Annotated in this window: 59 protein-coding genes and 1 pseudogene (2 of these 60 cut by a window edge); 25 read left to right on the plus strand and 35 right to left on the minus strand. The window is 73.4% G+C overall.

Annotated elements, in window-relative coordinates:
* Positions 1 to 732, plus strand: partial view of a hypothetical protein gene (locus tag AB0H28_RS10660; protein WP_358036849.1) — the 3' portion only. 204 nt of this gene lie to the left of the window's left edge; the window shows 732 of its 936 coding nt (coding positions 205–936); its start codon lies off the left edge, out of view; its stop codon occupies positions 730 to 732.
* A 19-nt stretch (positions 733 to 751) separates the two neighbouring features.
* Here the strand turns inward: AB0H28_RS10660 and AB0H28_RS10665 are convergent, their stop codons facing one another.
* The 8 genes from AB0H28_RS10665 to arc form a co-directional block, all read right to left on the minus strand.
* Entirely contained in the window at positions 752 to 946 is a 195-nt protein-coding gene (locus AB0H28_RS10665) for a hypothetical protein (protein WP_358036852.1), read from the minus strand.
* A gap of 56 nt (positions 947 to 1002) precedes the next feature.
* Positions 1003 to 2361: a Pup--protein ligase gene (gene pafA, locus AB0H28_RS10670; RefSeq protein WP_091660727.1), complete on the minus strand. Its 1359-nt coding sequence runs from the start codon at positions 2359 to 2361 to the stop codon at positions 1003 to 1005.
* Between the two features lie 112 nt (positions 2362 to 2473).
* Complete coding sequence (prcA, locus tag AB0H28_RS10675) at positions 2474 to 3307, minus strand: proteasome subunit alpha (RefSeq protein ID WP_358036855.1); 834 nt, start codon at positions 3305 to 3307, stop codon at positions 2474 to 2476.
* Positions 3308 to 3371: 64 nt separating this feature from the next.
* Complete coding sequence (gene prcB / locus AB0H28_RS10680; RefSeq protein WP_175441204.1) at positions 3372 to 4211, minus strand: proteasome subunit beta; 840 nt, start codon at positions 4209 to 4211, stop codon at positions 3372 to 3374.
* A complete protein-coding gene (locus tag AB0H28_RS10685) occupies positions 4130 to 4651 on the minus strand; it encodes an endonuclease VII domain-containing protein (RefSeq protein ID WP_358036858.1) in 522 nt (173 codons plus the stop codon). Before AB0H28_RS10685 ends, prcB begins: the two co-directional genes overlap by 82 nt.
* A 186-nt stretch (positions 4652 to 4837) precedes the next feature.
* Entirely contained in the window at positions 4838 to 5044 is a 207-nt protein-coding gene (locus AB0H28_RS10690; RefSeq protein ID WP_358036861.1) for a ubiquitin-like protein Pup, read from the minus strand.
* 107 nt (positions 5045 to 5151) lie between these two features.
* Positions 5152 to 6669: a depupylase/deamidase Dop gene (dop, locus tag AB0H28_RS10695; protein WP_358036864.1), complete on the minus strand. Its 1518-nt coding sequence runs from the start codon at positions 6667 to 6669 to the stop codon at positions 5152 to 5154.
* Between the two features lie 174 nt (positions 6670 to 6843).
* Positions 6844 to 8625, minus strand: coding sequence for a proteasome ATPase (gene arc, locus AB0H28_RS10700; RefSeq protein WP_358036867.1), 1782 nt, complete (start codon positions 8623 to 8625; stop codon positions 6844 to 6846).
* Positions 8626 to 8802: 177 nt separating this feature from the next.
* On the opposite strand from arc, the gene AB0H28_RS10705 reads away from it, so the two are divergent.
* A complete protein-coding gene (locus AB0H28_RS10705; protein WP_358036870.1) occupies positions 8803 to 9096 on the plus strand; it encodes a ferredoxin in 294 nt (97 codons plus the stop codon).
* A 55-nt stretch (positions 9097 to 9151) separates the two neighbouring features.
* Here the strand turns inward: AB0H28_RS10705 and AB0H28_RS10710 are convergent, their stop codons facing one another.
* From AB0H28_RS10710 to AB0H28_RS10720, 3 genes are all read right to left on the minus strand, one after another.
* On the minus strand, positions 9152 to 9724 hold the full coding sequence (locus AB0H28_RS10710; protein WP_358036872.1) for a hypothetical protein: 573 nt from the start codon (positions 9722 to 9724) through the stop codon (positions 9152 to 9154).
* Positions 9725 to 9877: 153 nt separating this feature from the next.
* Complete coding sequence (locus AB0H28_RS10715; RefSeq protein ID WP_358036875.1) at positions 9878 to 10819, minus strand: tRNA (adenine-N1)-methyltransferase; 942 nt, start codon at positions 10817 to 10819, stop codon at positions 9878 to 9880.
* Positions 10816 to 11967 carry a M50 family metallopeptidase gene (locus AB0H28_RS10720; protein WP_358037402.1) on the minus strand — a complete coding sequence of 384 codons (1152 nt, stop codon included), beginning with the start codon at positions 11965 to 11967 and terminating at the stop codon, positions 10816 to 10818. Before AB0H28_RS10720 ends, AB0H28_RS10715 begins: the two co-directional genes overlap by 4 nt.
* Positions 11968 to 12039: 72 nt before the next feature.
* Between AB0H28_RS10720 and AB0H28_RS10725 the strand changes: the two genes are divergently transcribed.
* The 5 genes from AB0H28_RS10725 to AB0H28_RS10745 all read left to right on the plus strand — a co-directional run bounded on the left by AB0H28_RS10725 (position 12040) and on the right by AB0H28_RS10745 (position 18042).
* Complete coding sequence (locus tag AB0H28_RS10725; RefSeq protein ID WP_358036878.1) at positions 12040 to 12957, plus strand: PD-(D/E)XK nuclease family protein; 918 nt, start codon at positions 12040 to 12042, stop codon at positions 12955 to 12957.
* A gap of 78 nt (positions 12958 to 13035) precedes the next feature.
* The gene (locus AB0H28_RS10730; RefSeq protein ID WP_358036880.1) at positions 13036 to 13758 is read left to right on the plus strand and encodes a histidine kinase; all 723 of its coding nucleotides are present in this window, start codon (positions 13036 to 13038) and stop codon (positions 13756 to 13758) included.
* Positions 13759 to 13783: 25 nt separating this feature from the next.
* Positions 13784 to 14467: a response regulator transcription factor gene (locus AB0H28_RS10735; protein WP_358036882.1), complete on the plus strand. Its 684-nt coding sequence runs from the start codon at positions 13784 to 13786 to the stop codon at positions 14465 to 14467.
* 258 nt (positions 14468 to 14725) lie between these two features.
* Positions 14726 to 15493: an ABC transporter ATP-binding protein gene (locus tag AB0H28_RS10740; RefSeq protein ID WP_358036885.1), complete on the plus strand. Its 768-nt coding sequence runs from the start codon at positions 14726 to 14728 to the stop codon at positions 15491 to 15493.
* A complete protein-coding gene (locus tag AB0H28_RS10745) occupies positions 15493 to 18042 on the plus strand; it encodes an FtsX-like permease family protein (protein WP_358036888.1) in 2550 nt (849 codons plus the stop codon). Before AB0H28_RS10740 ends, AB0H28_RS10745 begins: the two co-directional genes overlap by 1 nt.
* Positions 18043 to 18093: 51 nt before the next feature.
* Here AB0H28_RS10745 and AB0H28_RS10750 read toward each other — a convergent pair whose 3' ends face one another.
* The 4 genes from AB0H28_RS10750 to AB0H28_RS10765 all read right to left on the minus strand — a co-directional run bounded on the left by AB0H28_RS10750 (position 18094) and on the right by AB0H28_RS10765 (position 20464).
* Positions 18094 to 18732 (minus strand): HAD family phosphatase, encoded by a 639-nt coding sequence (locus AB0H28_RS10750; RefSeq protein ID WP_358036891.1) that lies wholly within the window; start codon positions 18730 to 18732, stop codon positions 18094 to 18096.
* A 115-nt stretch (positions 18733 to 18847) separates the two neighbouring features.
* On the minus strand, positions 18848 to 19597 hold the full coding sequence (locus AB0H28_RS10755; RefSeq protein WP_358036894.1) for a neutral zinc metallopeptidase: 750 nt from the start codon (positions 19595 to 19597) through the stop codon (positions 18848 to 18850).
* An 86-nt stretch (positions 19598 to 19683) separates the two neighbouring features.
* Complete coding sequence (locus AB0H28_RS10760) at positions 19684 to 20181, minus strand: hypothetical protein (protein WP_358036897.1); 498 nt, start codon at positions 20179 to 20181, stop codon at positions 19684 to 19686.
* Between the two features lie 103 nt (positions 20182 to 20284).
* Positions 20285 to 20464 (minus strand): hypothetical protein, encoded by a 180-nt coding sequence (locus tag AB0H28_RS10765; protein ID WP_358036900.1) that lies wholly within the window; start codon positions 20462 to 20464, stop codon positions 20285 to 20287.
* A gap of 276 nt (positions 20465 to 20740) precedes the next feature.
* Here AB0H28_RS10765 and AB0H28_RS10770 point away from each other — a divergent pair, with 276 nt between their 5' ends.
* From AB0H28_RS10770 to AB0H28_RS10785, 4 genes are all read left to right on the plus strand, one after another.
* Entirely contained in the window at positions 20741 to 21400 is a 660-nt protein-coding gene (locus AB0H28_RS10770; RefSeq protein WP_358036902.1) for an HNH endonuclease family protein, read from the plus strand.
* A 183-nt stretch (positions 21401 to 21583) separates the two neighbouring features.
* Positions 21584 to 22000 carry an alpha/beta hydrolase gene (locus AB0H28_RS10775; RefSeq protein ID WP_358036905.1) on the plus strand — a complete coding sequence of 139 codons (417 nt, stop codon included), beginning with the start codon at positions 21584 to 21586 and terminating at the stop codon, positions 21998 to 22000.
* Positions 22001 to 22034: 34 nt separating this feature from the next.
* Positions 22035 to 22370 carry a YnfA family protein gene (locus AB0H28_RS10780; protein WP_358036908.1) on the plus strand — a complete coding sequence of 112 codons (336 nt, stop codon included), beginning with the start codon at positions 22035 to 22037 and terminating at the stop codon, positions 22368 to 22370.
* Positions 22371 to 22375: 5 nt separating this feature from the next.
* Positions 22376 to 22717: a hypothetical protein gene (locus AB0H28_RS10785; protein ID WP_358036911.1), complete on the plus strand. Its 342-nt coding sequence runs from the start codon at positions 22376 to 22378 to the stop codon at positions 22715 to 22717.
* Here the strand turns inward: AB0H28_RS10785 and metH are convergent.
* Positions 22699 to 26214: a methionine synthase gene (gene metH / locus AB0H28_RS10790; protein WP_358036914.1), complete on the minus strand. Its 3516-nt coding sequence runs from the start codon at positions 26212 to 26214 to the stop codon at positions 22699 to 22701. The genes AB0H28_RS10785 and metH overlap by 19 nt on opposite strands.
* 240 nt (positions 26215 to 26454) lie before the next feature.
* On the opposite strand from metH, the gene AB0H28_RS10795 reads away from it, so the two are divergent.
* Together AB0H28_RS10795 and AB0H28_RS10800 are read left to right on the plus strand one after the other, a co-directional pair.
* On the plus strand, positions 26455 to 27324 hold the full coding sequence (locus AB0H28_RS10795; protein ID WP_089157832.1) for a PAC2 family protein: 870 nt from the start codon (positions 26455 to 26457) through the stop codon (positions 27322 to 27324).
* 111 nt (positions 27325 to 27435) lie between these two features.
* Positions 27436 to 28227 (plus strand): GntR family transcriptional regulator, encoded by a 792-nt coding sequence (locus AB0H28_RS10800; RefSeq protein WP_358036917.1) that lies wholly within the window; start codon positions 27436 to 27438, stop codon positions 28225 to 28227.
* Between the two features lie 156 nt (positions 28228 to 28383).
* Here AB0H28_RS10800 and mshC read toward each other — a convergent pair whose 3' ends face one another.
* The 4 genes from mshC to AB0H28_RS10820 form a co-directional block, all read right to left on the minus strand.
* The gene (gene mshC / locus AB0H28_RS10805) at positions 28384 to 29622 is read right to left on the minus strand and encodes a cysteine--1-D-myo-inosityl 2-amino-2-deoxy-alpha-D-glucopyranoside ligase (RefSeq protein ID WP_358036920.1); all 1239 of its coding nucleotides are present in this window, start codon (positions 29620 to 29622) and stop codon (positions 28384 to 28386) included.
* A gap of 67 nt (positions 29623 to 29689) precedes the next feature.
* Positions 29690 to 30508, minus strand: a complete 819-nt coding sequence (locus AB0H28_RS10810; protein WP_358036923.1) for an SCO1664 family protein — start codon at positions 30506 to 30508, stop codon at positions 29690 to 29692.
* Positions 30505 to 31095, minus strand: coding sequence for a DUF3090 domain-containing protein (locus tag AB0H28_RS10815; RefSeq protein ID WP_358036926.1), 591 nt, complete (start codon positions 31093 to 31095; stop codon positions 30505 to 30507). The genes AB0H28_RS10810 and AB0H28_RS10815 overlap by 4 nt, the downstream gene beginning before the upstream one ends.
* 97 nt (positions 31096 to 31192) lie before the next feature.
* Positions 31193 to 31909, minus strand: a complete 717-nt coding sequence (locus AB0H28_RS10820; RefSeq protein WP_358036929.1) for an MSMEG_4193 family putative phosphomutase — start codon at positions 31907 to 31909, stop codon at positions 31193 to 31195.
* 572 nt (positions 31910 to 32481) lie between these two features.
* Between AB0H28_RS10820 and AB0H28_RS10825 the strand changes: the two genes are divergently transcribed.
* Complete coding sequence (locus AB0H28_RS10825; protein ID WP_358036932.1) at positions 32482 to 33060, plus strand: hypothetical protein; 579 nt, start codon at positions 32482 to 32484, stop codon at positions 33058 to 33060.
* 57 nt (positions 33061 to 33117) lie between these two features.
* Here AB0H28_RS10825 and AB0H28_RS10830 read toward each other — a convergent pair whose 3' ends face one another.
* Both AB0H28_RS10830 and AB0H28_RS10835 read right to left on the minus strand, forming a co-directional pair.
* Positions 33118 to 33954, minus strand: a complete 837-nt coding sequence (locus AB0H28_RS10830; protein WP_358036935.1) for an undecaprenyl-diphosphate phosphatase — start codon at positions 33952 to 33954, stop codon at positions 33118 to 33120.
* The gene (locus AB0H28_RS10835) at positions 33951 to 35003 is read right to left on the minus strand and encodes an LLM class F420-dependent oxidoreductase (RefSeq protein ID WP_358036938.1); all 1053 of its coding nucleotides are present in this window, start codon (positions 35001 to 35003) and stop codon (positions 33951 to 33953) included. Before AB0H28_RS10835 ends, AB0H28_RS10830 begins: the two co-directional genes overlap by 4 nt.
* Before the next feature lie 164 nt (positions 35004 to 35167).
* On the opposite strand from AB0H28_RS10835, the gene AB0H28_RS10840 reads away from it, so the two are divergent.
* Both AB0H28_RS10840 and AB0H28_RS10845 read left to right on the plus strand, forming a co-directional pair.
* The gene (locus tag AB0H28_RS10840) at positions 35168 to 36139 is read left to right on the plus strand and encodes an aldo/keto reductase (RefSeq protein WP_358036941.1); all 972 of its coding nucleotides are present in this window, start codon (positions 35168 to 35170) and stop codon (positions 36137 to 36139) included.
* Between the two features lie 77 nt (positions 36140 to 36216).
* Positions 36217 to 36408: a DUF5703 family protein gene (locus AB0H28_RS10845; protein WP_107155556.1), complete on the plus strand. Its 192-nt coding sequence runs from the start codon at positions 36217 to 36219 to the stop codon at positions 36406 to 36408.
* 55 nt (positions 36409 to 36463) lie between these two features.
* Here the strand turns inward: AB0H28_RS10845 and AB0H28_RS10850 are convergent, their stop codons facing one another.
* The gene (locus AB0H28_RS10850; protein ID WP_358036944.1) at positions 36464 to 37117 is read right to left on the minus strand and encodes a hypothetical protein; all 654 of its coding nucleotides are present in this window, start codon (positions 37115 to 37117) and stop codon (positions 36464 to 36466) included.
* A 59-nt stretch (positions 37118 to 37176) separates the two neighbouring features.
* The gene (locus AB0H28_RS10855; protein WP_358036947.1) at positions 37177 to 38496 is read right to left on the minus strand and encodes a M20/M25/M40 family metallo-hydrolase; all 1320 of its coding nucleotides are present in this window, start codon (positions 38494 to 38496) and stop codon (positions 37177 to 37179) included.
* A 116-nt stretch (positions 38497 to 38612) separates the two neighbouring features.
* Here AB0H28_RS10855 and AB0H28_RS10860 point away from each other — a divergent pair, with 116 nt between their 5' ends.
* From AB0H28_RS10860 to AB0H28_RS10870, 3 genes are read left to right on the plus strand one after another with little or no spacing between them, the layout of a single operon-like run.
* The gene (locus AB0H28_RS10860; RefSeq protein WP_358036950.1) at positions 38613 to 39230 is read left to right on the plus strand and encodes a hemerythrin domain-containing protein; all 618 of its coding nucleotides are present in this window, start codon (positions 38613 to 38615) and stop codon (positions 39228 to 39230) included.
* Positions 39231 to 39279: 49 nt separating this feature from the next.
* The gene (locus AB0H28_RS10865; protein WP_358036953.1) at positions 39280 to 40290 is read left to right on the plus strand and encodes a LysR family transcriptional regulator; all 1011 of its coding nucleotides are present in this window, start codon (positions 39280 to 39282) and stop codon (positions 40288 to 40290) included.
* Complete coding sequence (locus tag AB0H28_RS10870) at positions 40287 to 40523, plus strand: hypothetical protein (protein ID WP_358036956.1); 237 nt, start codon at positions 40287 to 40289, stop codon at positions 40521 to 40523. The genes AB0H28_RS10865 and AB0H28_RS10870 overlap by 4 nt, the downstream gene beginning before the upstream one ends.
* A gap of 47 nt (positions 40524 to 40570) precedes the next feature.
* Here AB0H28_RS10870 and AB0H28_RS10875 read toward each other — a convergent pair whose 3' ends face one another.
* The 3 genes from AB0H28_RS10875 to AB0H28_RS10885 are packed head-to-tail and all read right to left on the minus strand — an operon-like array spanning position 40571 to position 43704.
* Positions 40571 to 40921, minus strand: a complete 351-nt coding sequence (locus tag AB0H28_RS10875) for a DUF3140 domain-containing protein (protein ID WP_358036959.1) — start codon at positions 40919 to 40921, stop codon at positions 40571 to 40573.
* Positions 40921 to 41094: a hypothetical protein gene (locus AB0H28_RS10880; RefSeq protein ID WP_358036962.1), complete on the minus strand. Its 174-nt coding sequence runs from the start codon at positions 41092 to 41094 to the stop codon at positions 40921 to 40923. The genes AB0H28_RS10875 and AB0H28_RS10880 overlap by 1 nt, the downstream gene beginning before the upstream one ends.
* Positions 41095 to 41154: 60 nt before the next feature.
* Positions 41155 to 43704 (minus strand): ATP-dependent Clp protease ATP-binding subunit, encoded by a 2550-nt coding sequence (locus AB0H28_RS10885; RefSeq protein WP_358036965.1) that lies wholly within the window; start codon positions 43702 to 43704, stop codon positions 41155 to 41157.
* A 114-nt stretch (positions 43705 to 43818) separates the two neighbouring features.
* Between AB0H28_RS10885 and AB0H28_RS10890 the strand changes: the two genes are divergently transcribed.
* The 5 genes and pseudogenes from AB0H28_RS10890 to AB0H28_RS10910 all read left to right on the plus strand — a co-directional run bounded on the left by AB0H28_RS10890 (position 43819) and on the right by AB0H28_RS10910 (position 48865).
* Entirely contained in the window at positions 43819 to 44196 is a 378-nt protein-coding gene (locus AB0H28_RS10890) for a hypothetical protein (RefSeq protein ID WP_358036968.1), read from the plus strand.
* Positions 44197 to 44382: 186 nt separating this feature from the next.
* Entirely contained in the window at positions 44383 to 44643 is a 261-nt protein-coding gene (locus AB0H28_RS10895; RefSeq protein WP_358036971.1) for a hypothetical protein, read from the plus strand.
* A 10-nt stretch (positions 44644 to 44653) separates the two neighbouring features.
* Positions 44654 to 45496, plus strand: a pseudogene (locus AB0H28_RS10900) (hypothetical protein); the annotation flags it as partial.
* Positions 45497 to 45524: 28 nt separating this feature from the next.
* A complete protein-coding gene (locus AB0H28_RS10905; RefSeq protein ID WP_358036974.1) occupies positions 45525 to 48197 on the plus strand; it encodes an FtsK/SpoIIIE domain-containing protein in 2673 nt (890 codons plus the stop codon).
* On the plus strand, positions 48194 to 48865 hold the full coding sequence (locus AB0H28_RS10910; RefSeq protein WP_358036977.1) for a hypothetical protein: 672 nt from the start codon (positions 48194 to 48196) through the stop codon (positions 48863 to 48865). Before AB0H28_RS10905 ends, AB0H28_RS10910 begins: the two co-directional genes overlap by 4 nt.
* A gap of 15 nt (positions 48866 to 48880) precedes the next feature.
* Here the strand turns inward: AB0H28_RS10910 and AB0H28_RS10915 are convergent, their stop codons facing one another.
* Positions 48881 to 50158, minus strand: coding sequence for a cupin domain-containing protein (locus AB0H28_RS10915; protein WP_358036980.1), 1278 nt, complete (start codon positions 50156 to 50158; stop codon positions 48881 to 48883).
* 3 nt (positions 50159 to 50161) lie between these two features.
* Positions 50162 to 50452 carry a hypothetical protein gene (locus tag AB0H28_RS10920; RefSeq protein WP_358036983.1) on the minus strand — a complete coding sequence of 97 codons (291 nt, stop codon included), beginning with the start codon at positions 50450 to 50452 and terminating at the stop codon, positions 50162 to 50164.
* A gap of 236 nt (positions 50453 to 50688) precedes the next feature.
* On the opposite strand from AB0H28_RS10920, the gene AB0H28_RS10925 reads away from it, so the two are divergent.
* Positions 50689 to 51489: a DUF72 domain-containing protein gene (locus tag AB0H28_RS10925; RefSeq protein WP_358037405.1), complete on the plus strand. Its 801-nt coding sequence runs from the start codon at positions 50689 to 50691 to the stop codon at positions 51487 to 51489.
* Here AB0H28_RS10925 and AB0H28_RS10930 read toward each other — a convergent pair.
* The 6 genes from AB0H28_RS10930 to AB0H28_RS10955 form a co-directional block, all read right to left on the minus strand.
* Positions 51479 to 51907 (minus strand): DUF2267 domain-containing protein, encoded by a 429-nt coding sequence (locus AB0H28_RS10930; RefSeq protein ID WP_358036985.1) that lies wholly within the window; start codon positions 51905 to 51907, stop codon positions 51479 to 51481. The two genes, AB0H28_RS10925 and AB0H28_RS10930, sit on opposite strands and share 11 nt — an antisense overlap.
* Positions 51908 to 51912: 5 nt before the next feature.
* On the minus strand, positions 51913 to 52098 hold the full coding sequence (locus AB0H28_RS10935; RefSeq protein ID WP_358036988.1) for a hypothetical protein: 186 nt from the start codon (positions 52096 to 52098) through the stop codon (positions 51913 to 51915).
* 105 nt (positions 52099 to 52203) lie between these two features.
* The gene (locus AB0H28_RS10940) at positions 52204 to 53073 is read right to left on the minus strand and encodes a DUF72 domain-containing protein (RefSeq protein WP_358036991.1); all 870 of its coding nucleotides are present in this window, start codon (positions 53071 to 53073) and stop codon (positions 52204 to 52206) included.
* A gap of 29 nt (positions 53074 to 53102) precedes the next feature.
* Positions 53103 to 53501 carry a TraR/DksA C4-type zinc finger protein gene (locus AB0H28_RS10945; RefSeq protein ID WP_358036994.1) on the minus strand — a complete coding sequence of 133 codons (399 nt, stop codon included), beginning with the start codon at positions 53499 to 53501 and terminating at the stop codon, positions 53103 to 53105.
* A 184-nt stretch (positions 53502 to 53685) separates the two neighbouring features.
* Positions 53686 to 54315 carry a uridine kinase gene (locus AB0H28_RS10950; RefSeq protein ID WP_358036996.1) on the minus strand — a complete coding sequence of 210 codons (630 nt, stop codon included), beginning with the start codon at positions 54313 to 54315 and terminating at the stop codon, positions 53686 to 53688.
* 124 nt (positions 54316 to 54439) lie between these two features.
* A protein-coding gene (locus tag AB0H28_RS10955; protein WP_358036999.1) for a winged helix-turn-helix domain-containing protein crosses the window boundary here: on the minus strand, positions 54440 to 54961 show its 3' portion. It continues 84 nt past the right edge of the window; 522 of the gene's 606 nt are visible here — the last part of the coding sequence; the start codon falls outside the window, past its right edge; the stop codon is at positions 54440 to 54442.

Here is a 54961-nt window from a genome sequence, read left to right on the forward strand (position 1 = left end):
ACCGGCACCGTCGCCGGGCTGCTGTTCGCCTTCGTCTCCGGCTTCGCCGGCACCTTCACCGCCTGCAACATCGCCATGGCCGCCTCGTTCGGCCCGATGAGCCAGGCGTCCGGCACCGACGTCACGGCCGCGCCGCTGCGGGCCCTGCTGCGCCCCGTCGGGTGGCTCGCCCTCGGCATGGTCGCGGTCTCCGCCAGCTACGGCGCCATCGGCGTCCTGCTCGGCGACCGGCTGCCCCAACTCTCCCCGGACGTGGTCGCCGGGGTGCCGGTCCGCCTCATCCAGTCGTCGGTCGTGTTCGGCGTGATCGGCCTGGCGCTGATCTACCTCGGGCTCGCCGCGCTCGGCCTGCTTCCCGACGTCTTCGCCCGCCGGCCCGTCGCCCGGGTGGTGACGATGGGCGCGCTCGTCGGCGGCTTCCTCATCGGACGCCCCTACCCGCTGTTCAACAAGCTGTTCCACTGGGCCGTCGACAGCGGCAACCCGCTCTACGGCGCGCTCGCCTTCGCGCTGCAGTCGCTGGGCAACATCCTGCTCGTCACGTTGATCTTCGCGGTCGTCGTCGTGGTCAGCCGGGGACGCTTCCTGAGCTGGATGGCTCATCCCCGCCGCGCTGCCGTGGTGACCGGCGCGCTGCTCATCGCGTTGGGCGTCTTCACCGTCGTCTACTGGGACGTGCGGCTGCCCGCCCGTTTCGGGATCGGCTGGTTCCCCACCATGCCCTACAACTGAACCGACCGGCGGGACCGGCTCAGCCGGCCAGGAAGATGAACGCCAACCAGCCGACCACGACCAGCACCAGCACCGCGGCCAGCACCCAGGTCGGCACCTTGTGATCGCCACGACGGTTCCGCTCGACCTCCGCGCGGATCTTCGCCCGGCGCCGGTCCATCCAGGTGAGCTTCTCGGTGCCGGAATCGCGGCCGGCGGAGTCAGAAGTGTTCATGGCCAGGCCAGCGTACCCGTGCTCCGGTGATCCGGAGCACGGGCCCGCCGCCGGCCTCACATGCTGGCGATCAGCCGCTCCACCCGCTCGTCGTAGGCCCGGAACGGGTCCTTGCACAGCACGGTGCGCTGCGCCTGGTCGTTGAGCTTCAGGTGCACCCAGTCGACGGTGAAGTCACGCCGTTTCTCCTGGGCGTGCCGGATGAACTCACCGCGCAGCCGCGCCCGGGTGGTCTGCGGCGGCGTCTCCTTCGCCTCGAAGATCTCCGGGTCGGTCGCCACTCGGTCCACCTCGCCCCGGCGCTCCAGCAGGCCGTACAGGCCCCGGCCGCGCCGCAGGTCGTGATAGGCCAGGTCCATCTGCGCCACCCGGGGGTGCGACAGCGGCAGGTCGTGCTTGCGCTGGTAACGCTCGATAAGCTTCAGCTTGCTGACCCAGTCGATCTCCCGCGCCACCGGGTCCAGGTCGCCGGTCTCCACCGCGCGCAGCACCCGCGCCCACAGGTCCACGACCCGCTTGGCGGTCTGGTCGCCGCCGCGGCGCTCCACGAACTCCGTCGCCTTGGCCAGGTATTCCTGCTGGATCTCCAGCGCCGAGACCTCCTTGCCGGAGGCCAGCCGCACCTTGCGCCGGCCGGTGATGTCGTGCGAGACCTCGCGGATCGCCCGGATCGGGTTCTCCAGGGTCAGGTCCCGCATGACCACACCGGCCTCGATCATCCGCAGCACGATGTCGGCCGTGCCGACCTTCAGCAGCGTGGTGACCTCATTCATGTTCGAGTCACCGACGATCACGTGCAACCGGCGGTAGCGCTCCGCGTCGGCATGCGGCTCGTCGCGGGTGTTGATGATCGGACGGCTGCGGGTGGTCGCCGAGGAAACCCCCTCCCAGATGTGCTCCGCCCGCTGCGACAGGCAGTAGACCGCGCCGCGCGGGGTCTGCAACACCTTGCCCGCGCCACAGATCAACTGCCTGGTGACCAGGAACGGGATCAACACGTCGGCCAGTCGGCCGAACTCACCGTGCCGGGACACCAGGTAGTTCTCGTGGCAGCCGTACGAGTTGCCGGCCGAATCGGTGTTGTTCTTGAACAGATAGATCTCGCCCGCGATGCCCTCGTCGTGCAGCCGCTTCTCCGCGTCGACGAGCAACCCCTCCAGGATCCGCTCGCCGGCGCGGTCGTGGGCCACCAGATCGGTCACCGAGTCACACTCCGGTGTCGCGTACTCCGGGTGCGAGCCGACGTCCAGATAGAGACGGGCCCCGTTGCGGAGGAACACGTTGCTCGACCGGCCCCACGACACCACCCGCCGGAACAGGTACCGCGCGACCTCGTCGGGGGACAGACGGCGCTGCCCGCGATAGGTGCAGGTGACGCCGTACTCGGTCTCGAGGCCGAAGATTCGCCGCTCCATGGTGAGACATTAGCCGCCCGGAGGCGCGGATGGGCAGCACGTGGCGTCAGCGTCGCGCCCGGACAGCGCCGGACCCCGCCACTTCGCAGGTGACGGGGTCCGGAAGCAGGCCTCACTCGCCGGGCTCGTTCTCCCGGTTGCCCTCCAGATCGGCGGACCCGGCCGAGGTGGTCGGCTTCTTCGCCTCCTCGGTCGGCACCGTCGGCGTCTTCGCCCGCCCCGGCGCCGGCGCGACATCCGCCCCCGCGTCGCCGTCGAGCAGCCCCGACAGCGCCGCCCCGGTGACCCGGCGGAACGTCCGGCCCACCCGGCCCCGGTCCAGGACCGCCACCTCCAACTGGTTCGCCGCGATCGTCCGGGCCGCCCCACCGTCACCGCCGACGCTGCTCAGCGCCTTCACCGCGGCGCGGACCGCCTCGGCCAGCGACATCTGCGGGCGGTGCTCGTTCTTCAGCACGCCGGTGATCGCCTCGGCCTGACCGCCCATCGCCATCCGGCCCGGCTCGTCGTTGACCGAGCCGTCGTAGGTCACCCGGTAGAGCGAGTCGTCCTCCGGCGTGGCGCCCACCTCGGCCACGCAGATCTCCACCTCGAACGGCTTCGACTGCTCGGTGAAGATGGCGCCCAGCGTCTGCGCGTACGCGTTCGCCAGCGCCAGGCCGTTCACGTCCCGCCGGTCGTAGCTGAGGCCGTTGAGGTCGGCCATCCGCACGCCCGCGCGGCGCAGGTTCTCGAACTCGTTGTAGCGGCCGACCGCGGCGAAGCCGATCCGGTCGTAGATCTCGCTGACCTTGTGCAGCGTGCTGGACAGGTTCTCGGCGACGAAGAGCACGCCGCCGGCATAGCTCAGGACCACCGCGCTGCGGCCCCGGGCGATGCCCTTGCGGGCCAGCTCGGAGCGGTCGCGCATGATCTGCTCGGGCGAGGCGTAGAACTGCATGGCCACGGCGGCGGTTCTCCTTCGTGCCGGTGGTGTGGGACGGCTGACTCGGTGGGCGTCGCAGCGGGGGTCAGCCGCCGGGGTTCTCCATCCGGCCGGACACCACGCCCTCCGCGATCGCCGCGGTCTCGGCGTCGGTGAGGCGGTGGGTGCCGTCGGCCGTCGCGGTCATCACGACCGGGTAGATCCGCCGGGTCAGGTCGGGACCGCCGGTGGCGGTGTCGTCGTCGGCCGCGTCGTAGAGCGCCTCGACGGCCAGCCGCGTCGCGTCGTCGACCGACAGGCCCGCCCGGAAACGCTTCTTCAGCGCGGACTTGGCGAACAGCGAACCGGAGCCGATCGCGTCGTAGCCGGTCTCCTCGTAGGGGCCGCCGGTCACGTCGAAGCTGAAGATCCGCCCGGCCCGCGCCGGGTCGCTCGCGGCCAGGTCGAAGCCGGCGAACAGCGGCACCACGGCCAGGCCCTGCATGGCGGCACCGAGGTTGCCGCGGATCATCGAGGCCAGCCGGTTGGCCTTGCCGTCGAGGGAGAGCATCGCACCCTCGATCTTCTCGTAGTGCTCCAGCTCCACCTGGAACAGTCGCATCAGCTCGATGCCGATGCCCGCGGTGCCGGCGATGCCGACCAGCGAGTACGCGTCGGCCGGGTGCACCTTCTCGATGTCGCGCTGGGCGATCAGGTTGCCCATGGTGGCGCGGCGGTCGCCGGCCATGACCACACCGCCGGCGGCCGAGATGGCCACGATCGTGGTCGCGTGCGGCGCCAGGTCGGCGGCCATGCCGGGCGGCAGCGGCCGCCGGCCGGGCAGCATCTCGGGGGCCGCCTTGCTCAGGAATGTGGTGAAGGAGGACGTCCCCGCGTTGGTGAACACATCTGGAAGACGCCCGGATGGATCAAAACCCGCTGCCACGTGGTTCCTCTCAGGTATGTGATCGCCCCGGCCAGGTTGTCGAGGTCGTCCTTGAACTGGCCGAGACCGCCGTTGCAGTTGAAGCAGAGTATCCCGCGCACCCATCCGGTGCGATGATCGTGGTCCAGGTGTTCCGGATCGGGGCGCCGGCAGATCGCGCACACACCGCCCTGCTCGGCCAGGAGCTCGTCGAACTCCTTCTGCCCGACTCCGTACCGCCGCCGCAGGTGGTACTCACGATCACCGCCGTATAGCCGCTGCTTCGTCTGACGAGTGCGGGTGTTGTGGCACGGCTTGCAGTAGGTGGCGTAGCCCGTACTGTCGGAGCGGTTGCGAGGAAAGTCGACCACGGGCTTGACGGTTCCACAGTCGGCGCAGAAGCGATGGCCATCGGGCACTTCCCGCGCCGGCTTCACCTCACGGTCGTATTGCTCCTTCACCCGCTTGGCGTAGCTCGCCTTGGAGCGTGCGTTGAAGCAAGGCTTGCAGTAGCTGCCGCGACCGCTGGGTCGCTTGCTGCTCGCACAGAATTCGTTGAGCGGCTTCCAGTTCCCGCAGTCGCGACAGCGTCGCCGGCCGTTCTGATCATCGAGAGGTGTTGGCATGTCCGTTTTAGACCGATATTTCTACTGACCGCCCTTCTGCACGTATCCTCGGACAAATTCTTCTGCATTTTCCTCCAGGACGGAGTCGATCTCGTCGAGCAGGTCGTCGACGTCCTCGGTGATCTCGGCGTGCCGCTCGGCCACCTCGGGGTTGGCCTGAGCGGTGACCTCCTCGACCTCCTCGCGGGACTTGCCGGACTGGGTCTGCCCACCCTCTTGTGCCGCCATGGTGGTGCCTCCTCCACGATCGCCTGCGATCAACTTACCTCGCGGGGGCGACGAACGGCCCGCCGCGCGCCGGGTTCCGGCACCCGACGGGCCTTCCGGCATCCTGGTCAGCCGCCGGTGAGCATCTCCAGCAGGTCCTTGGCGCTCTCGCACCTGTCGAAGAGCCGGCCCACGTGCGCCCTCGTGCCCCGCTCGGGTTCCATCATCGGCACCCGGACCAGTGACTCCCGGCCCACGTCGAAGATGACCGAATCCCAGCTCGCGGCCACCACCTCCGAGGCGTACTGGGCCAGGCAGCGGCCACGGAAGTAGGCCCGGGTGTCCTCCGGCGGCTCGGTCATCGCGGTGCGGGTCTGCTCGTCGGTCAGCAGCGTCTTCATCGCGCCTCGCTGGACCAGCCGGTGGTACAGGCCCTTCTCCGGCCGCACGTCGGAATACTGCAGGTCGACCAGCTGGAGCTTGTGCGAGCCCCAACCGAGCTTCTCCCGCTCCCGGTAGCCCTCCAGCAGCCGCAGCTTGGCCACCCAGTCCAGCTCGTCGGCGCACTCGAAGGCGTCGCGGCCGAGCCGGTCCAGCACACTCTCCCAGCGGTCCAGCACGTCGGCGGTCTGCGCGTCCACGTCGGCGCCGTAGCGGTCGTCCACGAAGGAACGCACCCGGTCGAGATAGGCCCACTGCACGTCCAGCGCGGTGAGCCGGCGGCCGTCGCGCATGCGCATGAGGTGTTTCAGCGACGGGTCGTGGCTGACCGCGCGCAGCTCGCCGACCGGATCGGCGATGCCCAGGTCCGCGCCGAGCGCCTTCTCCTCGATCATGGCGAGGATCAGCGAGGTGGCGCCGACCTTGAGGAAGGTGGAGATCTCGGAGAGGTTCGCGTCGCCGATGATGACGTGCAGGCGGCGGTATTTGTCGGCGTCGGCGTGCGGCTCGTCGCGGGTGTTGATGATGGGCCGCTTGAGCGTGGTCTCCAGCCCGACCTCGACCTCGAAGAAGTCGGCCCGTTGGGAGATCTGGAAACCGTTCTGGCCGCCGTCCTGGCCGATGCCGACGCGGCCCGCGCCGCAGACGATCTGCCGGGTGACGAAGAACGGCGTCAGGTACGCCACGATGTCGGCGAAGGGCGTCTGTCGACGCATCAGGTAGTTCTCGTGCGAGCCGTAGCTGGCGCCCTTGTTGTCGGTGTTGTTCTTGTAGAGGTGGATGGGGTGGGTGCCCGGGATGGTGGCGGCCCGCCGGGCCGCCTCGGCCATCACCCGCTCCCCCGCCTTGTCCCAGCGCACCACATCCAGCGGCGTGGTCACCTCCGGGGTGGAGTATTCGGGGTGGGCGTGGTCGACGTAGAGCCGGGCGCCGTTGGTGAGTATCACGTTGGCCAGCCCGAGATCCTCGTCGGCGAGCGCCTCCGCCGGGTCGTACGCCGCCCCGGAGTAGGTGAACCCCCGGGCGTCGCGCAGCGGCGACTCTTCCTCGTAGTCCCAGCGTGCCCGCCCGCCCCGGTTGAGTTCCGGTCGTGCTCCGTAGGCGTTGACCACCTGTGACGAGGTGACCATCGGGTTGGCTCCGGCCTGGCCGGGCACGGAGATGCCGTACTCGACCTCGGTGCCCATGATCCGTCTGACGCTCATCGACCTGCCCGCTCCGCTCGCCGTCGGGGTCCCCCGTCACGTCGAGCGTAGTCGGCGCGTGGACGACAGGTGGCGTGCCGGGCCCGCCGTGGGCCGGGTGGCGCGGCACGCCGGGTGGCCGGAGCAGGGGTTTCCGCGCCGGCCACCCGGTCGTGGCGGGTCAGCAGGGCGTGCTCAGAGGTACTGGCCGGTGTTGCTGGCGGTCTCGATGGACCGGCCGGCCTCGGTGCCCTTGCCGCCGGAGACGAGCGTGCGGATGTAGACGATCCGCTCGCCCTTCTTGCCGGAGATGCGCGCCCAGTCGTCGGGGTTCGTGGTGTTGGGCAGGTCCTCGTTCTCCCGGAACTCGTCGACGCACGCGTCGAGCAGGTGCTGCAGGCGCAGCCCCTTGCGCCCGGAGGTGAGGAACTCCTTGATGGCCATCTTCTTGCCCCGGTCGACGATGTTCTGGATCATCGCGCCGGAGTTGAAGTCCTTGAAGTAGAGGACTTCCTTGTCGCCGTTGGCGTAGGTGACCTCGAGGAAGCGGTTCTCCTCGGTCTCGGAATACATCCGCAGGACCACGGCGTCGATCATCGCGGCCACGGTGGCCTGCGCGTCGCTGCCGTGTTCGGCCAGGTCGTCGGCGTGCAGGGGCAGGCCGGCGAGGATGTACTTGGAGAAGATGTCCTTGGCCGCCTCGGCGTCCGGCCGCTCGATCTTGATCTTCACATCGAGCCGGCCCGGGCGCAGGATCGCCGGGTCGATCATGTCTTCCCGGTTGGAGGCGCCGATGACGATGACGTTCTCCAGGCCCTCCACGCCGTCGATCTCGCTGAGCAGCTGCGGGACGATGGTGTTCTCCACGTCGGAGGAGACGCCGGAGCCGCGGGTGCGGAAGACGGAGTCCATCTCGTCGAAGAACACGATCACCGGGGTGCCCTCGCCGGCCTTCTCCCGGGCTCGCTGGAAGATCAGCCGGATGTGCCGCTCGGTCTCGCCGACGTACTTGTTGAGCAGCTCGGGCCCCTTGATGTTGAGGAAGAAGCTGGTGTGCTTCTCCTCACCCCGACGCTCGGCGATCTTCTTGGCGAGCGAGTTGGCCACCGCCTTGGCGATCAGCGTCTTGCCGCAGCCGGGCGGACCGTAGAGCAGGATGCCCTTCGGCGGGCGGAGCTGGTGCTCGCGGAACAGGTCGGCGTGCAGGAAGGGCAGCTCCACCGCGTCGCGGATCTGCTCGATCTGCGACTGGAGGCCACCGATGTCCTCGTAGTCGACGTCGGGCACCTCCTCCAGGACCAGCTCCTCCACCTCGCTCTTCGGGATCCGCTCGTACGCGTACGCGGAGCGGGGCTCGATCATGAGCGAGTCGCCGGCCCGGATCGCGCTGCCGACCAGGGTCTCGGCGAGGTGCACGATCCGCTCCTCGTCCGAGTGGGACACCACCAGCGCCCGGTCGCCCGGAGCGCCGTCGGGACCCGCGAGGATCTCCTTGAGCATCACCACCTCGCCGACCCGCTCGAAGCCGAACGCGTCGACGATGTTGAGCGCGTCGTTGAGCAGGACCTCCTGACCACGGCTCAGCTCGTCGACCTCCAGCGAGGGCGAGACGGCGACGCGGAGCTTGCGCCCGCCGGTGAACACGTCCACCGTGCCGTCGTCGTGCTTCGCCAGGAAGACGCCGTAGCCGCTCGGCGGCTGCGCGAGGCGGTCGATCTCCTCCTTGAGCGTCACGATCTGCGCGCGAGCCTCCTTGAGGGTGCTCACGAGCCGCTCGTTGTTCTCGTTGAGCCGCGCCAACTGCGCCTGGGTGGCCGCCAGCCGCTCTTCGAGCTGCCGGACGTGTCGGGGGCTCTCGGTCAACTTGCGTCGCACCAGGGCGAGTTCCTCTTGCAGGAACGCGACCTGCGTGGAGAGATCGTGGGCTTCCTTCTCCCACCGTGCGGCGCGCGAGTCCGCGTCGTCGCTGCGTGCCACGTCCCACCTCCCCGGGGGGCTTGAACGTTCTGACCTAACACTAGCCGCTATGAGCCCGATTCGGTCCACAGCAACGCGCTCGTCACCGAAGCTTGATCGCGAAGGGCTGGTCGCGGGGCGGGTACGGGCGTTCGGGTACCGTCGAAGCGTGGGACGGGAGAACATGGGGGGTGCTTCGTGACCGACGTCGCGACCGACCAGTTGCAGGTCTGGGTGGACCAGGACCTCTGCACCGGTGACGGGCTCTGCGTGCAGTACGCGCCGGAGGTCTTTGAGTTCGACGTCGACGGGCTGGCGTACGTCAAGGGCCCGGACGGCGAGCTGCGGCAGGCCCCGGGCGCCCGGGTGGACGTGCCGGAGCACCTGCGGCTCGAGGTGATCGACTCGGCGAAGGAGTGCCCCGGCGAGTGCATCCACGTGGTGCGGGGCGGCGACGGCGTCGAGGTGGCCGGCCCGGAGGCCGACGACTGAGACGACGGCGCGGGCACGCGGGCCGGGGACGGCGCCCCGGGCCCGCGCCGTCGTCTCAGAGCATGGGACGGCCGACCACCGAGGCGACCAGCCGGGCGAACTCCTCCAGCCGGGTGATCTGCCCGGCGCCGCCGTCGTCGAGCGTCTTGCCGAAGCGCAGCGCGTCGTGCCGCGGCGTACCCACCGCCTCGTCGCTCGGCGGCGCCTCGTCCAGCGAGCTGAGCAGCAGGTAGACGTCGATGCTGTCGACCCGGACCGTGCCGTCGTCGGTGCGGGTGAGTCGGCGCCGGCAGCCGACCTCGGTGACGGTGGAGACCGGCACCACGCGCAGCGACGAGGTCATCGCGCCGGGCGGCCCCTCCCCCGGCGGGACGTCCTCGCCGTGCCAGAGCACCAGCCGGCTGCCGTCGCAGACGACGACCTCCTGCCACACCCCGTTGACCTCGTTGACGAAGCGTTCCAGCGTGAACCCGAGCACCGAGGCGCCGCGCAGCACCCCACCGAGCGCCTCCAGGGCGACGTCGGGGTCACGCAGGTAGGCCCGGGCGGCCGACTCCAGGTCGGCGTAGGGCGACCAGTCGGGGAAGACGGCGGGCATCTCGCCGTTGCCGTAGCCGGGACTGCTCACGCCACCTCCCGTCGGCCCGCACCGCCGTCGCCGGCGCGGGCGCCCCGCCCGTCACGCACTCCGGTCCGCTCCGCCATGCCTACCGTCTCCGGTGTCGTCGTCCCCACGGGCACACATGATCCGCCCGCCCGCGCGACCACGTGCGGCGGGGGGTCAGGACCGCTCTGGCTCCTCCGCCGACCGGGCCGCTGCGGCCCGCAGCGCGTCGCGACGCTGCGCGTACGCCTCGGCGCCCTTGCTGGGCTTGCGCCGGCGCGGCGGGGCGGTGACCCCGGGGGCGAGTTTGCGCGCGGAGACCAGGAACGCGGTGTGCGCGATCATGCGGTGGTCCGGACGCACCGCGAGCCCCTCGGCGTGCCAGTCCCGCACCATCGACTCCCAGGCACGCGGCTCGGTCCAGCCGCCGCGTTCGCGCAGCGCCTCGACCAGCTCGGACAGCTGCGGGGTGGTGGCCACGTAGCCGATCAGCACGCCGCCGGGCACGAGCGCCCGCTCGACCATGTCGAGCATCTCCCACGGGGTCAGCATGTCGAGGATGATCCGGTCGAAGCCGGTTTCGGCGCAGTCGGCGACGTCGCCGACGTGCAGCCGCCAGGCCGGGTGCGGGCCGTTGAAGAACGCCTCGACGTTGCGGCGCGCGATCTGGGCGAAGTCGTCGCGCAGCTCGAAGGAGTGCAGCTCACCCTCGGTGCCCACGGCCCGCAGCAGCGAGCAGGACAGCGCGCCGGAGCCCGCGCCGGCCTCCAGCACCTTGGCGCCCGGGAAGATGTCGCCCATGGCGACGATCTGCGCCGAGTCCTTCGGGTAGATCACCTGGGCGCCGCGCGGCATGGACAGGACGTAGTCCGACAGCAGCGGCCGCAGCGCCAGGAACGCGGTGCCGCCGCCGGCGGTGGTGACCACGCTGCCGTCGGGCAGGCCGATCAGGGTGTCGTGCCGCAGGATGCCGCGGTGGGTGTGGAACTCCTTGCCGGGCTCCAGCGTCACGGTGTGCATCCGGCCCTTCGGGTCGGTCAGCTGGACCCGGTCGCCGGGCCGGAACGGCCCGCGGTGCACCGGAGGCAGCGCCGGGACGGTGGAGAGCTCTGCGGTCACGTGTTCGTCTTCCGTTTCGGTTCGAGGAGCTGGGCGAGATCCGCGATGTGCAGCACGCCGACCACATCTTCGCCTGCCGTCACCAGGTACTGCGCGCCCGGGTGGGTGCGGACGGTCTCCAGCACCCGCTCACCGTCCGCACCGACCGGCAGGGCGGGCAGGGCGGCCAGGCCGCGGGCCACTTCGTCCACCGTGAGCCACGGCCGCCGTTGCGGGGGCACCGCGGCGGCACGGGCCGGGTCGACGAGCGCCACCGGACGGCCGGTGGAGTCGACGACGATCAGCGCCGCGTCCGGCGTGCCGGCGGAGTCACGACGGCGCTGCGCCTCGGCAAGCGGGGTGCCGGTGGGCACCGGCAGCAGTGGGCGGGCCAGCCGGGCCAGGTCGACCAGGGGCAACCGGCGGCCGATCCGGGCCAGCCGGACGGACTGCCCGGCGCCACGCCAGAGCGTCACCGCGACCAGCAGGAGCAGCGGCAGCGCCAGCGGGGCGAGCGCCCGGCGCAGGGTGAGCGCCACCACCAGGGCCAGCGTGCCCAGCGCGACGGCCCGGCCGACCCAGCCGGCCACCTCGGTGCCCCGGTGCCGGTCCCGGGTGAGCGCCCACACCGCCGCGCGCAACGCGCGCCCGCCGTCGAGCGGCAGGCCGGGCAGGCTGTTGAAGATCGCCACCACCACGTTGCTGACCGCGAGTTGGAAGGCGAGCTGGTGGCCCAGCGTGCCGGTGGGCAACCCGAGCGTGGCGGCGATCGCGCCGACGCCGAGCACCGCGGACACGGCCGGCCCGGCCAGCGAGATCAGCAGCTCGATGCGGGGGGTCGGGGCGTCGCGGTCCATCTCGGTGTAGCCGCCGAGCAGTTCCAGCGTGATCCCCCGCACACCGATGCCGAAGCGGCGGGCGGTCAGCGCGTGGCCCAGCTCGTGCAGCAGCACCGAGCCGAGCAACGAGACCACGAAGCCGAGGCCGACCAGGTAGCCGCCGAGCTGCCCGAGGTCGAGCTGGCGGCGGGCCAGGGCCGCGTAGAGCACGGTGACCACGACGGTGAGCAGCAGCATCGAGGCGTCGGCGCGCAGCGGCACCCCGAAGACCCGGCCGAGGCTGAGCCCGGGCCGGCGCGGTGGTCGGGTCCGCTGTCGCACCCGGGCGATGTTACGCGGGACGGATCATGACCCGGTGCGGCGATCGCGGTGGTGTCACACCGGTGGCCTAACCTTCCGGACATGGCGGCGGAATCGGTGATCGACACGCAGGGCGACCAGACGGCGGCGCAGACGCCGGTCACGGTGCGGGCGTCGCTGTCGCCGTCGCGGGCGGCCGACTTCAAGACCTGCCCGCTGCTCTACCGGTTCCGCAGCATCGACCGGCTGCCCGAGCGCCCGACGGTCGAGCAGGCCCGGGGCACGCTTGTGCACGCCGTGCTGGAGCGGCTGTTCGACCTGCCGGCCCCGGCGCGCACGCCGGAGTCGGCCGGCGACCTGGTCGCCCCGCAGTGGGACCGGCTGGTCACCGAGGAGCCGGAGCTCGCGGCGCTGTTCGCCGACGACGACGCGGCCGGCGTGCCGGGGTTCCTGCGCTCGGCGGCGGCGCTGCTGGAGGGCTACTTCGCGGTGGAGGACCCGCGCCGGCTGGAGCCGGCCGAGCGCGAGGCGTTGATCTCCGCGGTGGTCGATGACGAGCTGCTCATCCGGGGCTATCTCGACCGGCTCGACGTGGCCCCCGACGGCGCGCTGCGGGTGGTCGACTACAAGACCGGCGGCGCGCCGCGCGAGGCGTTCGAGGCGCGGGCGCTGTTCCAGTTGAAGTTCTACGCCCTGGTGCTGTGGCGCACCCGGGGCGTGGTGCCGCGGGTGCTGCGCCTGCTCTACCTCAAGGACGCCGAGATCTGCGACTACGCTCCCGACGCCGAGGAGCTGGTCCGTTTCGAGCGCACGGTGGTGGCGTTGTGGCGGGCGATCGAGCAGGCCACCGCCCGGCAGGACTTCCGGCCCCGGCCGAGCCGGCTCTGCGACTGGTGCAGCCACCAGTCGCGGTGCCCGAGCTTCGGCGGCACCCCACCACCGTTCCCGGTGGCCGCCGGCGCACCCGACCCGCTCGTGGACGCCCGAACCCGCCCGGCCGCCCCGGGCGCCGACGAGTGAGCCGCCTCCTCGGGGAGGAGGCGGAGTTCGGCTGCGGCGACGACGAGGCGGGTCCCGCGGCGGCCTAACGTCGCAGGCATGACCGACCGGCTGCCGGCCCGCCGGCTGCGCGACACGGTGCTCGCCGCCGCGCTGGCCTACGCGCTGGGCCGCGCCACCCAGGCCCGGCGCGCCGAGGAGCGGCGCCGGATCGCCGGGGAGCTGCACGACCTGGTGGCCCACCGGGTCGCCGCGATGCAGGTGCTGGCCGCCGGCGCCCGCCGGGCCCTGCGCCGCGACCCCGACGCGGCCGACGGGGCGCTGGCCGCGGTCGAGGACACCGGCCGGGCGACCCTGCGGGAGTTGCACCGCCTGCTGCGGGTGCTGCGCGCCGACGCCGGCCCGACGACCGAGCTGGCGCCGCAGCCCGGCCTGGCCGACGTCGCGGCGCTGGCCGGCGCGGCCCGCCGGGCCGGACTGCCGGTCACCGTGCGCACCGACGGCCCGCTCGGGCCGGTGACGGACGGGGTCGCGCTGACCGCGTACCGGGTGGTGCAGCAGGCGCTGCGCAACGTGCTCCGGCACGCCGGGCCGGCTACCGCGTTGGTCCGGCTCGCCGCCGACGAGGGCGCGCTGACCGTGGAGGTCACCGACACCGGGCGCGGCCCGGCGTCAGCCGACCGGATCGGAGCCGGGCTGGTCGGCGTGCGGGAGCGGGTCGCCCTCTACGGTGGGATCCTGCGCACCGGACCGGCGCCGGGCGGCGGCTTCCGGGTGTCCGCCCGGATCCCGCTGGACCCGACCGGCGCGGCCGAGCACTGACCACCGGCACGACGAGGGGACGCCCATGACCGAGGCCGCCGCGCCCCGACCGGTGCGGGTGCTGCTCGCCGACGACCAGCCGCTGCTGCGGACCGGGTTCCGGATGGTGCTCGGCGTCGAGGACGACCTGGACATCGTGGGCGAGGCCGGCGACGGGCTGGAGGCGGTCGAGCTGTCCCGGCGACTGCTGCCCGACGTGGTGCTGATGGACATCCGGATGCCGCGGATGGACGGGGTGGCCGCCACCCGGACGATCGTGGACGCGCGGCTGCCGGTGCGGGTGCTGGTGCTGACCACGTTCGAGCTGGACGAGTACGTGGTCGGGGCGTTGCGCGCCGGGGCGAGCGGTTTCCTGGCCAAGGACGTGCCGGCGGAGGACCTGGTCACCGCGATCCGCACCGTGGCGGCCGGGGAGGCGGTGGTGGCCCCGCGGATCCTGCGCCGGCTGCTGGACCGCTTCGCCGACGTGCTGCCGGACCCGGCCGCGACGGCGCCGCCGGTGCTGGATCCGTTGACCGACCGGGAGCGGGAGGTGCTGGTGCAGGTGGCCCGCGGGCTGTCCAACGCGGAGATCGCCCGCGAGCTGTCGGTCAGCGAGACCACCGTCAAGACCCACGTCGGACACCTGTTGACCAAGCTGCGGCTGCGCGACCGGGTGCAGGCGGTGGTGCTGGCGTACGAGACGGGGCTGGTGCGGCCCGGCAGATAGGTGGCGACGCTCACGTACCGTGACCAACGGCGGCGGTCCGTGGTTGACCATGACGTGACGTGAGGTCCTACCGTCGGCGTCGCCGGCCGGTCAGGGATCACCCTGAGCCGGTCTGGGGGACGACCCCCACCGGAAGTTCGGCACGGGTTCCGCCCGGGGTCGGACGGATTCGTAACGTGCGGCACCGAGGATGGGAACCGCCGCACCGACCAGCGGGGGCGGTGCGGTTGGAGAAGACAGACGGAAGAGGTAGATGACGTGACCGCGACGGTAGGCCAGCAGGCGCAGGCCGCGGCCCGGGCGAACGACGTGTGGAAGGTGTACGGCAGCGGCGAGGCGCAGGTCATCGCGTTGCGCGGGGTGAGCGCCGAGTTCGAACGCGGTCGGTTCACCGCGATCATGGGGCCGTCTGGCTCCGGCAAGTCGACGCTGATGCACTGCCTCGCCGGCCTGGACTCGGTGACCCGGGGCACCGTGATGATCGGTGAGACGACGGTGACCGGGCTCAACGACTCCGGCCTGACGAAGCTGCGCCGGGACAAGGTGGGCTTCATCTTCCAGCAGTTCAACCTGCTGCCCACGCTCACCGCGCAGGAGAACATCCTGCTGCCGCTGTCGATCGCCGGGCGCAAGCCCGACCCGGCCTGGTACGACACGGTGATCGACACGGTCGGGCTGCGGGACCGGCTCGGGCACCGCCCGGCCCAGCTCTCCGGCGGTCAGCAGCAGCGGGTGGCGTGCGCCCGGGCGCTTGTCGCCCGCCCCGAGGTGATCTTCGCGGACGAGCCGACCGGCAACCTGGACTCCCGCTCCGGCGCGGAGGTGCTCACCTTCCTGCGCGAGTCGGTGCGCGAGCACGGCCAGACCATCGTGATGGTCACCCACGACCCGACCGCCGCCGCGTACGCCGACCGGGTGGTGTTCCTCGCCGACGGGCAGATCGTCTCGGAGCTGATCGAGCCGACCGCCGAGACGGTGCTCGACACCATGAAGAAGCTGGACGCCCCGGTCGAGGTGGGCAACTGATGCTGCGGGCAACGCTGAAGAGCCTGCTGGCGCGCAAGCTGCGCCTGCTCCTGTCCGGCCTGGCGGTGGTGCTCGGCGTGATGTTCGTCTCCGGCGCGTTCGTGCTCACCGACACGCTCGGGCGCTCCTTCGACGCGGTCTTCGCCGACGCCTACGCCGAGGTCGACGTGAACGTGGCGGCGAAACCGAAGGTCGAGGTCTCCGAGACCGAGGGCGAGCAGGTGGGCGCCCCGGTGCCGGCGTCGCTCGTCGACCGGGTGAAGGCGGTGCCGGGCGCGACGGACGTCCGTGGCGTGGTCGCCACCGACGGCGCGCGGCTGATCGGCAGCAACGGCAAGGTGGTCACCTCGTTCGGGCCGCCGCAGTTGGGCGAGAACTGGCTCGGCGAGAGCGACCTGGTGAAGCTGCGCGAGGGGCGCGGCCCGCGGGCCGACGACGAGATCGTGGTCAACGCCGCGCTGGCGAAGGCGGCGAACGTGCGGGTGGGCGACCGGGTCGGCGTGCTGACGCTGGCGCCGAAGAAGGAGTTCACGCTGGTCGGCGTGTTCGGCTACAGCGGCGGCCGGGACTCCGTCGGCGGCGCGAACGAGGTCGCCTTCACCACGCCGGTCGCGCAACAGCTCATGCTCGGCAAGCCGGACGTGTTCTCCAACATCAGCGCGCGCGCCGCCGACGGCACCACGCCTGAGGCCCTGCGCGACGAGGTGTCCCGGGCGCTCGGCGGGGAGTACGAGGTCAAGACCGGCGAGCAGCTCGCCGACAGCGCCTCGGCCGGGCTGAAGGAGGGGCTGTCCTTCTTCAACAAGATCCTGCTCGGGTTCGCCGCGGTGGCGCTGCTGGTGGGCACGTTCCTGATCCTCAACACCTTCTCGATCATCGTGGCCCAGCGCACCCGTGAGCTGGCCCTGATGCGGGCCATCGGCGCGAGCGGCCGGCAGGTCATCGGCTCGGTGGTGCTGGAGGCGGTGGCGGTCGGCCTGATCGCCTCCGTGCTCGGCCTGGCCGCCGGCATCGGGGTGGGCGCGCTGCTGGCGTACCTGTTCGGGAAGCTGGCCGGTGGGCTCAGCCTGGCCGGCCTCGGCGTGCCGGCCGCGGCGGTGATCGGCGCGTTCGCGGTCGGTCTGGTGATCACGGTGGTCGCGGCGCTGTTGCCGGCGCTGCGGGCCGCGCGGATCCCGCCGATCGCGGCGATGCAGGACGTGGCCACGCCGGACCGGCCGCTGACGAAGGTTACCGTCGGCGGCGCGGTGGTGACCGGGATCGGCGCGGTCCTGCTGTTCCTCGGCCTCAGCGGCAACGCCGGCGACCACACCCTCGCGACCATCCTCGGCGGTGTGCTGTTCGCGTTCATCGGGGTGGCGCTGCTGACTCCGGTGATCAGCCGACCGGTGGTGTCGCTGCTCGGGGCGATCTTCTCCTGGTCGGTGCCGGGGAAGCTGGGGCGGCTCAACTCGGGCCGCAACCCCCGCCGCACCGCGATCACCGCCGCCGCGCTGATGGTGGGCATCGCGCTGGTGACCGGCGTGACGGTGATCCTGGACTCGGCGAAGGGCAGCATCAGCGCGCTCGCCGAGGACACCATCAAGGCCGAGCTGGTGATCTCCGGCGCATCGTCCGGGCCGCGCCCGGCGAGCTTCGACGCGGAGGTGCTGGAGAAGACCGCGGCGATCCCGGGGGTGCGGCTGGTCGACGGCGAGTACGGCGACCTGGCCACCGTCGGCGGCAAGCGCACCTGGGTGGCCGCGTCAAGCGACGTGGCCGCGCTCCAGCAGATCTTCGGGGCGAAGGCCACCGCCGGTGACATCAGCGAACTGGCGCCGGATGAGATGCTGGTCAGCTCGGACACCGCGACGTCGCGCAACCTGTCGGTCGGCTCCACCGTGCCGGTGCAGTTGTCCCGCGGCGACGCCCGCACCTACACGGTCAGCGGGATCTACGAGAGCTCGCAGCTCACGAACCCGGTGGTGCTGCCGCCGCAGGCGGCGGCCGACTTCGCCATCCCGCAGCCCATCCAGGGCTTTGTGCAGCTCGACCCGGGCACCCCGGTCGGCGCGGTGCAGCCGCAGGTCGAGCGGCTGCTGGCGGACAGCCCGGAGGTGTCGGTGGCGGACCGGGCCGCGTTCATCAAGCAGCAGACCAGCCAGCTCGACACCCCGCTGCGGATGATCCAGATCCTGCTGGCGCTGGCCATCGTGATCGCCGTGCTGGGCATCATCAACACGCTCGCGCTGTCGGTGCTGGAGCGGACCCGCGAGCTGGGTCTGCTGCGGGCGATCGGCCTGCGCCGGGCGCAGACCATGCGCATGATCACGGTCGAGGCGGTGGTGATCTCGATCTTCGGCGCGCTGCTCGGCGTCGTGGTCGGCACCGGGCTGGGCGCGGCCGTGGTCCGGGCGCTCAAGGACGAGGGCATCACCGACCTGGTCCTGCCCTGGGGGCAGATGGTCACGTTCCTGGTGCTGGCCGCGATCATCGGCGTGGTGGCGGCGGTGCTGCCGGCCATCCGCGCGGCCCGGATCAACGTGCTCGGCGCCATCGCGCACGACTGAGATGAAAGGAGGGGCCCCTTCTTAACGCCTGGCGTTAAGAAGGGGCCCCTGCTAACGGCGCAGCAGGGCGGCCAGCAGTTCCAGGTCCGCGGTGGCAAGGCTCGCCACCTGGTGCACGCCGTCGGTCGGCGGCAACGGCACCTCGGCCGGCACGGCCAGCACCGCCGCGCCGGCGGCAAGCGCGCTCGCCACCCCGGTCGGCGAGTCCTCGATCGCCACGCACCGCTCCACCGGCACGCCGAGCAGTCGCGCGGCGGTCAGGTAGGGCTCCGGGTGCGGCTTGGCCTCACCCACCTCGTCGCCGCAGACCACCGCGTCGAAGCTGTCCCGCCCCAGCGTGTCCAGGGCGACCTCGACCAGTGGCCGACCGCTGGAGGTGACCAGCGCGGTGGGGATGCCGGCGGCGCGGACCGCGCGCAGCAGCGCCAACGCGCCGGGACGCCACCGCAGCCCGGTGCGGAACAGGTCCAGGATCCGGGCGCTGATCCAGTCGGCGCTGGCCTGCACGTCCCGTTCCGGCTGGCCCAGGTCGTCGTGCACGATGCGCATCGCGTCGGCCATGCCGGTGCCGACGATCGCCCGGCGGGCCGGGTCGGACAGGGTGCCGCCGTACACGGCGGCCAGCTCCTGCAACGCGACGTCCCACAGCTTCTCGCTGTCGACCAGGGTGCCGTCCATGTCGAAGAGCACGGCGGCGGGGGGTGGGCTGCTCAGCGGGGGCCTCCTTCGATGGGCGTGCCCCGCCGATCCTGCCAGCCGGCACCGACCCGGCCGGCGCCGTACCCGATCGGGGTGACCGGCGGCATCACCGGAGGCCGCAGGCGTCCAGCGAGTTCTCGTAGCCGGCGAAGAACTTCTCCGACCGCTGTTCGGCGGTGCCGTGCGCGCCCTCGGCGAACCAGGGCTGGTCCGGGTCGTCGCCGACCGCGAGGAGCCCTTCGCGGAACTCGTCCAGGTCGCCGTCCTCCAGGGTGAGCGTCCCGGAGCGCACGCTGTCGCCGAGGTACGCCCCGGCCATGCAGTCGGCCTGCAACTCCTGCTGGATGGTGAAGTTGTAGCGGATGCCGAGGCGGGTCTGCACGCCGTGGGCGTACTCGTGGCCGAGCAGGTAGAACAGGAACGCGTCGCCGATCTGCCGGAACGCCGACACCGACCAGTTCACGTCGTAGGCGATGAAGTCGCCGGCCGAGCAGTAGACCGCGTTGTTGCGCGGCAGCGCCTGCCCGCCGCAGGACACCTCACCCGAGCGGGTGTAGGGCACCACCCGCCGGATCGGCCGGAACCGCTCCCCGGAGGCGCGGAACCGCGCGGTCCAGTATTGTTCGGCGCCGCCGACGGCGTCGGCGAAATCCTGCTTGAACTCGGCGACACTTGTCGTCCCGTCCGCCCGGGTGGTCACCGCGCCCGGTGAGGCCGGCTGCCCGCTCGGCCGCGGGGCGGGCTGCCGCGGCTCGCCCTGGTCGAGGCCGCCGCCCATGCACCCGGCCGCCACCACCACGGCCACCAGCAGCCCGGCGAGCGGCCCCGACCGCCGACGTCCCGCTCTCTCCCCCACGACCACCTCCGGTTGTCCCACCCCGTGCCCCGCCGCAGTACCCCCGCCCACACCGGCTCTCACGCACCGGTGCCGACGATCGTTCATCAGGTGTCGACGACAGTGAACAACAGCAGTGCCCGGCCGGGGTCGAGGACCACCTCGGCGCCGCCCGCGTCGTGGTCAGCGCTGCGCTGCCACCGCACGCCGTCGGGCACGTACCGGGCCAGCGCCGGCCAGACCTCGGGCGCCGCGCCGGTCACCGGCGCCCAGGTGTACGCGGCGGCAAGCGCCCGGGCGTCGGCCGGCGCGAGCCGCACCACCCCCTGGTAGCGCCGGTCGGTCGGGCCGGGCGCGCGGGAACACACGAAGCTCGGGTGGTCGACCTGCCAGTGGATCTCGTGATACGCGCCGATGCCCGGCACGTCCTGCTCGGTCCAACGCCGGTCGGTGCGGACCTTCGCCTCCTCGGCGGCGACCCGCGCCGCGCAGTCCCGCTCCGCGCTGTCGTCGGCGGGCACCAGCCGGGGCACGCCGCCGCAGGCGGCCAGCAGGACGACGCCGAGCACGGCGGCCAGCGCGAGGAACAGGGGCCGACGGGTCACAGCGGCAGGGTAGCCGCCGCTGGCCACCCGGAACCCGACCCGGTGCGGCGCCCGGGCCCGCCCGGGCGCTGGAGTGCGCCGGCCGGGTGATCCGCCCCGGCCGCTAGTCCAGCCCGCGCATGATGTGCGGCTCGCCGTCGTCGTCGCCGAAGCAGCGGTGCAGCACCTGGGCGCGGGCCCACAGGTCCAGGCTGCTCGGCGGGCCGACCTCCGACGGCCGCAGCGGCGCGGTCAGCACGGGCGCCCGGTCCGGCGCCACCTTCGACGTCACCTCGTCGGCCATTTCCGCCCCTTTCGTCGTACCCATGCTCGCCCGGCGGCGTCTCCGCCGCGTCACTCGGACGGCGCGGGTGGGGACGCGGCGCTCGGCGAGCCGGCGTCGGCCGTACTCCGGTGACGGTAGCCCGCGGGACCGGCCGGCACACCCCTTATTCCGGACCCCGACGCAGGTGGTGGGGGGATGGTCAGCCGATGTTCACGGAAGTTGAACTGGACCGCTACTTCCATGCCTGTCTATATATAGGCCAGCTAAGCGCCAATCCCGTCCGGATGGAGTCCCATGCCCCGCACCCTACGCGCCACGGCCATCAGCCTCGCCGCGATCGTGGCCGCCACCCTCGGCCCCGCCCAGCCCGCCCCCGCCGCCGGCTACTCCGCCTCCCTCACCACCGCGGTCGCCGGCCTGTCCGTCGCCACCGAGGTCCGCACCGGCTACAGCCGGGACCTGTTCCCGCACTGGATCGACGCGGACGGCGACGGCTGCAACACCCGCAACGAGGTGCTCTACACCGAGGCCACCACGAAGCCCACGATCAGCGGCACCTGCACGCTCTCCGGCGGTCGCTGGTACTCCTACTACGACAATTCCACCTGGACCGCCACCGGCGACGTGGACATCGACCACATGGTCCCGCTCGCCGAGGCCTGGGACTCCGGCGCGCGGAACTGGTCCACCAGCCGCCGCCAGGCGTACGCGAACGACCTGGGCGACGCGCGCGCCCTGGCCGCGGTGACCGACAACGTCAACCAGTCCAAGGGCGACCAGGACCCGGCGACCTGGCTGCCGCCGTACGCCTCGGCCCGCTGCCGCTACGTCCGCGAATGGGTGGCGGTGAAGATCCGCTGGCGGCTGACCGTGGACAGCGCGGAGAAGAGCGCGCTGACCAGCTGGGCCAACAACTGCCCGACCGCCACCGTCTCGGTCACCTACGCGTACTGAGGACTCCGTGCGCCTGGGCCCCGGCGGGGGCTCAGGCGTCCTCCTCGGCGAGCGCGCGGCGTAGCAGGCGCAGCAGGTCGGCGCGGTCGGTGCGACGGCGCCGAGCGGCCGTCCCGGCTCACCGGCATCGACGACCTCGCCCTGGCCTACCTGCACCTGCTGCACGGCCACGGGCTGCGCGACGTGCTCGTCGTCGGCTCCTCGCTCGGTGGCTGGGTCGCCGCCGAGATGGCCCGGGACACCGCCGGCCTGGTCAGCGGTCTGGCCCTCGTCGACGCGGTCGGCATCGACGTGCCCGGCGAGCCCATCCAGGGCTTCTTCACCCTCGACCCGCCGACCCTCGGCGAGTACACCTGGCACGACCCGAAGCTGCGCCGCCGGCCCGCCCGGGTACGCGTGCCCGCCCTGCTGCTGTGCGGCGAGAGCGATCGCATCGTCACCCCCACCTACGGCGCGGCGTACGCGGCGGCGTTCGGCGACGGCCGGTTGGTGGTCGTGCCCGAGGCCGGGCACCTGCCGCACACGGAGAATCCGGCCGCGACGCTGTCCCACCTGGACGCACGCGCGTGGCTCGATCGGCACCGGGATTCCCGGGCATGACCGGCGACGAGGCGCCGACGGTACGGTCGGAGGCATGACGGTCGCCCGCTCCATCCTGCTGTTTCTCATCGCCGCGCTGGCCGAGATCGGCGGCGCCTGGCTGGTCTGGCAGGGCTGGCGGGAAAACCGCGGGCTGCTCTGGATCGCGGGTGGGATCGTCGCGCTGGGCGTCTACGGGTTCGTCGCCACGCTCCAGCCCGACCCGAACTTCGGGCGCATCCTCGCCGCCTACGGTGGCGTCTTCGTCGCCGGGTCGCTGGCCTGGGGCATGTTCGTCGACAAGTTCCGGCCCGACCGCTACGACCTGGCCGGCGCGGCCGTCTGCCTGGTCGGCGTCTCGATCATCATGTACGCGCCGCGCGCGAGCTGACGACGATGCTGTTCGCCCCGCAAGCGGTGGAGCTGTCCTTCCGGCACGGCGACGACACGCTGGTCGGCGACCTGGTCCGGCCGCCCCGGCCCGGGCCGTACCCGGCGGTGGTGTTCGTCGAGGGCTCCGGCCCGGGCGGGCGCGACCAGCGCGACTGGCAGATCCGGCCGGCCGCCGCCGGTCTCGCCAGCCTCGCCTACGACAAGGCCGGTTCCGGGGCCTCCACCGGCGACTGGACCCGGCAGCGCCTGCGCGGGCGGGCCGGCGAGACCCTGGCCGCGGTGGGCGCCCTGCGGGCCCGGTCGGACGTGCGGGCGGCGCGGACGGGCTACTTGGCGTTGAAGTAGTTGGCCTCCGGGTGGTGGACCACGATCGCGTCGGTGGCCTGCTCCGGCACGAGCTGGAACTCCTCCGACAACTGCACCCCGATGCGCTCCGCGCCCAACAACCCGACGATCTTCGCCCGGTCCTCCAGGTCGGGGCAGGCCGGGTAACCGAACGCGTACCGGCAACCCCGGTAGTCGGTGCGCAGCAGACCGGCCAGGTCGGCCGGGTCGTCGTCGGCGACCGTCCCCCCGTCGGGAAGGACCAGCTCGGCGCGGATCCGCCGGTGCCAGTACTCGGCGAGCGCCTCGGTGAGCTGCACCGACAGGCCGTGCACCTCCAGGTAGTCGCGGTATTCGTTGGCCGCGAACATCTTCGCCGTGTATTCGCTGATCGGCTGCCCCACGGTGACCAACTGCAACGCCACCACGTCGAGTTGCTCGCCCCGGGGCCGGAAGAAGTCGGCCAGGCACAGCCGGCGCTCCTGCCGCTGCCGGGGGAACGAGAACCGGGCCCGCTCGCTGTGCCCGTTCTCGTCCAGCACCACCAGGTCGTTGCCCTCCGAATACGCCGGGAAGTAGCCGTACACCACGGCCGCCTCCAACACCTTGTCGGAGATCAGGCGGTCCAGCCAGTAGCGCAGCCGGGGCCGGCCCTCGGTCTCCACCAGTTCCTCGTATGACGGGCCGGTGCCGCCGCGGGCCCCGCGCAGCCCCCACTGGCCGAGGAACGTGGCCCGCTCGTCGAGCAACGCCGCGTAGTCGGCCAGCGGCACACCCTTCACCACCCGAGTGCCGAGGAACGGCGGGGTGGGCACCTCCACCTCCACCGCCACGTCGGAGCGGACCGAGGCGTCATCCAGCTCGGGCAGCACCTCGCGGACCTGGGCGCGCTGCCGCTCCCGGCGCTCCCGGCGAGCGGCCAGCGCGGCCTCCCGCTCCGGGTCGACCACCGGCGCGCCGCCGCGCTTGGCGGCCATCACGCGGTCCATCAGGGACAGCCCCTCGAACGCGTCGCGGGCGTAGTGCACCTGACCGGGATAGATCGAGCGCAGGTCGTCCTCCACGTACGCCCGGGTCAGCGCCGCCCCGCCGAGCAGCACCGGCCAGCGCTCCGCGACGCCGCGCGTGGCCATCTCGGCCAGATTCTCCTTCATGATGACCGTGCTCTTGACCAGCAGCCCGGACATGCCGATCGCGTCGGCCCGGTGCTCCTCGGCCGCGTCGAGGATCGCGGCGATCGGCTGCTTGATGCCGATGTTGACCACGTCGTAGCCGTTGTTGGACAGGATGATGTCGACCAGGTTCTTGCCGATGTCGTGCACGTCGCCCTTGACCGTGGCCAGCACAATTCGACCCTTTCCCTCATCGTCGGCCTTCTCCATGTGCGGCTCCAGGTAGGCCACCGCGGTCTTCATCACCTCGGCGGACTGGAGCACGAACGGCAACTGCATCTGCCCCGAGCCGAACAGCTCACCGACCACCTTCATGCCGTCCAGCAGCAGATCGTTGATGATGGACAGCGGCGCGCGGCCCTCGGCCATCGCGGACTCCAGGTCGGCCTCCAGGCCGTTGCGCTCCCCGTCGATGATCCGCCGCTTGAGCCGCTCCTCCAGCGGCAACGCGGCCAACTCCTCGGCCCGGGTGGCTCGCGCCGACGCCGCGTCGACGCCCTCGAAGACCTCGATGAACCGCTGCACCGGGTCGTAGCCCTCGCGGCGGCGGTCGTAGACCAGGTCCAGCGCCACCTCGCGCTGCTCGTCCGGGATCTTCGACATCGGCAGGATCTTGCTGGCGTGCACGATCGCCGAGGTGAGGCCGGCCTGGACGCACTCGTGCAGGAACACCGAGTTGAGCACCTGCCGGGCCGCCGGGTTGAGCCCGAACGACACGTTGGAGATGCCGGCGGTGAAGTTGACCCCCGGGTAGCGGGCGGCGATCTCCCGGATCGCCTCGATGGTCTCGATGCCGTCGCGGCGCGTCTCCTCCTGCCCGGTGGCGATCGGGAACGTCAACGCGTCGATGAGGACGTCCTCGCGGCGCAGCCCCCACCGGCCGGTCAGGTCGTCGATCAACCGGCCGGCCACCCGCACCTTCCACTCCCGGGTGCGGGCCTGGCCCTCCTCGTCGATGAGCAGCGCCACAACGGCGGCGCCGTGTTCCTTCACCACCGGCATGATCCGCGCGTAGCGGGAGTCGGGGCCGTCGCCGTCCTCGAAGTTGACCGAGTTGACCACGCATCGGCCGCCGAGCATCTCCAGCCCGGCCTCGATCACCGCCGGCTCGGTGGAGTCGAGCACGATCGGCAGAGTGGACGCGGTGGCGAACCGGCCGGCCAGTTCGCGCATGTCCTGCGTGCCGTCCCGGCCGACGTAGTCGACGCAGAGGTCGAGCAGGTGCGAGCCGTCCCGGGCCTGGTTGCGGGCGGTCTCCACGCAGGCCTGCCAGTCGGCGGCCAGCATCGCCTCACGGAACGCCTTCGAGCCGTTGGCGTTGGTGCGCTCCCCCACCATCAGCACGCTGGCGTCCTGGGCGAACGGCACGTGGTGGTAGACCGAGGAGACACCGGCCTCCGGCTCGGGCTGCCGGGCCGCCGGACGGCGACCGCCGAGCCGCTGCACCAGCACCCGGATGTGCTCCGGCGTGGTGCCGCAGCAGCCGCCGATCAGCCCGACGCCGTAGTCGTCGACGAACTGCTCCAGCGCGTCGGCCATCTCCTGCGGGCCGAGCGGGAAGTAGGCGCCGTCGGCGGTCAGCACCGGCAGGCCGGCGTTCGGCATCACCGACACCGGGATGCGCGAGTGCCGGGACAGGTAGCGCAGGTGCTCGCCCATCTCGGCCGGGCCGGTGGAGCAGTTGAGCCCGATCAGGTCGACCCCGAGCGGCTCGATCGCGGTCAGCGCCGCGCCGATCTCGCTGCCCAGCAGCATCGTGCCGGTGGTCTCCATGGCCACCTGGCAGATGATCGGGACGTCCCGGCCGGCGGCGTCGCGGGCCCGCTTCGAACCGACCACCGCCGCCTTGACCTGGAGCAGGTCCTGGCAGGTCTCGACGATCAGCGCGTCCGCGCCGCCGGCGATCAGACCGGCGGCGTTCTCCTGGTACGCGTCGCGCAGCGAGGCGTAGCCCGCGTGGCCCAGGGTCGGCAGCTTGGTGCCCGGCCCCATCGAGCCGAGCACGAACCGGGGACGCTCCGGCGTCGCGTGCGCGTCGGCGGCCTCCCGGGCGATCCGCGCGGCGGCCTCGGACAGCTCCCGGATGCGCCCGGCGATGCCGTACTCGGCGAGGTTGGGCAGGTTGGCGCCGAACGTGTTGGTCTCCACGCAGTCGGCGCCGGCGGCCAGGTAGGCGTCGTGCACGCCGCGGACCACGTCCGGCCGGGTGACGTTGAGGATCTCGTTGCAGCCCTCGAGACCGTCGAAGTCGTCCAGGGTGAGGTCGGCCGCGTGGAGCATCGTCCCCATCGCCCCGTCGGCGATGAGGATCCGGTCCGCCAGCAGGTCGCGCAACGAAGTAGGCACACGGTCAGGTTAATCCGCCCGGGTGACGATCGTTGCGCGCAATCGTGCCTTCTCACATAGTGTCGGCCGGATCACCGCGTACCCTTCATCCGGTTCGACCGGCTGGTCGGGCCGGGTGACCGGCGCGGCCGACGGGCCGGCTCCGACGGCGGCACGTAGGCTGGCGGACGTGAAGGACATCAGGGACGCGACCGTGCGACGGGGCGGCGCCGCTCCCGACGAGCAGGGTGAGGTGACGGCGTGACCGAGTTCGACGGGCTGCCGGTACTGCGCTCACCGGTCGCCATCGCGGCCTTCGAGGGCTGGAACGACGCCGCGGACGCCTCCACCGCCGCCGTGGAGCATCTGGAACAGGTCTGGCAGTCCCGGCAGGTGACCGAGCTGGACCCGGAGGACTTCTACGACTTCCAGGTGAGCCGGCCGACAATCACGATGGCCGATGGGGAGACCCGGCGGGTCGAGTGGCCGACCACCCGCTTCATGGTGGCCAGTCCGGAGGGCACCGAGCGGGACGTGGTGCTGATCCGCGGCATCGAACCGAGCATGCGTTGGCGCACCTTCTGCGAGCAGGTGCTGGAGATCTGCCACAGCCTGGAGGTCGAGCGGGTGGTGCTGCTCGGCGCGTTGCTGGCCGACGTGCCCTACACCCGGCCGCTGCCGATCAGCGGCAGCGCGTCGGACGCCGACGCGGCCAAGCGCTACCAGCTCACCCCGACCCGCTACGACGGTCCGACCGGCATCGTCGGGGTGCTGCACGACGCGTGCACCCGCGCCGAGGTGGACGCGGTGTCGTTCTGGGTGCACGTGCCGCACTACGCGAACAACCCACCCTGCCCGAAGGCCACGCTGGCGCTGCTGCACCGCGTCGAGGAGGTGCTCGACCTGCCGGTGCCGATGGCCGACCTGGCCGAGGAGGCGGCGGAGTGGGAGCAGCGGGTGCGCAGCGCCGCCGAGCAGGACGCCGAACTCGGTGAATACGTGCGTGAGCTGGAGGAACGTGTCGGCGACGCGGGCATCACCCCGTTGACCGGGGACGAGATCGCCCAGGAGTTCGAGAAGTACCTGCGCCGTCGGGGCGGTTCCGCCGGCCCGACCGCCGGTTCCTGGTAGCTCTCCTCGTCGAAGCCGGGCCCGGTCGGGGCCCGGCTTCTTCGTGTCCGGGGTGGCGCCGGCACACCCGCTAGGGCATCCTAGGAACCTAGCTGTCATGAGGAGGCGGGTATGCAGATCAACCCGGGTGCGGCCGAGTTCCCGCACCGGCAGATCGCCGCGCAGCTCAAGGCCCAGGTGCGCCGCGGCGACTGGGGTCCGGGCGAGCGGCTGCCGTCCATCCCGGCCATCGCCGAGATGTTCGGCGTCGCCAAGCAGACCGTGCAGCGCGCCGTCGACCAGCTACGGGTCGAGGGCATCCTGATCACCAAACCCGGCTCCGGTACGTACGTCCGGGGCACCCGACGCCGACTCAACCGCCTCTCCCGGGGTCGCTACGGCGGCTTCCGCGGCTACCACACCGACCTGGCCGCCCGGTATCGCCAGCAGCTCGTCTCGGTCGGTCGCGCCGCCGCCCCGCCCGAGGTCGCCGACGTGTTCGGCGTCACCGACGGCACCGAACTGCTCTGCCGGCGGCACCTGGTCCGCACCGACGACTCCCCGGTCGAGGTCGGCGCCTCCTGGTTCCTGCCCGCCGACACCGCCGGCACCTCGCTGGAGCGGGCCGAGGCGTTCGGCCGGCCGCTCTACCAGGAGGCCGAGGAGGCGACCGGCCGCCGATACGCCACCGCGACGGACACGATCAGCGCCCGCCAGCCCAGCCGGGAGGAGGCGGAGATCCTCCAGATCCGCCCGGACACCCCGGTGCTGCACCTGCTGCACGTCGCGTACGACGAGCGGCGCAAGCCGATCGAGGTCGCCCAGGCCACCTGGCCGGGCCCGATGACCACGCTGACCGAGGAATACAAGATCCCCGCGCCGTCCCCCGCGCCGGGCCCGGACCCGGGCCTCGTGCTGGGCTGATCCGCCCCCCCGCCCCCGCCCGCCAGGGCTGCGCCGGGCCTTGGCCCGCTGAGGCTCTGCCGGGCCGCGCTGCGCCGGGCCGCGCTGCGCCGGTCGGTCGGGAGGTGTGAAGAAGGGGCCCCGCCTATACCGAAGGCGTTAACAGGGGGCCCGGCCTTACAGCCGGATGCCGAGGAGGGCGTCCAGCGTGTCGGCGAACAGCGCGGGGGCGGCCGGGTCGGCGGCGTCGCCGTCGAGGGTCCGCTCGGCCCAGGCGTCGGCCGCCGCCAGCGCGCCCGGCGTGTCCAGGTCGTCGGCGAGCCGCTCGCGTACCTCGGCCAGCAGCACCGCTCCCGACGGGCCCCCCGGCGCGGCGGCGGCCCGCCGCCAGCGGTCCAGCCGCCGCAGCGCCGCGGTGAGCAGCTCGTCGGTCCAGGACCGGTCGGCGCGGTAGTGGCCGGCGAGCAGGGCCAGCCGGACCGCCATCGGATCCACCCGGTCGGCCCGCAGCCGGGAGACGAACACCAGGTTGCCCTTGGACTTGGACATCTTCTCGCCGTCCAGACCGATCATGCCGGCGTGCACGTAGTGGTCGGCGAACGGCGCCTCGCCGGTCAGCCGCTCGGCGTGCGCCGCGGAGCACTCGTGGTGCGGGAAGAGCAGGTCGTTGCCGCCGCCCTGCACGCAGATCCGGTCGCCGAGCAGGTGCAACGCGATGACCGTGCACTCGATGTGCCAGCCGGGGCGGCCCGGGCCCAGCTCGCCGCCGGGCCAGGAGGGCTCACCCGCGCGGGCGCCGCGCCACAGCAGCGGGTCGAGCGGGTCCCGCTTGCCGGCACGGTCCGGATCGCCGCCACGCTCCGGGAAGATCTCCAGCATCTCGGCCCGGGACAGGTTGGACTCGTAGCCGAACGCGGGGGCGGCGGAGATGTCGAAGTAGACATCGCCGGTCCCGTCGTCGAGCCGGTACGCCGCACCGTCCTTGAGCAGCACCGACACCTTGTCGGCGATGTCCGGGATCGACTCGACCGCGCCGACGTAGTGCGCCGGCGGGATCATCCGCAGCGCCTCCATGTCCTCGCGGAACAGCGCGGTCTCCCGCATGGCCAGGACCTTCCAGTCCTCGCCGTCGCGCTCGGCGCGCTCCAGCAGCGGGTCGTCGATGTCGGTCACGTTCTGCACGTAGGACACGGTCAGTCCGGCGTCGCGCCACATCCGCTGCACCAGGTCAAAAGTGATCATGGTGGCGGCGTGGCCGAGGTGGGTGGCGTCGTACGGGGTGATGCCGCAGACGTACATCGAGGCGACACCGTGGGGCCGGGACGGGTGTTGTCCCTGTCGCGCCGAGTCGTACAACCTCAGTGGCGCGCCCTCACCCGGCAGCCGTGGCACCTCGTGTCCCGCCCAAGACTCCATGACCGCCAGCCTAACGATCCGTCAGGCACGCGGGTGGTACCCCGCGGGTGATCAACGTGACAGCGGTTCACATGGGTGGCCACGGCATGGCCGGCCACTCCTCGGGGGGCAGCGGGAACCGGCCGGAGTCGCGCAGCCGGTCCACCCGGGCCGCCACCGCGGCGACCTCGCCCAGGGTGAGGTGCTCGGCCAGCGCCGCACCGAGCGCACCGGCGAACCGGGCGGCCAGGTCGTCGAGCATCTCGACCGCGTCCGGCGGGAGCAGTCGGCCGGCCCAGCCCCAGAGCACCGTGCGCAGCTTCTCCTCCACGTGGAAGCTGACGCCGTGGTCCACGCCGTAGATGCGGTCGTCCGCGCCGACCAGCACGTGCCCGCCCTTGCGGTCGGCGTTGTTGATCACCGCGTCGAGGACGGCCAGCCGGGCCAACCGAGGGTCGTCGGCGTGCGCCAGCGCGTACGCCGCGCCGTCGTCGTCGCGCGCCGCGGCGACCGGGAACCAGCGCGGCGGCACCGACTCGGCGGGCACGAAGCCCACCAGCGGCTCGGCGTCGGCCGGCTCGTCGATCCAGAGCTGGCAGGAGCCGGGGCCGAACGGGCCGTCGCGCAGCACGGTCGGCGGCACCAGGTCCCACCCGGTGGCCCGGGAGACCAGATAGGCGGCCACCTCCCGGCCGGCGAGCGTGCCGTCCGGGAAGTCCCAGAGCGGGCGCTCCCCGCGCACCGGCTTGTAGACACAGTGCGCGCTGACCTCGCCGAGGGTGATCTCGGCACGCAACGTGGCGTTGGAGGCGTCGACCAGCCGCCCCTCGAGGGTGAGCTCACCGTCGGCGAGCAGCCGCAGCGCCTCGACGCCGCCCTGTCGGGGCTGCAGTTCCGACGAGGTCACCGGTGATAGCCGTTGTGCCGGGGGCAGAGGTGACCGGCCGGGTCGAGCGGCTGGCCGCAGAGCGGGCAGGGTGGCCGGCCGGCGTTGACGACCCGCTTGGCGCGTTCGATGAACTCGCGGGTCGCCTCCGGGGTCAGCCGCACCCGGAGCCGGTCGAGGTCGTCGTCCGGCTCGTCCGGCTCCTCGTCGATCTCCACCTCGTCGTCGTCGGCGTCGCCCAGCTCGACCTCCACCTCCGCCTCGCCCACGGCGATCGCCTCGATCACGACGGTGGCGGTGTCCACGTCGAAGGCCAGGCCCAGCGTGCCGACCCGGAACTCTTCGTCGACCGGGGTGTCGAGCGGCTCGTTGTCGCCGACGGCCACCGGAGCCGACTCCGGCAGCTTCACCCCGAACCGGCGTTGCGCCTCGGAGAGCAGCTCCTCCAGTTTCTCGGCGAGCAGCGACACCTGGACCTTCTCCAGCGCGACGCTGACCAGCCGGCCGCCGCCACGCGCCTGGAGGAAGAACGTGCGCTCCCCCGGCGGGCCGACCGTTCCGGCGACGAACCGCTCCGGCGGCTCGAACGCGTGCACCTGGTGCGTCATACCCACGACCCTATCCGGCGCACGGAAGCACCGCGCAGCCCACCGACGCCGAATCCGCCCAGAGCGCAACGCGCCGCGCCGGGCCCGTCCGAGGCGGTCACGACCCCCCTGCTCCCGCGCCACCGCCGACCGCGGCGTCCGACTCGGTGGCGCGCGCCGCCCGCCGGCGCCGCCGCCGCGGCGGCGGGACCAGCGCCGACAGGTCACCCCCGGTGTCGTTGAGCCGGACCAGGAACGGTCGCAGCGGCGTGTAACGGATCGCCGTCACCGACGCCGGGTCGGCCACGATCCGCTGGAAAAGATCCAGGTGTACGCCGAGCGCGTCGGCCACGATGGCCTTGATCACGTCGCCGTGGCTGCACGCCAGCCAGACCGCCTCCGGCCCGTGCTCGGCGGTCACCCGCGCGTCCCACGCCCGCACCGCCGCGACCGCCCGCGCGGACATCGCCGCCATCGACTCCCCCTGCGGGAAGGCGGCGGCGCTCGGGTGCTGCTGGACCACGGGCCAGAGCGGCTCCTTCGCCAGCTTCTTCAGCGCCTGCCCCTCCCAGGCGCCGTAACCGCACTCGATCAACCCGTCCTCGACCACCGGCTCGGCTCGCGGCAACGCCAACTCCAGGGTCTGCCGGCACCGGATCAGCGGGCTGGTCACCACCGCCGCCAACGGCAGCCCGGCGAGCCGGGCGCCGACCGCCGTGGCCTGGGCCCGGCCGGTGTCGTCCAGCTCGACCGGTTGCCGGCCGGCCAGGCCACCGTCGGCGTTCGCGGTGGTCCGGCCGTGTCGCAGAAGCAGAAGGGTCGCCACGCTGACCACCCTAGGCCGTCCCCCTTCGTCGACCGTCCCGCACCACCGCACGACAGCTCCAGCCACCATGGGCGACGGGCGAGCACCCACGGCGTTCCGCCCACGCCCCCTCGTGGCCGTGGGTGGAACGTGATGGGTGTGTGCGGCGCCCCGAGACACCCATCGGGCTCCACTCACGGCCTCGCCGTGGCGCGGGTGGAACGTGATGTGCGTATGTGGTGGTGGGGTGACGGTGCGGGCGCGAGCCGGGCTTGCGGTGATATCCAATATTTCTGGGCGAGGAACGGTGAGTGGGAACGTTTGTCCGGTTCGGGGTGGTCGGGGACCCCCGCCCGGTGGAATGGGCCCGGGGGCGGGGGCGTTACACCCGGTGCACGGCTGAGCAGCGGAAACGCCCGCCACCGGATCGCGGATCCGGGGAATGGCGGCGGGTCGCCGGTCGTTGTACATGGTTCCGCCGCCACGACGAGGCCCCCGCCCCGTGAGCCGGACGGACCGCTTCCCCCCCGAGACCTTCCTGAGCGCCTGACGGTGCTCGCACACCCACCCCCGGGTGTGTCGACCCCCGAACGGAGCCCCCCATGAACACCATGCTGCGCAAGAGCATCCTCGGTATCGCCGGTCTGACCGTCGCCGGTGGCCTCGCCGCCGGCCCGCTCAACCACGACAGCACCCCCGCCCCGCGCGAGAGCACGGTGGCCGTGCAGACCCGACTCGACACCGCCGCGCTGATCCCGCACGGCGTGCAGGGCGCGCAGTCGCGCATCGACCTCAACGACGAGCAGACCGCCAACGTCAAGGCGATCATCGCCGCCACCAAGAAGGCCGGCATGGACGAACGCGCCGCCGTCGTCTCGATCGCCACCAGCCTGCAGGAGTCGAAGCTGGAGAACCTCGGCCACCTCGGCGACCGCAACGACCACGACTCGCTGGGCCTGTTCCAGCAGCGCCCGTCGAGCGGCTGGGGCACCCCGGAGCAGATCACCGACCCCGAACACTCCACCCTCGCCTTCCTCAAGGGCCTCACGCAGGTCGACGGCTGGCAGGACATGCCGCTGACCCAGGCCGCGCAGACCGTGCAGGTCAGCGCCTACCCCGACGCCTACGCCCAGTGGGAGCAGCAGGCGGCAGACCTCGTCGCCCAGCACTGGAACAGCTGACGACGCGAAGGCCGGCACCCGGTCACCGGGTGCCGGCCTTCGTCGTGCCCCGGCCGATCAGGTGGCGCTGATCGTGCCGGTGAGCAGCAGGCACAGCACGAGCGTGCCGAGCGCCACCCGGTAGAGCACGAAGAGGTAGAGCGTGTGGTGCGCCACGTAGCGCAGCAGCCAGGCGATGGCCGCGTAGCCGATGGCGAACGCGACAAGCGTGGCCACCACCATCTGCGCCACGCTCGGCGCGGCGGTGCCCGGCGCGGACGGCTCGAAGACGTCCGGCAGGCTGAACACGCCGGAGATCACCACCGCCGGGATGGCCAGCAGGAACGAGTAGCGCGCCGCCGTCTCCCGGGTGAGGTTGAGCAACAGGCCGACGGTCAGCGTGCCGCCCGAGCGGGAGACACCGGGGATGAGCGCCATGGCCTGCCCGAGGCCCATCGCGATGCCGTCGCGCATCCGGAAGTTCTCCAGCGTGCGGGTCTGCCGCCCCCAGTACTCGGCGAAGGCGAGCACCAGGGCGAAGAAGATCAGCGTGAAGGAGATCAGGTAGAGGTTCCGGCCGGCGGTGCGGATCTGGTCCTTGAAGAGCAGCCCGAGGATCCCGATCGGGATCGTGCCGACGATGACGTACCAGCCCATCCGGTAGTCGAGGCTGGACCGCACCGAACGGTCCACCAGGCCGAGGCACCAGGTGCGCACGATCCGCCAGATGTCCTTGGCGAAGTAGATCAGCACGGCGGCCTCGGTGCCGAGCTGTGTCACCGCGGTGAACGACGCGCCCGCGTCGCGGCCGAAGAAGATGGCCGAGGTGATCCGCAGGTGCCCGGACGACGACACGGGGAGGAACTCGGTCAGCCCCTGGACGACGCCCAGGACGATGGCTTCGACCCAGGTCACTCGCCGACCCCGGACAGGTCGAGGGCCTCGGCGACGCTGCGCAGCGTCCGCACCCCGCTGTCCCGGTCGGCCACGAACAGCGTCACCGACAGGGTGGTCACCCCGGCGGCGGCGTACTCCCGCATCCGCTCGGCGATGCGCTCCTTCGGACCGAGCAGCGAGGTGCGGTCGATGAACTCCATCGGCACCGCGGCGGCCGCGTCGCGCTGCCGCTTGGCCAGGTAGAGCTCCTGCACCTCGCGGGCCGCGTCGCCGTAGCCCATCCGGGTGGCGAGCTGGTTGTAGAAGTTCTGCTTCCGGCTGCCCATCCCGCCCACGTACAGGGCGGCGTACCAGCGGACCAGCTCGGCGCAGGTGGCGACGTCGTCGCCGATCACCACCGGCACCGACGGCACCACGTCGAAGCCGGCCAGCTCCTTGCCGGCGGTGGCCCGCCCGGCCCGGATCGCGGCGAGCTGCTCCTCGGCGAACTCGGGGGCGTAGAAGACGGCCAGCCAGCCGTCGGCGATCTCGCCGGCCAGCTCCAGGTTCTTCGGACCGACGGCGGCCAGGTAGATCGGGATGTGTTCGCGCGGCGGGTGAAAGCTCAGCCGCAGCGCCTTGCCCGGGCCGTCCGGCAGCGGCAGCGTGTGGTGTGCGCCGTCGTACGCGACCTCCTTGCGGGCCACCGCGAGCTTGACGATGTCGACGTACTCCCGGGTGCGCGACAGCGGCTTGGCGAACCGGACCCCGTGCCAGCCCTCGGAGACCTGCGGACCGGACACGCCGAGGCCGAGCCGGAACCGGCCACCGGAGAGCGCGTCGATGGTCGCGGCGGTCATCGCGGTCATCGCCGGGGTGCGGGCGGGGATCTGCATCACGGCGGAGCCGAGGTCGATCCGCTGCGTCTGCCCCGCCATCCAGGCGAGCATGCTCGGCGAGTCGGAGCCGTACGCCTCCGCGGCCCACACCACGGAGTAGCCGAGTCGGTCCGCCTCCTGGGCGAACGCCAGGTGGTCGGCCGGCGTGCTCCAGGCCGTCTGGTATCCGAGGTTGAGCCCGAGTCGCACTGATCCTCCCACCGTCCGCACCACAGGTCGCATCAGGTTACGCAATGGCGGTGCCACCGCCGACGACCGGCTCGCCCCGAACACGTCACACCTGCCTGCGGTCGCGCGGGAACTTGACTACGCCGAGGATGTCCGTGACGCCAGGATCGAAATAAGGTTCACCCATGCAACAGCGACCGCTCGGCCGAAGCGGGCTGGCGGTTTCGCGGCTCGCGCTCGGCACCATGACCTGGGGACGGGACACCGACGCCGACGACGCGGCCGCCCAGCTGAAGAGCTACCTCGACGCGGGCGGCAACCTCGTCGACACCGCCGACGTGTACGCCGACGGCGACGCGGAGTCGGTGATCGGCTCCCTGTTGGGCAGCCTGGTCGACCGCGACGAGCTGCTCATCGCCACCAAGGCGGGCCTGCGGCCGGGCAGCGGACGCCGCCGCGACGGTTCGCGCGGGCACCTGCTGCGCACGCTGGACGCCTCGTTGCGCCGGCTCGGCACCGACCACGTCGACCTGTGGCAGGTGCACGGCTACGACCCGGACACGCCGCTGGAGGAGACGCTCACCGCGCTGGACCACGCCGTGTCCAGCGGGAAGGCCCGGTACGTGGGGGTGTCGAACTTCGCCGGCTGGCAGACCGCCCGGGCCGCCGCCTGGCAGACCGCCTGGCCGGGACGCGCGCCGGTGGTCGCCGCCCAGGTGGAGTACTCGTTGCTGGAACGCGGCGTCGAGCGCGAGGTGTTGCCGGCCTGCGCCGGGATGGGGCTGGGTGTGCTGCCCTGGTCGCCGCTGGGCCGCGGCGTGCTCACCGGCAAATACCGCAACGGCCGCCCGGCCGACTCGCGCGCGGTGTCGCCGCACTTCGAGCGCTTCGTCGGCACCTACCTGGAGCCCCGCTGCTCCAGCATCGTGGAGGCGGTGGCCATCGCCGCGGGCGGGCTCGGCGTGTCGCCACTGGAGGTGGCGCTGGCCTGGGTCCGCGACCGGCCCGGGGTGACCGCGCCGATCCTCGGCGCCCGCACCGTCGGGCAGCTCCTGGGCGCGCTCCAGGTGGAGCGGATGACCCTGCCGGACGAGATCGTCACGGCGCTTGACGACGTCTCCGCCGTGCCGGTCGGCTACCCGGAGCGCGACGGCTGACCGGGCACGACGCAGGGCCGGGCACGACGCAGGCCCGGGGGGTGGCGGAGGGCCCGCCAGCTGGGCAGCATGGAGCCATGGACTACGAATACGCGCCGCTGCGGTTGCCTTCGAACGTCGACCGGTTGACCGCCGCGGCGCAGCTGGCGATCCAGGCGGAGTTCTCCGGCTGGGAGTTGGCCCGGGTGCGGCTCTACCGGGACGGCACGCGGCAGGTGATGCTGCGCCGCCGCGTGGTGAACAAGCCGCAGCCGGGCCTGTCGTACTGACGGCCGGTTCGCCCCGGGGCCGCGCCGCGCGGTGCGGCCCCGGGGCGGCCATGTCCTAGTGCGCGTGGTCGTGCTCGTCGTCGAGTTCCAGGAACGGGTGCTCGTCGAGGCGGCCGACCAGCCGGTCGTCGACGGCCGGCTGGAACGGGCCGACCGGGTCGTCGTCGTCGAACGACTCCAGGTCGACCGGGGTGCCGACCTCGCTGACCATGACCACGCCGTCGAGCGGCTCCAGCTCGGGCACGTCGAGCGCGGAGAGCGAGCCGTCACCGCTCTGGAGCAGTTCCAGCACCGCCTCGCCGACGCCCTCCACCGGTGCCGGCTCGTCGTCCTCCGGAGTGCCCTCCCGACGGGCCGCCTCGGCCACCCGCAGCAGCGCGGCGACGCTGGGCACGCGGTAGTCGCGCCGCTGCCGCACCGAGATCACCCGCGGGTGCGGGTCGGTGGGCTCACCGCCCTCGACCGCGCCGAACCGCTCGTCCGCCTCCTCCGGGTCGATCGACTCGATGTCCCAGGGCGTCACCTCGCCGAACGCGTCGAGCAGCTGCTCGTCGTAGGCGAACGAGGCGTTGTTCAACGCGACGTACGCCTGCCACACGGCGTCGTCGTCGATCCGGCCCTGCGCGGCCCGGACGGCGGCCAGGTGGGCGCGGGCGGCGTCGATCACCTGCTCGAGGGCGGCGTCCAGCTCAGCGTGCTGGTCGGTCATGTGAGGCAGTCCCTTCGCGATGGGGGAGGTCCGCGCGGGCGGCGCCGCGGCGGGCGCGGTCAGCAGTTGCGGAGGAAGCGGTCGAGAACCCGCACGCCGAACTGTAGTCCGTCCAGCGGGACGCGCTCGTCGATGCCGTGGAACAGGCCGGAGAAATTGAGGTCGGCGGGCAGCCGCAGCGGCGCGAAGCCGAAGCAGCGGATGCCGAGTGCGGAGAACGCCTTGGCGTCGGTGCCACCGGAGAGCATGTAGGGCACCGGGTGCGCGCCCGGGTCCTCGGCGCGCAGCGCGGCCGACATCTGGTCCACCAGGTCGCCGTCGAACGTGGTCTCCAGGGCCGGCTGGCGCTGGACGTACTCGATGGCGATGTCCGGGCCGATTAGCTCGCGCAGTTGCCGTTCCAGCTCCTCGCTCTGCCCGGGCAGGCTGCGGCAGTCGATGGTGGCGGTGGCCCGACCGGGGATGACGTTGTCCTTGTAGCCGGCGGCCAGCCGGGTCGGGTTTGCGGTGTTGCGGATCGTCGCGCCGATGATGTTGGCGATCGGGCCGAGCTTGGCGATCGCCGTCTCCGGGTCGTCCGGGTCGATCTCGATGCCGAGCACGTCGGCGACCTCGGCCAGAAACGCCCGCACGGTGTCGGTCATGACCACCGGGAAGCGGTGCCGGCCGATCCGGGCGACGGCCTCGGCGAGCGCGGTCACCGCGTTGTCGTCGTGCACCATCGAGCCGTGCCCGGGTCGGCCCCTGGCGTGCAGGCGCAGCCAGTCGATGCCCTTCTCGGCGGTCTCGATCAGATAGAGCCGGCGGGACTCGTCGACCGAGTAGGAGAAGCCGCCCACCTCGCCGATCGCCTCGGTGCAGCCGTCGAACAGCCCTCGGTGGCGCTGGGCCAGGAAGTGCGCGCCGTAGTCGCTGCCGGCCTCCTCGTCGGCGGTGAAGGCGAGCACCACGTCGCGCCGGGGCCGGACGCCGGTGCGCCGCCAGTGGCGCACCACGGCCAGCACCATGGCGTCGAAGTCCTTCATGTCGATCGCGCCGCGGCCCCACAGGTAGCCGTCGCGGACCTCGCCGGAGAACGGGTGCACCGACCACTCGTCCGGGTCGGCGGGCACCACGTCGAGGTGGCCGTGCACGAGCAGGGCGTCGCGGCCCGGCTCGGCGCCGGGAATCCGGGCCACCAGGTTCGCCCGGCCGGGCGCCGACTCGTGGATCTCGGCGTCGACGCCGACCTCGGCGAGCTTCTCCGCGACGTACTCCGCGGCGCGCCGCTCCCCCGCGCTGGTGTCGTTGTCCCCGGTGTTCGTGGTGTCGATGCGCAGCAGGTCCCGGCAGAGGTCCACGACCTCGTCGACGGGTTCGGGTGAGGCGGACGTCGTCATCGGTTCCTTATACCAGCCGGACGGCGCGCGGCGGCCGGCGCGGTGCGGGCCGGTTTCGCAAAACGCGCGGGCGGGTAACGCCGAACATCGATTCCGGCCACCACGAGGAGGGCACCATGACCGTCCCCCTGCCGCCGCTGCCGCCCGCCGCCGACGACGCGTACCGGCCGGGCGGGCGGAGCCTGGCCGATCTGGTGGACGCGGAGCACCGCACCCTGCTGGAGCTGGCCGACCGGGTGACCGAGCCGGGGCTCGATCCGGCCGGCCGCCGGCGGGTGCTCGACGTGCTGACCGCCGCGGTGTCGCGGCACCTGTCCGCCGAGGAGCAGTACCTCTTCCCGGCCGCCCGCGCCGCGGTGCCGGAGAGCGCCGGGCTGGTCGCCCGGGAGATCGAGGCGGACGCGGCCCTGCTCACCGCGTTGAAGCAACTGTCCGGTCCGGACGACGCGGTGGTCGCCGACGTGGCCGAACGGGTCCGCCGGCACGTGAGCCGGGTCGCCGCGCTGGTCACGCCGCTGCGCGAGGTGGCCACCGACGCCGAGCTGATCCGGTTGGGCAACCGGTGGGAGATCGCGGAGGAGGCGGCGCCGACCCGGCCGCACCCGGGCACCCCGGCCACCCCGCCCTGGAACAAGATCGTCGAACCGGCGGTGGGGGTGCTGGACAAGGTGCGCGACGCGGTCACCGGGCGGCGTACCCGGCTGGCCGACCTGGAGCACCGTCGGGACGCCTGAGCCGTTCCGCCCCTTCCCGGACACCCGTTCGTGGTCCTACCGTCACCCTATGAATCTGGAGCTGCGACACCTGCGGGTGGTCTGCGCGATCGCCGAGACGGGGAGCGTGACCAAGGCGGCCTCGATGCTCGGTCTGGCCCAGCCGGCGCTGACCGCCCAGCTCCAGCGGATCGAGCGGGTGCTCGGCGGGCCGTTGTTCGAGCGGGACCGCCGCGGCGCGCGGCCCACCGCCCTCGGGGAGCTGGTGCTGGACCGGGCCCGCGTGCTGCTGCCGGCGATGAAGGGGCTGCAGGACGAGGCGGCCCGGCTGGCCGGCGCGGGCGACCCGCTGCGCCGCTACCGCTTCGGCGGGGTGAACAGCCCGATCCTCGGCCGGCTGGTGCACCGGCTGGCCGCCGAGCGCGCCGACGCGCAGATCTCCACGTACGCGTCCTGGTCGGTGGACGAGCTGGCGCAGATGGTGGCCGGCGGCCGGCTGGACTTCGCCCTCGCCGGGGTGTGCGGCGACGCCGCGCCGACGCCGGCGTTCGGGTTGAGCTGGCGGGAGGTGGCCGTGGACCCGGTCTTCGTGCTGCTGCCGCAGAGCCACCCGCTGGCCGACCGGGACGAGATCGACCTGGTCGACCTGCGGCGCGAGCAGTGGGTGGCGGCGCCGGGCGACGGCTGCTTCGGCGACTGCTTCGCCGCCGCCTGCGCCCGTGCCGGCTTCACCCCCCGCAAGGTGTACGAGGCGGACGTGCGGGCCGCGGAGGATCTGGTCGACGCGGGCGCGGCGGTGGCGTTGTGCCAGGCCACCTTCCGCCCGGTGGTCGGTCTGGTCACCCGCCGGCTGGCCGGCGCCCCGCTGCGCTGGCGGCTGCTGTTGGGCTGGCACCCGCAGGCGCCGGCGGCGGCGGTGGCGGAGCCGGTGCTGGAAACGGCGGTGGCGGCGTACGCCGACGCGCTGGCCAACCATCCCGACTATCTGGCCTGGCTGCTGGCCCACCCGGACTTCGGGGTGCAACCGCACGCCGCGGGACGGGGTGCGAACCGCCTGAACGCGGGTATCACCGCGGCATGACTGATCTGTATCCGGCCGCCGACCAGCGGGAGCTGCTGCGTCAGGCGGCCGCCGCGCACACCGCCGCCGCCGCCGACACCGAGGCGTTCCTGCGCCGCCTGCCCGAGGTGCCGGACCCGGCGGACGTCACCGAGTACGCCAACCTGCTCAGCCGGGAGGAACGGGCCCGGGCGGACCGGCAGGCCGCGGCCGACGCCGCCGGCCTGCGACTGCCCAGCATGGAGACCGACTAGCCCGGAGGCGCCCGGGCGGGCGTCCGCCCGGGCACCGCGGCGTCGGCTCAGCGTTCCACCAGCACGTCGTGGCCCAGGTCGAGCAACGCGTGCCGCCACTCGTCGTCGGCGGCGCCCCGGTCCGGCCGGTCGGCGGTGAGCTCCCGGATGCGGGTGATCGCGTCGCGCATCACCTCGATGTCCTCCCCGGTGAGGTCGACCTTGCGCTTGCGCAGCACGGCGAGGATCTGCCGGCCCGGCTCCGGCAGGTCGAGGTCGGGGCCGGGGCCGAACGCCTCCTCCCCCGAGCCACGGGTCAGCAGCCACTGCCGTAGCTGCTCGGAGGGCACGTTCACCTCGGCGTGGAAGTCGTCCCAGATCACCTCGACCTCGGGGTCGAGTCGCGCCTCGCGTACCATCACGCCTCCTCTCCCGGCGGCAGTCCGGACTCCTCCGGATCGCCCTCGCCGTGCGGTGTCTGCTGGGTGAGACCTTCCGGCGGCACCCGGACCCGGGACGGGTTGGCCGTCGGCGGCGCCTCGATCGGTTCGCCGGCCGCGGCGTCCTCCCGGGTCTCCTCGGGTTCGGTCATGTCCGCCCTCCGATCCGTGCGCGGCGGGCCGGGCCGGCCCACCGAGGGTGGCCGTCCCGTTCACCGGGGATGGGACGTGGTGGCGGCGGTGTATCCGCGCTCGCCGGCGGACACGTCGAAGACGAGCTGGCCGTCGCGGGTGTCCACGGTGACCTTCTGCCCCGGTGAGATCTCGTTCTCCAGCAGCATCCTCGACAGCCGGTTGTCGACCTCGCGCTGGATCACCCGACGCAGCGGGCGGGCGCCGAACTCCGGCTGGTAGCCGTGCTCGGCGAGCCAGTCGACGCCGGCGGCGCTGATCTCGACCTGGATGTCCTGGGCGTGCAGCCGGCGGCGGGTCTCCTCCAGCAGCAGGCCGGTGATCTCGCGTAGCTGCTCGGCCTCCAGCCGCTGGAAGATGATGATCTCGTCCACCCGGTTGAGGAACTCGGGGCGGAAGTTCTCCTGGAGCCGGCGCATCAGCCGCTCCCGCAGCTCGGTGGACTCCTGCCGGTCGGGATCGCCGCTGGCGAACCCGACGGTGCGCTGGGCGCCGGTGATCAGCTCCGAGCCGAGGTTGCTCGTCATGATCAGGACGGTGTTCTTGAAGTTCACGGTCCGGCCCTGACTGTCGGTGAGCCGGCCGTCGTCGAGCACCTGGAGCAGGATGTTGAACACATCAGGGTGCGCCTTCTCGATCTCGTCCAGCAGCACCACCGCGTACGGGCGGCGGCGGACCGCCTCGGTGAGCTGACCGGCCTCCTCGTAGCCGACGTAGCCGGGCGGGGCGCCGACCAGCCGGCTGACCGTGTGCCGCTCCTGGAACTCGCTCATGTCCACCCGGACCATCCGGTCCGCCTCGCCGAACAGCGCCTCGGCGAGCGCGCGGGCCAGCTCGGTCTTGCCGACGCCGGTGGGGCCGAGGAACAGGAAGCTGCCCATCGGCCGGTTCGGGTCGGCCAGCCCGGTACGCGAGCGGCGCACCGCCTCGGACACCGCGCCGACCGCGTCGTCCTGCCCGATCACCCTCTCGTGCAGGTGCCCCTCCAGGCGCAGCAGGCGGTCGCGTTCCTCCTCGGTGAGCTGGGTGACCGGAATCCCGGTGGCCCGGGACACCACCTCGGCGATCTCCTTCGGCCCGACCTCGGGCACGTGGTTGGGTCCCTCGTCGCCGCGGGCGCGGCGGATCTGGTCCTCCAGCTCGGCGAGCCGGTCGCGCAGCGCGGACGCCCGTTCGTACTGCTCGTCGGAGACCGCTTGTTCCTTGTCCCGCCGCACCTCGTCGAGCTGCTGCTCCAGGTCGCGCACGTCCGCGTCGGGGGTGCGGGTGCGCAGCCGCACCCGGGCGCCGGCCTGGTCGATCAGGTCGATCGCCTTGTCCGGCAGGAACCGGTCGGTGACGTAGCGGTCGGAGAGTTCGGCGGCGGCGACCACCGCTTCGTCGGTGAACCGGACCTGGTGGTGCGCCTCGTAGCGGTCACGCAGGCCGCGCAGGATGGCGACGGTGTCCTCGACGGTCGGCTCGGGCACCAGCACCGGCTGGAACCGGCGGGCCAGCGCGGCGTCCTTCTCGATGCTGCGCCGGTATTCGTCGAGCGTGGTCGCGCCGATCACCCGCAGCTCGCCGCGGGCGAGCGCCGGCTTGAGCATGTTGGAGGCGTCCATCCCGCCCTCGCTGCCGGCGCCGCCCGCGCCGACCAGGGTGTGGATCTCGTCCAGGAAGATGATCAGCTCGTCGCGGTGGGTCCGGATCTCGTCGATCACCTTCTTCAGGCGTTCCTCGAAGTCGCCCCGGTAGCGGGTGCCGGCGACCAGGCCGGACAGGTCGAGCTGGATGACCCGCTTGCCGATCAGCGTCTGCGGCACGTCGCCGTCGCAGATCCGCTCCGCCAGCCCCTCCACGATGGCGGTCTTGCCGACACCGGCCTCCCCGATCAGCACCGGGTTGTTCTTGGTCCGCCGGGACAGGATCTCCACCGCCTGCTCGATCTCGTCGGCGCGCCCGATCACCGGGTCGATCTGGTCCATCCTGGCCAGCTCGGTCAGGTCCTGTCCGTACTGGTCCAGGGTGGGCGTGCCGTGGTCCGGGCGCGGGCCGTTCGCGGCGCCGCGCTCGGCGCTGGCCGCCTGCAACGACTCCGGCTGGATCCGGCCGGCGGCGAGCATCCGGCCGGCGGGCGACTCGGGGTTCAGCGGCAACGCCATCAGGATGTGCTCGGGGCCGATGTAGTTGGCGCCCATGGCCCGGGAGAGCTGGTGGGCGTCGAGCAGCGCCCGCTTGGCGGCCGGGGTGAGCGACAGGTTCGGCGGCACGTCGCCGCCGGGTGCACCCTCGGCCCGCCCGCCGAGCGCGTTCACGAGCGCGTCCGGGTCGGCGCCGGCGCGGCGGACCAGGTCCCGCAGCGGCGCGCGCTGCAACGCCGCCCAGAGCAGGTGGTCGGTGTCCAGGTCGTTGCTGTGTTTCTGGGCGGCCCGCCGGGCCGCGTCGGCGAGCATCTCCCGGGCGTCGGCGGTCATCAGGCGGGTGATGTCGACCCGGTGGGCCGGCCGGCGGCCCCCCTCGCCCCGGCCGAAGTAGCGGGCCAGGAACTCGTCCCACGGGTCGTTGCCGAAGTCACCGGGTCCCATCATCTTCGTCCTCCGCAGTCGGTCGGCACGACCGGGACGCGACACGGCGCGGCGCGGTCGGCGGTGGCTACCCGGCGGGGTGCGTGACAAACGCGACGCCGATGGCAGGCTGGAGGCATGGAGAGCCTGCCGCTGCTGGTCGTCGACGCCGCGAACGTGGTCGGGTCCCGCCCGGACGGCTGGTGGCGGGACCGGGCCGGGGCGGCGGTCCGGCTACGCGACGCGCTGGCGCCGCTGGCCGGTGCCGGCGTGCCGCCGGAGCTGCCGCCGCCGGTGCAGGTGGTGCTGGTGGTGGAGGGCGCGGCCCGGCACGTGGCGTCGGCGCCCGACGTCGACGTGGTGTCCGCGCCCGGCTCGGGCGACGACACGGTGGTCGAGCTGGTCGCCGCCGCGCCGGGCCGGCGGCGGGTGGTCGTCACCGCGGACCGGGAGCTGCGGGCCCGGGTGACGGCGCTGGGCGCGGAGGTACGCGGCCCGCGCTGGCTGGATCGCTGACGCGCGCCGTCCGATCGACGGGACCGGGTTGACCGCCGGCGGGACCGCGCCGACCACCTCGGGGTGGCCTTCGCGCACGTCAGGGCCGTAATCGGACACCCGGGCAGGAACGACGCGAGGGTGGATGTTCGTCCACCCGCCGGGATGGGTTGTAATGGAGATCTCCCCTGCCCCCAGGAGGTCCCCGTGGCGAGCGTCGCCGAGCTGAAGGCTGCCATCGATGTCGCTCTCCAGCAGATCGGTGACGGCCAGATAGCGGTGCAGGCGGCCGGCGAGAAGCTGGCCGAGGCGCAGCAGACGCTGGCCGGCGCGCTGGAGGGCAGCGGCCACGAGACGGTCGAGGCGGCGCAGGCCTCGCTGACCCAGGCCAGCCAGGAGCTGGAGGAGTGCCTCGCCGCGACACTGGTGGCGGTGGAGCAGGCGCAGCTCTACGTCGCGACGCTCTGAGGGGCCGGCCGTGTCCATCGTCGAGGACATCGGCGCGCAGGTCCGCGCCGCCGCCGAGGAGCTGCCGCTGGCGCAGCTCGCCGCCGCGCTGGAGAAGCTCGGCCAGGCCGAGGAACGGCTGCGCTGGGTGCGCCAGGAGTCGGCCGACCCGATGGGTGTGCCGGAGCTGACCGCGGCCACCGAGCACGCCGAGACCGCCGGCTACGCGCTGCGGGTGGCGCAGGAGCAGCTCACCGCGTACCTGACCGCGATCGGGCTGGCCGCCGACGGCGCCCCCACCGCGCCACCGGGTGAGCGACGGCCGCGGCACGACACGCCACGCGGCGAGGCGCCGCCGACGCCGGGCGGGGCCGCCGGAGCCGACGAGCCGCCCGCGGTGCGGCGCTGGTGGGCGGTCCGGGTGGCGGAGCTGACCGGCGGCCGGGAGGGCACGCCGGACGAGCCGGACGAGCGGGTCGAGAACTCCCGCGAGCTGCTGCGCCGGGTGGTGGTCGGGATCCGGGCCGGCGACCGGGACCGGCTGCACGCCGAGTTGCGCCGGGCGCACGCCGACGTGGGGCTGGGGCTGGCCGCGATCGCTCCGCCGATGCTGCGCGACCTCGCCGGGGAACTGCTCGGCCACCCGCCCCGCGCGGACGACCTGACCCGGCTGCGCCGTGAGCTGGACGGGCGGGTCCGCGACCTGCTGCCGGGGCTGCCGCCGCCGGTGCTGGACACGCTGCTCACCCGGGTCTGCCGGATGCCTCCGCCCCGCCGCGACGACGGGCCGGAGCAGCCGCACGCGGCCGACCCGGCGGTGACCGCCGGCGTGCTCACCGGCGTGCTGCTCGACCGGCTCGGCCGGGACCTGCCGAAGGACACCGAGGAACGGGAGCCGTCGCGTGGCTGACGTCCGCGCCCAACTGGTGACGCGCGTGCGGGGGATGCTCTCCGAGGCCCTCGGCGTCACCCGCACCCGGCTCGCCACCGCCGACGCCGATCTGCTCGAAGGCCGGCAGCGGCTGGAGCGGACCCGCCGGGCCGCCGCGGCGGTGCCGGACCGGGTCGGCGCGGCGCGCGACCGGCGGCTCGCCGAGATCGACGCCCGCCACACCGCTCGTCTCGCCGAGCTGGCGCGCCGCGCCGCGGAGGCGGCGGGGCGGGAGGCGCCGGGCGCGGCCTCCGAGCCCTGGGACCGCTGGCAGGCGACGCCCGCCGGGCGGGCCGAGCCACCGGGCGCGGTCCGGATCGGCACGGTACGCATCGCCGGCGCCGAACCGGTGCCGGCGCTGGTGCCGCTCCTCGACGCCGGGCACGCGCACCTGGCCGGCGGCGACCGGGAGGGCCTGGCCTCGGTGGTGCCCGCGCTGCTGCTGCGTTCCGTCGGCCGCGCCGACCCCGGCGCGGTGCGGCTGTACGGCTACGACCCGGAGCACCTGGGTGGCGGGCTGGCCGGGTTCGCCCCGCTCGGCACCGCCGGCCTGCTCACCTTCGTCGGACCCGGCGGCCTGGGCCGGCTGCTGGACGACCTGGTGGAGCAGATCCGCCGGATCAACGCCACGGTGCTGGCCGGCGAGTACGCGTCGCTGCGCGAGCTGGCCGCCGCGACCGGGCGCCGGCCCGAGCCGTGGCGGGTGGCGGTGCTGCTCGGCGGCGACGAGCTGTCCCGGCACGAGCGCGGCCAGCTCGACCGGGTGGTGCGCACCGGGGCCGCGTGCGGCGTGCACCTGGTGGTCCGGGGCATCGACCTGCCCGACGACCGGACCGTCACCCGGATCGTGGTCGAGGAGGACGACGCCCGGATCGCCGGGCTGCCGGTGGTGCTCGACGACCCGCCGCCGCCCGCCCTGGTCACCGAGACCTGCCGCGCGGTCGCCTCCCGGGTCGCCGCCGGACCACCGCCGACACCGTTCACCGACCTGCTCCCGGCGCCCGACGAATACTGGCGGGAGGACTCGGCACACGGCCTGAGCGCGCCGATCGGCGAGGGCCCGCACGGGCGGCAGGTGCTGCTCAGCCTCGGCGATTATCCGCCGCACGCGTTGATCGGTGGCCCGTCCGGCACCGGCAAGACCAATCTGATCTTCGCCTGGATCGGCGCGCTCGCCGCCCGCTACTCCCCCGCCGAGCTGGAGTTCTATCTGCTCGACTTCAAGGAGGGGGTGTCCTTCGCCCGGTTCGCCAAGGGCCGGCGCGACCCGAGCTGGCTGCCGCACATGCGGCTGGTCGGGATCAACGTCAACACCGACCGCGAGTTCGGCCTGGCCCTGCTGAGGTTCCTCGCCGAGGAGCTGCGCCGGCGGGCCGACGCGGCGAAGCGGCACGAGGTCACCAAGCTGGCCGAGCTGCGCGCCGTGGACCCGGCCGGGCACTGGCCGCGCATCGTCGCGGTGGTCGACGAGTTCCAGGCGCTGCTCGCCGGCCGCGACGTGGTGGCCCGGGAGGCCGCCGACCTGCTGGAGGACTTGGCCCGGCGAGGTCGCTCCCAGGGCATCCACCTGGTGCTCGCCTCGCAGGACGTGCGCGGCATCGAGGCGCTGTGGGGCCGGCCCGCGCTTGTCGCCCAGTTCACGCTGCGCGTCGCGCTGCCGAAGGCGCTGCGCATCCTGGCCGAACGCAACGACGCCGCGCAGTCGTTGCCGCGCCACCACGCGGTGGTCAACGCCGAGTCCGGCCTGGCCGAGGGGAACGAGGTGGCCCGCATCCCGTCGGCCAGCGACTGGGAGACGTGGAGCGAGCTTCAGCACCGGCTGTGGCGGATGCGCCCGCAGGACGCCGCTCCGGCCCGACTCTTCGACGGCGACGCGATCCCCCGGCTCGCCGAGGCGCCGGACTTCCGCGCCCTGACCGCCCCCGAGCAGGGTGTACCCCGCAACCCGGTGGCGCTGCTCGGCGAGATCATCGACGTGCAGTCCCGCTCGGCGGCGCTGCGGCTGCCGCGGGCGCCGGGGCGGAACCTGGCCGTGTTGGGCACCCGGGTGGACGAGGCGTGCGCGGTGCTCGACGCCGCCGCCCGCTCGCTGGCCCGGCAGTATCCCCCGGGCACCGCCCGCTTCTCCCTGGCCTGCCTCGACCCGGACGCCGACCCGGCCGCCCGCGCGCTCTACGAGGACCTGCCCGGCGACGCCTCCTGGTACGACGAGGAGACGGTGTCCGAGCTGATGGCGGAGGTGGGCGACGGGCTGGCCGCGCCGGGCACCCCGCGTACGCCGCACTTCCTGCTGCTGTACGCGGTGGACGCGGCGGCCGGGGCGCTGGCCGGCAAGGCCGGCACCCGCACCGGACTGGAGCAGTTGCGCCGGATCCTGCACGACGGGCCGGAGCGGCGCACCCACGTGCTGGCCTGGTGGCGGGGGGTGGCCCGGATGCGGGCCGACCTGGGTGGCGCCGGGGCCCGCACGGACCAGATCGGCGCCTGGGTGGCACTCGACGTGCAGGGCGGTGAGCTGGGCTCGTCGCTCTATCCGGGCAGCGGCGGGCCGGACTGGTATCCCCGGCCGTGGCGGGGCCTCTACTTCGACCGCGCGGTGCACCGCACCGGACAGGTGATCATCCCCTATGGTCCCTCCCGATGAACGAACCGGTTTCCACGCAGACGTACGCCGACCAGATCCGCCGCCTCGCCGAGCTGACCGCCCGGGTGGCCGCCCAGCGGTCCGAGGCGCACACCTGGTACGCCCAGCAGGTGGCCGCCGCCGAGCGGGCGGTGGCCGAGGCGGCCGACCAGGTCCGCCGCGCCGAGACGGAGCTGGTCGAGGCGCAGCGGATGGTGGAGCGGGTGGACGGCGAGGTCACCCACCTGTGGGCTGGGCTGCGGGACCGGCTCGGCGGCGGCGCCCGGCGACTCGGCGACCCGCCCGGCCCGGTGCGCGACGCCGTCGGCGACCCGGTGCCGCTGCTGCGCGGCGTGCGCGAGCTGCTGGAGCGCACCGGGCAGCCGGGCGAGCTGCCCGGTTCGGTGAACCCGCTGCTGATCGCCTGCGGGATCGGCGGCGCGCTGGTGGCGTACCTGCTGGGGATCGGCGCGCGGACGCTGGGCGCCGGCTCCGGCGGTGACCTGGCGGTCGGCCTGCCGGTGCTGGCGCTGGTGGTGACGCTGCTCGGGCCGCTCGTCGGCCTGGCGCCGGCCCGGCTGCTGGCCGACCGCCGGCACGCGGTGCTGACGCCGCGCCCGATGATCCTGGTGGCCGGCAGCGGGCTGGCGACCACCCTGCTCCTGCTGGCGGCCACCTACACGCGCTGAGCCGGCCCCGACCGGTCACGCCGGGACCAGCACCGCCTCCTTGAGCAGGCGGCGGGCGAGGACCAGCCGGTCGGCGTCGTCGTCGAGGCCGGGCAGGTCACCGACGCGGGTCACCCGGCCGGCGAGCAGCACGCGCAGCGCCGGCTCGCAGGAGCCGGGCACGGTGAGCGTGCGGTCGACCAGGCGCAGCGCGACCGCGTCGGCGCCGGCCGGAGTGAGCTGCCAGCGCAGGCCGTCGCGCAGCGCGACCCGGCTGTCGGCGTCGAGCCGGGACAGCGCGTCGGCCTGGGCCAGCGGCCGGATCGGCGCCGGCCGGGCCGCCGGCCACACCCGGGACCGAAGCCGCGCGGCCACCGCCGCCGGGTCGGCCCGCAGCAGCCAGTCGCGCAGCGCCTCGACCGTCTCGGTGAGTTCCGGCTCGATCGCCTCCGGGTCGGCCAGGTCCAGCCCGAACGGCAGGCCGGCGCGCAGCCGGGCGTCCTCGGCGGCGAGGGCGGTCAACTCCTCCACCAGGGCGTGGCGGGTGAGCGCCCGGATGCCCACGGTCAGGTGCAGCGAGCTGGACTCCTGCGCCTGGGCGCTGTGCAGCCAGCCGCGCGGCAGGTAGAGCGCGTCGCCGGGCGCGAGCACCACGTCCAGCGCGGGCCGGCCCTCGGCGGTGGCGGAGACCTCGTCGGCCCGGCCGCCCCACGGCTGGCGCTCCAGCGGGTCGGTGAGCACCGGCGGGTGGATGCGCCAGCGCTTGCGGCCGTCGACCTGGAGCACGAACACGTCGTGGGTGTCGTAGTGGGTGGCGAAGCCCTGGCTGCCGGCGGGGGTCAGGTAGGCGTTGATCTGCAGCGGCTGGGCCAGCGCCGCGCCCAGGTCACGGGCCAGGTCCACAAGCGCCGGCCAGGTGCGGTGCAGGCCCTGGAGCACGAGCGTGGCGCCGTCGGCGTAGAGCGCCAGGACCCTCTCGTCGAGCACCTGGTCGCCGATCTCGGCGCCGGCGCCGCCGCCGCCGGTGTACCGCGCCGCCGGCACGAGCTGGCCGTCCTTGGCCACCCGCAGGAACGGGGTACGCAGGCCGCGGCGGCTGAGCAGGTCGTCGGCGTCGGCGGGGCTGAACAGGTCGGTGAAGCCGTCCGGGTTGGGCAGTTCGGCGGCCCGGGACAGCAGCGGGCTGCGCCCCCAGTGGTCGGCGACGAACTTGGCCGGTTCGACGGCCACACACCGGGCCAGCGCGGCGTCGGCGGGAGACGGACCCGCCGGGTGGCCCTGGCCACCCGGCGGGTCGACGTGCGTGACGGTCATCGGTCAGGCGCTGCCATCGGCGCCGCCGTCGTGCTGACCCGGCGTCGCGCCGCCGTCGGCCGGGCCCTCCGCGCCGCCGTCCGCGCCGCCGTCGTGCTGACCCGGCGTCGCGCCGCCGTCAGCCGGACCTTCCGCGCCGCCGTCGTGCTGACCCGCGGTCGCGCCGCCGTCGGCCGGGCCCTCCGCGCCGCCGTCCGCGCCGCCGTCGTGCTGACCCGGGGTGGCACCGCCGTCGGCCGGGCCCTCCAGGCCGCCGCCGCCGCTGGTCTGGATGTCGTCGTCGTTCAATGCCATGGGTGCTCCCTCGGTGTGCCGCCCCGCGTGTTCCCGGGGTCCGTCTTCAGCGGGTGGTACCCCACGCCCGATCTTCTCTAACCCCACCGTAGACGCCCGGACCGGCGCGCACCGACGGTTCGCGCCCGGAAGGCGGCCGGACCCGGTCGGTGCCAGGATGGCGGGAGGAGACGCGCGCGGACGCAGGCACGTGGCGCAGCCAACCGTCGACGCCGAGGAGTTCCTGAGGGGTGGCGATGTTCCTGGTCGGCACGTCGGGCTGGCAGTACCGGGACTGGCGGGACCGGTTCTATCCGGCCGGCCTGCCGCAGCGGCGCTGGTTGGAGCACTTCGCCGCGGGCTTCGCCACGGTCGAGGTGAACAACGCGTTCTACCGCCTGCCCGAGCGGGACACGTTCGTCGCCTGGCGGGAGCGCACTCCCGGCGACTTCTGCGTGGCGGTGAAGATGAGCCGCTACCTGACCCACGTGAAGCGGCTGCGGGAGCCGGCCGAGCCGGTGGCCCGCTTCCTCGACCGGGCGTCCGGGCTCGGCGACCGGCTGGGGCCGGTGCTGGTGCAGCTCCCGCCGACGCTGCGGGCCGACCCGGCGGCACTGGCCGCGGTGCTGCGCCGGTTCCCGGCCGACGTGCGGGTGGCCGTGGAGCCGCGGCATCCGTCCTGGTGGGCCGACGACACCCGGCGGGTGCTGGAGCGGCACCGGGCCGCGCTGGTCTGGGCCGACCGGCGCAGCCGGCCGATCACCCCGTTGTGGCGCACCACCGACTTCGGCTACCTGCGGTTGCACGAGGGTCGGGCCCGCCCCTGGCCCCGCTATGGCCGGGCCGCGCTGGCCGGCTGGGTGGACCGGTTGGCCGCCGCGTTCGGCGCCGGCGAGCCGGCGTACGTCTACTTCAACAACGACCCGGGTGGCGCGGCGGTCGTCGACGCGGTCGCGTTCGCCGGGCTGGCCCGGCGGGCCGGGCTGCCGGTTTCCCGGACGCCGCCGGCCCGCCCCGCCGATGCGGGACGGGCCGGGGCGGGGCCGGTCAGGGAATGAGCTGACCGAGACCCTGCGGCATGTTCGCCTTCACGTCCTGCCATTCGCCCTGCGTGACGTGCCGGCGCAAGGTGTCCAGCACCACCTGCGTCACCCGCTGCGGGCCGCCCTCCACGTCGTACGGGAAGCCCTGGCGGACCTCGTAGAGGAAGTCGTCGCGGTTGAGCTTGATCGGCACGTTCGCCGGCTGCCAGCCGTCGAAGTAGATGCCGCGCAGCAGGACCGGCAACTGCTGGGCGAACTCGGCGCTCTCGCCCACCGGCATCCGGTCGCGCAGCAGGTGCAGGACGGTCCGCAGCGCCGCGTACGACTGGTTGCGCCGCTCGGCCGGCCAGCCGTACGCCGACTCGATCTCCTTGAGGATCACGTTCGTCTTGTCCAGCGAGGACTCGAACGCGGACATCAACTGTTCAGCCATCCGGCTCACCCCCGGGCGTCGGTTTCCCAGCGTCGGTCGTCGGCGCGTCGCGGCGGGCCGCTGGGCCCCCGCCACAGCCGGGTCGGGCTGAACCGCCCGGGTCGCCCGCCCCGCTCCCGTGGCACCTCGGAGTTGCCGACCACGTGCAGGACGCCGCCGCGGCGTCGATCCGCCACCACCCGTACCGTCATGACCCACCTCCTCGTCGCCGCGCGCGGGCCGGTGCGTCCGCGCGCGCCGTCCATGCTGCGCGGTGCCGGGGTGAACCGGCCTCACCCGGTGCGGGTGAGCCGCGCTCACCGTTGCAGCAGGTCGATGAGCGTGGTGGCGTTGCGCTGCGCGTAGTCCCGATAGCAGTTGTTCATCAGCACGTGGGTGCGCTCGGCCTGACCGGCCAGCTCGCGCAGCTTCGGCGCCCAGTCGCGCAGCTCGCGGTCGGAGTAGTCGTAGCCGAACTTCTCGTGGATGTCCTTGCTGGTCCACTTGTCGCTGTGCCCGTGGAACCGGACGACCGCGAGGTCCGCGGTGGCGGCCAGCACCGGGGGCACCGACGACCGGTGGCCCTGCGGCATGTCCACGCAGACGAACGGCAGCTCGTGCCCGCGCAGGAAGTCGAGCGTCTCGTCGGCGTTGTCGCCGTCGAACCAGGAGGCGTGCCGGAACTCGAAGGCCGGGCGCAGCGGGGCGCACCGCCGCGCCACCTCGAGCAGATACTGCTTGTTGTCGCGCCTGATGGTGAACCAGGGCGGGAACTGGAACAGCAGCGCGCCGAGCTTGCCGGCGGAGACCAGCGGGTCGAGCGCGGACAGGAAGCGGGTCCACACCTCCTCGTACGACTGCGCCGGCAGGTCGCCCGGGTAGACGGTGCGCTTGTCCGTCTCCGGCCGCAGGTCCCGGTAGAGCGCGGAGACCCGGGTCGGGTGACCGGTCAGCAGGCTGAACGCCTTGACGTTGAAGGTGAACCCGGGCGGCGTGCGCTCCACCCACAGCCGGGCGGTGCGCTCGGCCGGCGGCGAGTAGTAGGTGGCGTCCACCTCGACCAGCGGGAACCGCCGGGCGTAGTAGGACAGCCGTCGCTGCGGGGTGTCGGCATCCGCCGGATACCAGCCGGAGTCGAGCAGGGTCCGGTCGGTCCACGACGCGGTGCCCACGTTGATCTCACCCATGGGACCGACCGGCGAGGCGGGCGGGCGACTCAGGCCGCCCGCCGCTCCCGGGTCTGCTTGCAGGCCACGCAGGAGGTGGCGGACGGGAAGATCTCCAGCCGCTCGACCGGGATCGGCGCGGCGCAGCCCTCGCAGTAGCCGTACGTGCCCTCGTCGAGCCGGGTCAACGCACGCTCGAACTGGGCCCGCCGGTCCAGGATGGTGCGCAGCAGGGACTGCGCGGTGTCCCGCTCGGCGGTCTTGGTGCCGCTGTCGGCCTGATCGTCGCCGGCGGTGTCGCCGACCTCGACCAGTCGCAGCACCTGGCTCTGCGCGACGGTGTGGTCGTACTCCGCGGTCAGCTCGTCGTAGCGGGACCGCAGGGACTGCCGGATCTGGTCGATCTCAGCCTGGGAGCGGCCCGTGGCCGTCGTGTCGTGGACGAGCATCGCTGCCTGCCTTTCCTGCGGCCTGACACCGGATCCTCGGGCGACGAGCGCCGGAGGACCCGGTCCGGGACATCGGGGGCGCGGGTGAGATCACCCGTGCTCTGTGAGCCGGGCGATTACCCTTGCCTCCGGCGGGCCAAACCGGAGCTGCCCTGTCAGTTTCCGGTGAGTTCGAGTCGCCTGGTCAGACCGGTTCCACGAGGGCCGGACGGCGGGGGTCGTCGGCACGGACCACCACGTCGGCGAAGGAGGCCGGATCGACCTCGTCGGCGTAGCGGGCGAAGGCCGGCAGGGTCCAGCGCCACGCCGGGTCGGTGCGCCGGGCCAGCGCCGCCGGGGAGAGCACCAGGTGGACGGTGACGTCGAACGGCAGCGTGCCGCCGAGCAGCAGCGCGCCGCTGACCAGAACCACGCCGCCGGGCGGCAGGTCCCGGTAGCCGGCCCGGCTGGCTCGGTCGGCGCCGGCGTCCCACAGGGACGGCAGCAGCCGGCCGCTGCCGTCCGGCCCGGCCGGGTCGAGCACCTCCCGGCGCAGTCCGGGCTCGTCGAGCCACCCCTCGTAGTAGGCGTCCGGGTTGGTGCGGCCCGGTTCCAGGCGGACCGAGGCGGGGCGCAGGAAGTCCGCGGCCCGCACGTGCAGCGCCGGCCGACCGGCGGCGCGCAGCGGGTCGACGAGGGCGGCGGCCAGGGCGTCCGGCGCGGCGGCCGGCGGCCCGTCGACCGCCACCCGCAGTCGGCCGGGCGCCTCGGCGTCGACGAGGCGCGCGGCCAGTTCGGCGACGAGCCGGTCGGGGCTGATCGGGCGGACACGCATCCGACCATCCTGCCCGGCCGGCGGCGCCGGCTCACCTCGTGCTCGCGTCCGGGCGGTCGGGGCTCCGTCCGGCGGGCTGGTCACGGGCGGCGACGAGGGGCGGCTGGCGCAGGGTGGCGGGTGGTCAGCCGCTGCGGTCGATGGTCACCCGGGCGTCGTCGGCGAGCCGGTAGCCGACGCCGTAGACGGTGGTGACCAGTGGGACGTCCACGCCGACCTTCCCGCGCAGCCGGCGGACGTGCACGTCGACGGTGCGGACGCCGGCGTGTTCGTACCCCCAGACCGCGTTGAGCAGTTGCAGCCGGGTGAACACCCGGCGCGGGTGGGCGACCAGGTGCAGCAGCAGGTCGAATTCCAGGCGGGTCAGCGGCAGCGGCTCGCCGTCGCGCAGCACCGACCGGGACGAGGCCAGGATGTGCAGGCTCGGGATGGTCGAGGCGAGCGGTCGCGCCGGCGCGCGCCCGGCCGGCACCTCGGGACGGCGTTCCGCCGCGACGGCGCCCGCGCTGACCACCGCGTCGCCGCCCTCGAGCAACTCGCGAGCGGCGTCGAGGAGCCGGCGCGCGGCCGGCGTCAGCGACTCCTCGCAGGCCAGCGGGATGTTCAGGGTGACCGTGAGCATCGGGGCGGCCGTGTTGGCGGGGCG

Origin of the sequence: Micromonospora sp. NPDC050980, from assembly GCF_040653835.1 — a bacterium.
GTDB lineage: Bacteria > Actinomycetota > Actinomycetes > Mycobacteriales > Micromonosporaceae > Micromonospora.

Coding starts and splice junctions, on each gene's coding strand:
- AB0H28_RS10665 (WP_358036852.1), bottom strand. CDS start 946: ATGAACACTTCTGACTCCGCCGGCCGCGATTCCGGCACCGAGAAGCTC.
- pafA (WP_091660727.1), bottom strand. CDS start 2,361: ATGGAGCGGCGAATCTTCGGCCTCGAGACCGAGTACGGCGTCACCTGC.
- AB0H28_RS10690 (WP_358036861.1), bottom strand. CDS start 5,044: ATGGCGGCACAAGAGGGTGGGCAGACCCAGTCCGGCAAGTCCCGCGAG.
- dop (WP_358036864.1), bottom strand. CDS start 6,669: ATGAGCGTCAGACGGATCATGGGCACCGAGGTCGAGTACGGCATCTCC.
- AB0H28_RS10725 (WP_358036878.1), top strand. CDS start 12,040: ATGGCGGCGGAATCGGTGATCGACACGCAGGGCGACCAGACGGCGGCG.
- AB0H28_RS10730 (WP_358036880.1), top strand. CDS start 13,036: ATGACCGACCGGCTGCCGGCCCGCCGGCTGCGCGACACGGTGCTCGCC.
- AB0H28_RS10735 (WP_358036882.1), top strand. CDS start 13,784: ATGACCGAGGCCGCCGCGCCCCGACCGGTGCGGGTGCTGCTCGCCGAC.
- AB0H28_RS10745 (WP_358036888.1), top strand. CDS start 15,493: ATGCTGCGGGCAACGCTGAAGAGCCTGCTGGCGCGCAAGCTGCGCCTG.
- AB0H28_RS10765 (WP_358036900.1), bottom strand. CDS start 20,464: ATGGCCGACGAGGTGACGTCGAAGGTGGCGCCGGACCGGGCGCCCGTG.
- AB0H28_RS10770 (WP_358036902.1), top strand. CDS start 20,741: ATGCCCCGCACCCTACGCGCCACGGCCATCAGCCTCGCCGCGATCGTG.
- AB0H28_RS10780 (WP_358036908.1), top strand. CDS start 22,035: ATGACGGTCGCCCGCTCCATCCTGCTGTTTCTCATCGCCGCGCTGGCC.
- AB0H28_RS10785 (WP_358036911.1), top strand. CDS start 22,376: ATGCTGTTCGCCCCGCAAGCGGTGGAGCTGTCCTTCCGGCACGGCGAC.
- AB0H28_RS10800 (WP_358036917.1), top strand. CDS start 27,436: ATGCAGATCAACCCGGGTGCGGCCGAGTTCCCGCACCGGCAGATCGCC.
- mshC (WP_358036920.1), bottom strand. CDS start 29,622: ATGGAGTCTTGGGCGGGACACGAGGTGCCACGGCTGCCGGGTGAGGGC.
- AB0H28_RS10815 (WP_358036926.1), bottom strand. CDS start 31,095: ATGACGCACCAGGTGCACGCGTTCGAGCCGCCGGAGCGGTTCGTCGCC.
- AB0H28_RS10825 (WP_358036932.1), top strand. CDS start 32,482: ATGAACACCATGCTGCGCAAGAGCATCCTCGGTATCGCCGGTCTGACC.
- AB0H28_RS10840 (WP_358036941.1), top strand. CDS start 35,168: ATGCAACAGCGACCGCTCGGCCGAAGCGGGCTGGCGGTTTCGCGGCTC.
- AB0H28_RS10845 (WP_107155556.1), top strand. CDS start 36,217: ATGGACTACGAATACGCGCCGCTGCGGTTGCCTTCGAACGTCGACCGG.
- AB0H28_RS10850 (WP_358036944.1), bottom strand. CDS start 37,117: ATGACCGACCAGCACGCTGAGCTGGACGCCGCCCTCGAGCAGGTGATC.
- AB0H28_RS10855 (WP_358036947.1), bottom strand. CDS start 38,496: ATGACGACGTCCGCCTCACCCGAACCCGTCGACGAGGTCGTGGACCTC.
- AB0H28_RS10860 (WP_358036950.1), top strand. CDS start 38,613: ATGACCGTCCCCCTGCCGCCGCTGCCGCCCGCCGCCGACGACGCGTAC.
- AB0H28_RS10865 (WP_358036953.1), top strand. CDS start 39,280: ATGAATCTGGAGCTGCGACACCTGCGGGTGGTCTGCGCGATCGCCGAG.
- AB0H28_RS10870 (WP_358036956.1), top strand. CDS start 40,287: ATGACTGATCTGTATCCGGCCGCCGACCAGCGGGAGCTGCTGCGTCAG.
- AB0H28_RS10875 (WP_358036959.1), bottom strand. CDS start 40,921: ATGGTACGCGAGGCGCGACTCGACCCCGAGGTCGAGGTGATCTGGGAC.
- AB0H28_RS10880 (WP_358036962.1), bottom strand. CDS start 41,094: ATGACCGAACCCGAGGAGACCCGGGAGGACGCCGCGGCCGGCGAACCG.
- AB0H28_RS10885 (WP_358036965.1), bottom strand. CDS start 43,704: ATGATGGGACCCGGTGACTTCGGCAACGACCCGTGGGACGAGTTCCTG.
- AB0H28_RS10890 (WP_358036968.1), top strand. CDS start 43,819: ATGGAGAGCCTGCCGCTGCTGGTCGTCGACGCCGCGAACGTGGTCGGG.
- AB0H28_RS10910 (WP_358036977.1), top strand. CDS start 48,194: ATGAACGAACCGGTTTCCACGCAGACGTACGCCGACCAGATCCGCCGC.
- AB0H28_RS10915 (WP_358036980.1), bottom strand. CDS start 50,158: ATGACCGTCACGCACGTCGACCCGCCGGGTGGCCAGGGCCACCCGGCG.
- AB0H28_RS10920 (WP_358036983.1), bottom strand. CDS start 50,452: ATGGCATTGAACGACGACGACATCCAGACCAGCGGCGGCGGCGGCCTG.
- AB0H28_RS10925 (WP_358037405.1), top strand. CDS start 50,689: ATGTTCCTGGTCGGCACGTCGGGCTGGCAGTACCGGGACTGGCGGGAC.
- AB0H28_RS10930 (WP_358036985.1), bottom strand. CDS start 51,907: ATGGCTGAACAGTTGATGTCCGCGTTCGAGTCCTCGCTGGACAAGACG.
- AB0H28_RS10935 (WP_358036988.1), bottom strand. CDS start 52,098: ATGACGGTACGGGTGGTGGCGGATCGACGCCGCGGCGGCGTCCTGCAC.
- AB0H28_RS10940 (WP_358036991.1), bottom strand. CDS start 53,073: ATGGGTGAGATCAACGTGGGCACCGCGTCGTGGACCGACCGGACCCTG.
- AB0H28_RS10945 (WP_358036994.1), bottom strand. CDS start 53,501: ATGCTCGTCCACGACACGACGGCCACGGGCCGCTCCCAGGCTGAGATC.
- AB0H28_RS10950 (WP_358036996.1), bottom strand. CDS start 54,315: ATGCGTGTCCGCCCGATCAGCCCCGACCGGCTCGTCGCCGAACTGGCC.